Below are 57,671 nucleotides of genomic sequence, written 5' to 3' on the forward strand. Positions count from 1 at the left end.
AACGAAACCGTCCCGTTAGCCCCCACCGGAACCGTGTTACGTGTATCCAACGCCCGGAAAGGAGCCACAGGAACAAACGCGCCCGCAGCGGTCGGCGTCGCCGAGCCGCTCACCACAGCAACTGGTGCAGGCGACGGAGAGCCAAAGGGCGACGCGTACGCCCCAGGCACCACGACCCCGGACACCGCCAGAAGGACGCCAAGAATCGTCGTCAGCAGAACGGCACGGCGCTTCCACCGTATATTCGAAGAAACCATTACATCCCCCAACAGAATGGTCCCTCAGCATAGGCAGACCCTTATTAGCTTTTCGGGAAAGTTACCATGCAGAACAACCACTTGGATAACTCACAGTGTGAGTGATATGTCAATCCGACGACAAGATCTGTCATAAGGTAGCGGCGTGCTCGAAATTCTGGCGGGAACCTTCCCACACTGGGGAAGTACCGGCGGCGTTTCCCCGGGGCCAGAATCAGAGGCGCCAGCCCGCGGATGCCCGGAAGGATGGCGACTACGACGTCCGAAAACTGAAGTCCGCGGTCACGGAGATCTTCGCGAAGAACCGGTGCCGGTACGGGCACCCGCGCATCCGTCCCGAGCTGGCCAAGCAGGGGGGACGGTCGCGAAGAAGACCGTGCTGAAGCTAATGCGTTCCCTGAAGCTGGTCTGCCAGGTGCGGCGGGAAGAAACGCAACTCCTACCGGGGCGGGCAGGGCGCCGTCGCGGAGAACCTGCTGAACCGAAATTCGACGCCGAAACACCGAACGAGAAGTGGGTGACGGATGTGACAGAGTTCAGCATCGGACACCGGAAGCTCAATCTTTCACCGGACACGGACCTCTTCGACCACCTCACAACACATCACCCCGTAAGGCGCCAGCAACGCTCAAGCGCGAAACAAGAACCAAGTCGATGTCACGCAAAGGCAGCAACTGCTACGACAACGCCGTAATGGAGAACTTCTTCGGCCACCGCAAGGATGGGCTTTTCCACCGCGTTCGGTTCATCAATACCGACGCATTGGAAACAGCGCTGCACGGGTACATCCACTGGTAAAAACTGTACGAATCCCCACGAAACTCGAGGCCCTGAGCTTGGCCCAATACCGTGCCCAGGCCCTCGCAGCCTAAGATCCTACGTAGCCAGTCCAACTTCCGGGGACCAGTTCAAGAGCGTCTCACTCGTTGGTCTGCAACGCGCTGCTTAGACTTGACTGCGGAGCTGAGCTACCGCGTCATCGATGGCTCCATCAAACACGACGTTCCCGTGCTTGAGAACGACGCCTCGGTCGCAAATACGGGAAACGAGTTCAAGGTCGTGGCTGACCACAACGAGGGTCTTCCCCGCCGCGGAGAGCTCCTTGATCCTGGCGAGGCACTTGCGCTGGAACGGCTCGTCTCCAACGGCCAGGATCTCGTCCACGAGGAATACCTCCGGATCCGTGTGAACGGCGACTGAGAATGCCAGACGAAGGTACATGCCAGATGAATAGAATCTGACCTCCGTATCGATGAACTCGCCGATCTCGGAAAATTCCACGATGGAGTCGAATTGTTCGTCGATCTGGGCTTCCGTCATCCCCAGGATCGCGCCGTTCAGGTAGACGTTTTCCCTGCCCGACAAGTCATGATGGAACCCCGCCCCTACCTCAATAAGGCCTGCGACTCTGCCACGCGTCCGCACTGAACCACTATCAGGCAACATGACGCCTGAAATGTGCTTGAGCAGCGTGGACTTGCCGGATCCATTCAAACCCAACAACGCGACAGTCTCACCTTGCTTGATTTCAAGGTCTACATTGTGAAGAGCATGGAACTTCTTCGAGATGTCGCCCTTGCGGCCGGTGACAAGCCAGACAATTGCCTCCTTGAGAGAGCGCGTATGCCTCAGTACGAACTGCTTATTTAGCTTCTGAACTTCGATCGCAACAGACATCGTCACAACTCCTGCGCAAATCGGCCCTCAAGCCGGCGGAATACCCACTGGCCGAAAACGAGAACTGCAAGGGAAACCACGATTCCCACGGGAACCCAAAGGGGTAAAAGATTCGGCGGCATGGGGGCGGTTTCATCGGTGGTTGGAAGCCAGAAGGCGTAATGAAACGCTTCGACGCCGATGGTAATGGGATTGACCTGGTAGACGGCGTACCAGCTAGCGCCGAGTTTGCTCTGCACCATGGTCCACGAGTACATGATGGGGGAAGTCCAGGTCGCAACCATCAACAGCATGTCGACAATGTTCTCGGAGTCCCTGAAATAGACATTCGCAGAGCCAAAGAGTAGTCCTAACCCGGTAGCCAACATGGCTACGATCACGAAACCCGCGATAGCCGCGACAAGCTGCAGCAGGCTCGGGTGCCACCCGGCGAAGACGCAGGCGACGACCAGGACAATCAACTGCGGAACGAAATGTACGGCGGAAACCCAGACCGAGGCGACGGGGAAAAGCTCACGCGGCAGGTAGATCTTCTTGATGAGACCTCCGTTGCCGACAATGGAACGGGCCGCGTTACTGAGCGCCTCGGTGAAAAAGTTGATCAGAACGATTCCGGAGAACAAGTACACAGCGTAGTTGGCCAGTCCATCCGGATTTCGAGCGCTCTTCTCAAGTCCCAGGAAGACGCCCAGGGCAATGTAGAAGACCAGGAATTGAACGCCGGGCTTTACGTAGGACCAAAGCAGCCCAAGAACCGACCCCTTGTAGCGGATCTGCAATTCCTTCCGAACAAGGAGTTTGAGCAGGAATCGCTGTCTGAACACGTCGGCGAGTCCGCCCCCCACGCCCGGACGGACGAGCGGGGCGGTCTCGCTGAAGTCACTCGCAGTTGTCACCCTTTGGCCTTTTCCTGCGGAGTCGTTGTGGTCACCGCGTCGAAAGTCTCGCGCCACGCCTGCTGGGACGTGAACTCGGGCAGGCTCCGGGAATACTCCTCGGAAAGCTTTTCCCAGTCTTGGAGAAGTTGCTTGTGGAGCTTGATGCTGCGGGCCATCATATTGCGGAAATGCTCAGGATGGCGCTTGTACCAGGATGCGCCGGTTCCGTCAGCGGACGAGACGATCGCCGAGTCCAGCTGCGACAGTCGCCACCAACGGGCATCCATTGCCGGGACGAGGGCTTCGGGGTGCTCCAGGGCTCCCGGCCTCACGCTCTGTACCTGACGAACCCCTGCCGAGGCAGCAGTCGCGAGGGCAGCGAAGATGGACTTCGGCGAAGAAGGCTTCTTTCCGCGCTTTGGCGGCTTCACGCGCTTCACTTGCGGGAAGGCTGCTACTTCCTTGGTGATGCGGGCGTCATCGAAGTCTGCACGTCGCGCACGAATTTCGGGGAGCTTGGTCCGAATTGTCTGGTGCAAGTGAGAAGGTCCCTTGAGCAGGTCCTCGAGAGCATCCAAGCGAAGCTCGACTGCAGAGTACTGCATCGACAACAGGTGCTTGACATCAACCATGAAGCTCTGGCGCGGCAGGAATCCGCCCTTTTTGTAGGGCGAGTAGACCAAGGCTGCAAGCCAGCGGTTTCGCTGGTGGAAGTAGGCCTGCCAGTCGATGGTGTCATCCTTTTCGGTCCACGGCATGTGCCAGACAGCGGCGCCCGGGAGGGTGACTGTCGGGTAGCCGTGGCGGCGGGCCCGAATGCCGTATTCGGCGTCGTCCCACTTGATGAATACGGGAAGAGAGAGTCCGATGTCGCGCAGAACACTGGTCGGAATCAAGCACATCCACCAGCCGTTGAAGTCCACATCAATCCGGCGATGCATCCACGGCGTCGTGCGAAGGTTGCTCGCCGAAAAATCGTGGGCTTCTTTGGTGCTTTCGACCGCGCCCCATTGGAACTTGTACTCGTTGACTTCTTCGCCGAAGCTGTGCATCACCGAGCGTTCATACAGGTTGAACATGTGACCGCCGACGATCGACGGCTTCCGCGTGAAGTCGGCGAAGTTGATGGCCCGCAACACGCCCTCTGTTTCGATGATCACGTCATCGTCCAACAGCAGCACGTATTTGCTCCGGCCATCTTCAACTGTCTCGTGCATGCCACGAGCAAAACCACCCGAACCACCGAGGTTGCCCTGCTCAATCAGTGCGAACTTATCTCCGAGTCGCGCGGCAGCCTCGTCAAAACCGTCCTGGTCGCGTACCTTCTGGGTACCCTGATCGGTAATCAGGAGCCGGTCCATGACATTCAGGAGTTCAGGAGAATCGGCAAATGTCGAGAGGTGCTTAACGCAGAAATCCGGGCGGTTAAAGGTAGTTACCGCGACCGTGGCGGTGCCCGCCTCGAATCCTTCAGGCTTCCGTACGGACCATTCGGCGCCGAGCAGTTTGACCTGTTCAGAGGAAGCCACCAGGTCAAACCAGTACCAGCCGCCATCGCCGAAGTTGGCCAGCGGCAGAACAACATCTACCGGCCGTCCAGCGTCGACGCTGATGCTTTCGACCCTGTTCGAGGTACCGCGCGCGGTGGACCGGAGAATCACGACGGTTGCCGGGGCATCGACGGCAACCGTAAGCCGCACACTCGTGACATCGGTGTGAGCTCGCCAGTAGCTCGCAGGGAAGGCGTTGAAGTACGTGCCAAAGGAAATGCGTCGGTACGCCGGCAGGTGCAGCTGGCGACGGTTCTCAATGAAGTCCGAACGAATCTTAGCGCCAGTGGAAGTGACAGCCGTGACGCCCGCCCCCGACTTGGAAGTCTGCGATTCCTCCGACACGACCCGCTGAGCCGCGTTGAAGTCCAAATACAAGGGAAGTGTGTCAGAATCGCCATCCGTCGGGAAGACAACGCGGTGGACGGTTTGCCATTCTTCGCCCAGTCCGGGCACAGCGCCGTGGTTCATGGGTTCCGTTGAAACGCTCATGCGTCCACTCCTCCACTTTCGATTTCTGCGCCGCTTTCGAAGTGCGGACGGATCTTGTTGTCAAACATGGACAGGGCAGAACCGATGGCCATGTGCATATCGAGGTACTTGTAGGTGCCGAGGCGCCCGCCGAACAGCACGTCCTTTTCTGCGGCCGCGAGATCACGGTACTTCAGCAGCTTTTCGCGGTCATCCGGAGTGTTGATCGGGTAGTACGGCTCATCGCCGCTTTCAGCGAACCGGGAATATTCGCGCATGATGACGGTTTTCTCCGTCTGATAGTCACGCTCCGGGTGGAAATGGCGCGGTTCGATAATCCTGGTGAACGGGACGTCGTCGTCGTTGTAGTTGACAACGGAGGTTCCCTGGAAGTCGCCCATGTCCAGGACTTCTTCTTCGAAATCGATGGTGCGCCAGGATAGATCTCCGGCGACGAAGTCGAAGTAGCGGTCCACGGGTCCCGTGTACACGACGGGTATCTTGCCGACAACCTTGTTTTTTGAGTACTCATGCGACTCATCAAAGAAGTCCGTGTTCAGCCGTACCTCGATGTTCGGATGCTCGGCCATCTTCTCGATCCATGCCGTGTACCCGTTGGTCGGCAGGCCTTCGTACTTGTCATTGAAGTAACGGTTGTCGTAGTTGTACCTGACAGGAAGGCGCGAAATGATGCCCGCAGGGAGGTCCTTGGGGTCGGTCTGCCACTGCTTGCCCGTGTAGTGCTTGATGAATGCTTCGTACAGGGGGCGGCCGATCAGCTGGATGCCCTTGTCATTGAGATTCTGCGGATCGGTTCCCGCGAGCTCACCGGCTTGCTCTTTGATCAGGTCTCGTGCCTGGCTGGGAGTCAGGTTGGCGCGGAAGAACTGGTTGATTGTTGCCAGGTTGATGGGGAGGGAGTAGACCTCTCCTTTGTGCACGCCGTACACCTTGTGCACGTAGTTGGTGAAGGTCGTAAACCGATTGACATACTCCCACACTCGCTCGTTCGAGGTGTGGAAGAGGTGTGCACCATAGCGATGCACCTCGATTCCAGTCTGCTCCTCCGTTTCGCTGTAGGCGTTGCCACCGATGTGGTGCCGGCGGTCGATGACAACAACCTTCAAGCCCAGCTCAGTGGCGGCCTGTTCTGCGATTGTCAGGCCAAAAAAGCCCGACCCGACGATGACGAGGTCAGCGGTCACAAATACTCCTGGTTCGAATGCGGGCAGCCTAATGATGTGCATTGGCTGCAGGTCAAGCCTACCTGAGATGGTGCGCCCGGTTTTCAGTCCGGTCCCTTCCCACGCGAATCAGGACAACGTTTTCCACATAGGCCAACTGCCCCGGAACACCCCGTCCTCCTCACAAATATCGTGGAAGAACAGCAGGCGCGCGAACCGAAGGAACGGTTACAGTGACATTCCATTGCACCCTCGTCCGGGCCCCACGGGCGTTACAGCAAGGTGAACCGATCGAACTGACCATGGCCGCGGACAACGGCACACCGGGCGCCGTCGTCGAGGCTGCAGTCGCCGCCGAGTTCGGAACTGGAAAGCTTGCGGTCGATGGACTGCCACTCAGCGGACTCACGGTTGGCTCGGCGCCGCTCATGTCGGGAGCCGTGTTGGTGGACGGGCACGATTCGGAGCCGCACCACACCCGTGGTGGCGAGCGCAATCCCGCAGCGTTGTCCTTGCTGGTTCACGCCGGGCCAGCCGCCGGACTGGTCATACCGCTGGAACGGGGCAATTACAGGATCGGCCGCAGCAACGCCGATATCTGCCTCCCGGATCCTGATGTCTCCCGGGATCACGCAGTCCTGACGATCTCCGAGACAGCGGTCACCATCAGCGACAACGGGAGCGCGAACGGAACGGTGGTGGATGGACGAAAAGTCCGCTCCGCCCCTCTCTCAACCGCCTCCAGGATCCGATGTGGCAGCTCTGTCATGTCAGTGGTTTTCGGCGACGAGGAATACGGATCCGAGTCGCTGGGGGCAGCGGGCCTGGGCGTCGCCGAGCCGATCCTGGTTCCCCGGCGCCACGATCCGGGCGGGCGCACGCAACTTTTCCTCACGGCCGGGCTCCCGTTCCTGATGGGAGTTGGAATGACTCTGGCCACTGGCACATGGATGTTCCTCGGATTCACCGCAATTTCGGCCATCGCGGTCCTTGCCCCGGCAATTTCGGGAAGACGTGGGCGCCGCCTCCTGGCTGCCGCGATTGCGGCGGCCGTCGAACAAGACCGGGACCGACGACGGCGATGTTCACCGTCCGCTGCTGAGCTCGCCTACGCCGTCGACTCAGTAGCTTTCCCTTCAAGGGACGGGGGAATGCAGTTGAGGCTGCCAGGAGCCAGCACAATGCAAGGAACCGGCACAACGCAAAGAACCGGCACCGAGCAAGGCGCAGGCACAACGCCCGGCACGGCCACAACTCAAGGTGCGGCGGGTTGCGGCGATGTCTGGCTCCGGCTCGGGACCAGTCCCCAGAATGCCCGGGTTGCACTCGATCCAGCGGACCCGGGCTTCCAGCCACCGCGGTTGGGCCCGGTTCCGGTGGTTCTGGATCCCTCGATCCAAGCTGTTTCCCTCACGGGACCCGAAGCCAGGGTGCAGGGAATATTCAGATTCCTGCTCATGCAGTTGGCGGCCTTTCCCGGCGCACGCAACGTCGCTGTCCTTATACACGGACCGATGGCCCTCTTGCCGTCAAGCGCCCGGTTCCTCCCCCGCGTCACCTTGACCACGGACGCCTCTTCAGCCACGGCGGTTCTTTCCGGGCTCGGGGATAGACCGGGCGCACTGTTTCTGGTGGGGCCCGACCACGGTCCGGCCGTTGACTCACTCCGGCTGGCGGCGATCGAGTCTGGCTGGAGAATATTCCAATGCACCGCGGGAGGAGATGAAAGCGGTTCCACAGTCGAGCTCTGGAACAAACGCGCAGTCCTCCGCTCGTCTATTTCGGAAACGGAGTTTGACCCTGACCTGGTGCCGCACCCGGTCTTCGACCGCTACTGCCGCTCCCTGGCAAGAGTGCCCGGCCTGTCGATGGAAAGGGCGCCGCTTGTCCCCTCTACCTGCCAGCTTGGCGAACTGCTTCCCCCTGACCTCTCAAGCATCGCTGCCCGCTGGAGCGCTTCTTCAGTGCGCGAAGGGCTATCCGCGGTCATCGGGCAAGGCGCCGGCGGTCCCCGGACCTTGGACCTGGTTTCGGACGGCCCGCATCTCCTGGTTGCCGGAACGACGGGATCGGGAAAGTCGGAGCTTCTGCGCACGATAGTCTCCGCGATCTCGCTGACCCACGGCCCGCACAGGGTCAACTTCCTGTTTGTTGATTTCAAGGGAGGTTCGGGCCTCGGGCCATTGCTCGGCCTCCCGCAATGCGTCGGAATGCTTACGGACCTCAGTGAACACGAGCTCGAACGTACCCTCTTGTCCCTCCGTGCCGAGGTCCGGAGGCGGGAAGCGATCCTTGCGAAGGCCGGCATCCCTGATTTGCCCGCATATTGGGCCACAGCCCGGGGAAGCGGGGGCGGGACCGCGCCGGGACGAAGAAGCCGATTTCCAGTGGTGCCCCGTCTGGTACTTGTGATCGACGAATTCAGGATGCTGATTGAAGACGCCCCGGATGCCTTGGCCGAATTGATGCGGATCGCCACCCTGGGCCGGTCTCTGGGCATTCACCTGATCATGGCAACACAACGCCCGCAAGGTGCCTTGAGTGCGGACATCCGCGCCAACGTCACCACCAGCATTGCTCTGCGCGTCCAATCGGAGGTGGAATCCCTGGACGTCATCAACTCGCCGGCGGCGGCATCGATTCCGGTGTCCCTGCCCGGCCGCGCCTATATGGCCCGCGGAGTGGAAGACCCCGAGCCCTTTCAGTCAGCGACCCTCTCAGGCGGCAGGAAAACGCCGGCGTCACGCACAGAGGCCATTGCCCGGACGGCGGCGGAGTCACTCCGCTTCAGCGGTTGGTCGGCAACCGCAGACGCAGGGACTCCGGGTGCGGTTGCGACGCCAGCCGAGGCCGCCCGCCCCATGATCAAAGCGATCACCCGGGTTTGGGCCATCCACGGGGGTACACCGCCGCGGAGGCCAGTTGCTCATCCGCTTCCCGAGTCCATCTCGTTTCACGAATCCCTCGGCACGGCAGCGATCGCGGGCAAGCACGCGGCAAGCGGATCGCCGGCTGGCCCGAAAGCCTGCCTTGGCTTGGCGGATTTGCCCGCACAACAACGGGTTGCCGGTATGTGCTGGGCTCCGCTCGTCCATGGGAATCTTGGACTCGTTGGCCCTCCTGGAAGCGGAGTTGACGATACCTGTCGGGCAGCAGCGGCGCAGCTTGTTGGAAATGCCCTTGAAGTCCACCTCTATGTCCTTGACGGTGACGGTTCGTTCACCGACGTGGCAGCCGAGGGACGCGTCGGGGCCGTTGCCTCCCTCAACGACATCAGAAGGGGAGTCCGCATCCTGGAGAGGCTCGCCGCTGAGATGTCGGCGCGGCAATCCCCAGGACCCGTCGCCGGCCACGTCCCTCTTCTGCTGGTCATTTCAAGCTGGGGTTCGTGGGTCTCCGAGTTGCGCTCCGGGCCGCTGGCCTGGGCCGAAGACGTTGTCCACGCGATCGTCCGCGATGGGCCGAAGGCAGGACTGGCAGTTCTTGTCACCGGTGACCGCGAACTGACCGCCTCGCGCATGTTTGCTTCGATCCCCAACCGCGCGTACTTTCCCACCGGCACCACAGAAGAAGGGCGGTTGGCGTGGCCCCGGTTCCCGGCAATGAAGCCCCTGAAGGGGCGGGCAGTGGTGAGCGGGAACCTGCTTGATGCCGACACAGCAGTCGCGCAGCTCGTGGGAACCCCGATAAACGAGCCCTGGCCGTACTGCGTGCCCCCGGAGCCTGCACGGCGCCCGTTCCGGGTGGATCCCTTGCCGCAAATCATCCGGGCTTCGGACCTCGCAGCGCACGGCCGAACCGGAACAGCTGCCGTTTCCCGCGCTCGTGTGCAGGGGGCGGTGCTCCTGGGGGTTGGAGGGGACGAACAAGAACCTGTTTGGATCACGCTGCCGCGCTCAGCCGTCCTCCTCGCGCTCGGCACCCCCGGTTCCGGCAAATCGTCGTTGCTCTCCGCATTGTCCATCCTCAATCCAGGCCATCATTGGTGGACGCTGCCGGAAGGGGCCGATCCTGATGCCTTTTGGGCCGAATTCCACCGGGACGCAAGCCGCAGGATCGTGGGAGCAGAAGTCATCGCCCTCGTGGACGACGCCGAACGCCTCAGCAGCGAAACCGCCCTCCTGCTGGCCGAACTTCCCGGTATGGGTTTCTCGGTGGTGGCAACTGCGGGGAGCTCCGCCCTTCTCCAGCGGACGCCCCTTGCTTCCCTGGCCCGAAACCACGGAAGCGGGATTCTCCTCGGGAACGGGCCGCCTGCGGCCGGAGAATTCTTCGGGGTGCGCGTAGGCGCCCAACCGGCGCCACCGCCGGGTCGTGCCGTCCTCATCGAGAATGGGCGAACACGCTCCGTCCAGATCGCCGCTCCGGAGTAGCAAGCCCTGTCCAAGTAAAAAGGTCAGAGGGCGGCGCGGGATCCGCCGGCTCGGGAGGCAAACGCAATGACCCGTTTGTCGAACAAAAAGACAATCCCGGCCAAGGCCGGCACCACCATGGCAAGACCGGCAAGAACCAGCCCTCCGGTCATGGTGGGAAACCCGATCGTCAGGGCGAACAGCTGGGCAACCAACGCAGGTGCCCGGGTCCAACGGTAGCCACGGAACAGGAAGTGCCCCACGGCGAACAACAAGGCAGAAAAGGCCAGTAGAAGGCCCAGCGTAAATACGGCTCCCCAGAACGAGGCAACCGGAGCCCCGGTCACGAGTTCGTATATATACAGGACCCCGGCGGCCAATAGTGCGAGGGCTTCGAGCACAACCACAATCGAAATAACAACGATTCCTGCAGGACGCGGTCCTCCACCGGGGGCCCGGCCTAAGTCGTCGCTGCCGGTCCCCTGGCCGTCGTCGCCGGGCGCTGCTAGGTCATGGTTAGGGTTCAGAGGGGGTCTTGACACACTGGCACACTACCCGACATAGTCGAATACCTGTGAGTAGACCGGTAGCCGGTGTGATGCATCGCTCACGGTTTCAAACGCTTGAACCCCTTGTTTACATGGCGTTAACATGACACGCTTGACTCAGACGACCAAGGGGGCCCAATGGGTCCCCTTTCCTATGAAGCCTCTCGTGAATATTTTCACAAAAGGCTTAACTAGTACTCACGAATGGAGTGACTGATCAGCATGGATTGGCGTAACCGCGCAGCCTGCCTTGACAAGGACCCGGAGCTTTTCTTCCCAGTAGGCAATACGGGCCCTGCGCTTCTCCAGATCGAGGAAGCGAAGAGTGTCTGCCGTCGCTGTCCCGTCGTGGACACGTGCCTTCAGTGGGCCCTTGAATCGGGTCAGGACGCTGGCGTCTGGGGCGGCATGAGCGAAGACGAGCGACGCGCCCTCAAGCGCCGTGCCGCCCGCGCCCGCCGCGCTTCCTAAGCGTCCGGGGGCACAAAAGCACGGCGCCTGAAGCAAAGAGAGCATACGAAGATGGCCCGGACCGAAAGGTCCGGGCCATCTTCGTATGTCCGAGCGGTTACCCTCGGGGCGCGCCGTCGGCGGCAGCCGTCAGTTTCGCACCAGGTTCAGGACGATCTCGACGGCGGTCCCACCGCCGTCGCGCGGCCTCCACTGGATGCTGCCACCCAATTCGCTCGTGACAAGTGTCCGCACAATCTGAAGGCCCAGGCCCTCCGTGTACGAGCCCTCGGGCAGCCCGACGCCATCATCGGCGATGGTCACGGTCAGGATTTCATCGCCGCGCTCCCCCGTGGAACGATCGGCCATCAGCCATACCGTTCCGGCCCGCCCTTCAAGGCCGTGTTCCACGGCATTTGTCACGAGCTCATTGATGACCAGCGCAAGGGGCGTGGCGAAGTCGCTCGGCAATTCGCCGAACAGGCCGGCGCGCTCCGTCCGGACGTGCTGCGAAGGGGATGCTACCTCTGCCGAGAGCCGGAACTGACGTCCGATGAGTTCATCGAAATCAACGCTCTGCGTGAGCCCCTGCGAAAGGGTCTCGTGAACCAACGCAATGGTCGCCACCCGCCGCATTGCCTGTTCCAGGCCCTGCTTCGCCTCATCGCTGACCATCCGTCGCGACTGCATGCGAAGCAAGGCCGCCACCGTCTGCAGGTTGTTTTTGACGCGGTGGTGGATCTCGCGAATCGTCGCGTCCTTGGTCACCAGTTCGAGTTCGCGGCGTCGCAGTTCGGACACGTCGCGGCACAGCACCAAGGCACCGAAGCGGTGCTTTTCGTCCCGCAACGGAATCGCGCGCAACGACAAACTGACACCGCGGGATTCGATTTCGCTCCGCCACGGCATCCGACCGGTAACGACCAGCGGCAACGTCTCGTCCACCATCCGCCGGTCCTTGAGGAGTCCTGCGGTTACTTCCGCGAGGGACCGTCCTTCCAAGGTTTCCACCTCGCCAAGACGGCGGAATGCGGAGACGCCGTTCGGACTCGCGTACTGGACAATGCCGTCGGCGTCGAGCCTGATGAGGCCGTCACCCACGCGGGGAGCGCCACGGCGGGAACCGGTCGGTGACGCGAAGTCCGGCCAGAGGCCCAGCGTTCCCATCCGGAGCAGATCGTAGGCGCATTGCCTGTACGTGAGCTCCAGGCGTGAAGGCATCCGGGAACTCGAAAGGTCCATATGGGACGTGACGACAGCAAGGGTCCGTCCGTTCCTGACCATCGGCACTGCCTCAACCCGCAGGGCCATCTCGCTGCTCCAGCTCGTTTCACTGGAGCGTTCGATGGAACGGCTGGACCACGCCTTGTCGACTATCGGTCGCAGATCCGAGCGGATGCCTTCTCCGACGAAGTCCGCATGGAACACCGTGTGGCTCGTCGACGGCCGGACGTGTGCAAGCGCGATGTAACCGAATTCAGGGTGCGGAAACCACAGGGCCAAGTCCGCGAACGCCAGGTCGGCGACCATCTGCCAGTCGCCGACCAGGAGGTGCAGCCATTCGGCATCTCCAGGCCCGAAATCAGCGTGCTCCCTGATGGGGTCTGTAAAGATTGCCACTGCACCTCCATATAACGCCGGGGCTTGTCCCTAGCGTCGAACGATTGACCTCAAGAGCCTCAATGCTACCGACAGAGAAGCCATGTCGTCGGCCTCCAGCGCGTTGACCTCGTCAAACATGCTCTTCGCTCGCCCCAACTGCTCAGCGTTGAGGTCCTCCCAAACCCGCAAACGAGCCTCGGCGTCGAGGCCGGCGTCGCTCGATTCGAGCACCGATGTCGTCATGTCCGCGACGGTCGAGTAGAGGTCGTCGCGCAGGGCTGCGCGGGCAAGCGCCTGCCAGCGGTCATCGCGCGGGAGTGCCGTAATGCGCTCCAGCAATGAATCGACGTGGAAGCGGTCGAACACCGTGTAATAGACATGGCTGACCTCTTCCACGCGGGCCCCGCGGCTTTTCGTGATCTTGGCGATGTCCAGGAGAACGAAACTCTCGAACAGCTCGGCCCAGCGATGGGCGAGAGTGTCGGGAAGGCCCCAGGAGCGCGCCTTTTCGAGCCAACCGGTGACCCGCTCTTTGTCGCTGCCGCGCAAGTAGTCGAGCACCCTGGCCCGCATCGGATCCATCATCGGCTTGAATTCCGCGACGATCTCCGAAATCGGCTTCGAGGCGTTACCCTGGCTGAGCAACCAGCGGACAGCCCGGTCCAGAAGCCTCCGGATGTCGAGGTGGACCGTGCTCCAGTGTTCCGTGGGGAACGAAGCCGGCAGGGCATTGAGCTCCCGCACCATCGAGTCGAGTTCGTAGATCTCGCGGAGGGCTACGAACGCCTTCGCGACGGCGACCTCGGTAGCCGAGGTCTCCTCCATCGTGCGGAAGGCGAAGGTGATGCCACCCAGGTTGATCATGTCGTTGGCCACCACGGTTGCGATGATCTCGCGGCGCAAGGGATGGGTGTCCAGTTCGGCGTCGAACCGTTCGCGGAGCTGCTTCGGGAAGTAGGAGCGAATCGTCTTGCGGAACCAGGGATCATCCGCCAGATCACTGTCCCGCAGGGCCGAGCTCAATTCGATCTTGGCGTAGGCGGAGAGGACGGACAGCTCCGGGGACGTCAGGCCCTGGCCTTGTTCCAGCCGCTCGCGAAGGGCATCGGTGGTCGGCAGCGCTTCGAGGTCCCGGTTGAGGTCGGCAGACTTCTCGAGCCAGTCCATCAGGCGCTCGTAGCTCGGGCTCCATTCGGCGACGCGTGTGCGGTCGTTGAGCAACAGGATGTTCTGATCGATGTTGTCTTCGAGCACAAGGCGCCCGACCTCGTCGGTCATGTCGGCGAGGAAGGCTGTGCGTTCGGAAGCATCCAGTTTCCCAGCGGCAACCATCCGGTCCACGAAGATCTTGATGTTGACCTCATGGTCGGAACAATCCACGCCGGCGGAGTTGTCAATCGCATCGGTGTTGAGAATGACACCTTGCAGTGCAGCCTCGATGCGTCCGCGCTGCGTCATTCCGAGGTTGCCGCCTTCGCCGACAACCTTGACGCGGAGCTCGCGCCCGTTCACGCGGATGACGTCGTTTGCCTTGTCCCCCACCTCGGCGTTGGACTCGGTGCTGGCCTTGACGTACGTTCCGATCCCGCCGTTGTAGAGGAGATCGGCCGGGGCCAGGAGTATTGCACGCAGAAGTTCCGGAGGACTCAGCTGAACCGTTCCGTCAGGCAGCCCGAGGGCCCTGCGGACCTCAGGCGAGATCGGAATGACCTTGGCCTGGCGCGGGAAGACGCCGCCGCCTGCGCTGATGAGCGAGCGGTCGTAGTCATCCCAGGAGGAGCGGGGAAGGTCGAAGAGACGCTTCCGCTCGTCGAAGGACGAAGCCGCATCCGGCGTCGGGTCCAGGAAGATGTGGCGGTGGTCGAAGGCGGCAAGCAGGCGGATGTGCCTGGAGAGGAGCATTCCGTTGCCGAACACGTCGCCGGACATGTCGCCGACGCCGACCACCGTGAATTCCTCGGTCTGGGTGTCAAGGTCCAGCTCGCTGAAGTGGCGCTTGACCGACTCCCATGCGCCGCGGGCCGTAATGGCCATGGCCTTGTGGTCGTATCCAACGGAGCCGCCCGAAGCGAAAGCGTCACCCAGCCAGAATCCATACTCGGCGGCCAGGCCGTTCGCAGTGTCCGAGAAGGTTGCCGTGCCCTTGTCCGCAGCCACTACCAGGTAGGAATCGTCGTCGTCCTGACGGACAACGTCCGACGGCGGCACAATCTTCTCGCCGTCGGCTGTGGTCACGAGGTTGTCGGTGAGATCGAGCAGGCCGCGGATGAAGGTCTTGTAGCTTTCGATGCCTTCCGCCATCCAGGCAGCACGGTCGACAGCCGGATCCGGAAGTTGCTTCGCGAAGAATCCGCCCTTGGCACCGGTCGGCACAATCACAGCGTTCTTCACCGTCTGCGCCTTGACCAGCCCGAGGATCTCGGTCCGGAAGTCTTCACGGCGGTCCGACCACCGCAAGCCGCCCCGGGCCACTTTGCCGAAGCGCAAGTGGACGCCTTCAACGCGTGGCGAGTACACCCAGATCTCGTACTTCGGCCGCGGGAACGGCAGACCGTCGATCGTGGTCGGATCGAGCTTGAAACTGACGTACGGCTTGCCTTGGAAGTAGTTCGTGCGCAGCGTCGATTCAATGAGGTTGACGAAAGTCCGAAGGACGCGGTCGGCGTCGAGCGTGGCCACCTGGTCAATCGCTTCGGCCAGTGTGGCGCGGGCGCCCTCCTGGCGGCCCGGACGCACGGCGTCAGGTGAAGCAGGATCGAAGCGGGCCCCGAAGAGGTCAATCAGGCCGCGTGCCACCTCCGGGTTGGCGAGAAGGGTGTCCGCGATGAACTCGAAGGAGTTGGTGTTTCCCATTTGGCGCATGTACTTCGCATAGGCGCGGAGCATGACAACCTGCCGCCAGTGGATGCCTTCCCGGAGCACGAGCCGGTCGAAACTGTCGGATTCCACAGCACCGGTCACGGCGGCGCTGAAGGAGTCCGCCAGCAGCTGGCCGGTAGCCACGGGATCGACGCCGGAAGGGTATTTCAGGCCAAGATCGTAAAGGAAGAAGTCCCGGTGGTCGGCCGTCTCGATTTCGAAAGGCCGCTCATCGAGAACTTCGAGGCCGAGATTGTGGAAGTAGGGCAGGATCTGGCTCAGGCTCTTGGGTTCCAAGAGGTAGAGCTTGACGCGGGCATCCTCTTCGAGGAGTTCGCCGGCGCCGTTGGGCAAGTAGACGTGCACTCCGGGGGCCGCCTGGACAGCACCGCCGTCGCGATCGGTTGTGGCGGCGTACTTCTCGAAACGCTCAATGTCCTCGAGGGCGTCCTCGACTTCGTAGTCGACACGGTAGCCGGCAGGGAACGCATCCGCCCATAGCGCGGACAGCCGTTCGGCGTCCAAGCCGCTGGTGTTCTCACGGAGCACCTCCGCAATTCCTTCGGCCCATGACCTCGAAGCCCGGACAAGCCGCTTTTCGAGTTCACCGGCGTCGACGTCGCGAAGCTCAGCATCCCGTGGCAGGCGGATACGGAAGAACACCCTTGAGAGTGCGGACTCCGTGATCCGGGCCTCGTAGTCAATGCTTTCGGCTTCGAAAGTTTCGCGGAGTTCCTGCTCGATTCGTTGCCGGACATTGGTGGTGTAGCGGTCACGGGGCAGGTAGACCAGTGCCGACATGAACCGTCCGTAAATATCCGGGCGCAGGAAAAGCTTCGTGCGGCGCCGTTCCTGCAGACGCTGGATACCCAAAGCCGTTGCTGCCAGGTCCTCGGTCTCGATCTGGAAGAGTTCATCACGAGGGTAGGTCTCGAGAATACCGACGAGGTCCTTGCCGGAGTGGGAGTCCGGCGGGAAACCGGCCGAGCGGAGCACGGCGTCGACCTTTTCCCGAACGATGGGGATGTTCCTTACGGAACCGGTATACGCGCTCGTGGCGAAGAGGCCGATGAAGCGGCGCTCACCGTTGACGTTGCCCGCGACATCGAAGCTCTTGACACCGATGTAGTCCAGGTACGCGGGGCGGTGCACAGTGGACCGCGAGTTGGCTTTGGTGATGACCAAGGCCCGCTTCTCGCGCGCCTTCCGGCGTCCGGCGTCGGTAAGGTGCTGGATTTGGTGCGGGTGGTCCCCGGCCCTCAAGAGTCCCAAGCCGCTTCCTTCGCGCAACTCAAGGACGTCTTCACCGTTCTCGGTGATGAGGTCGTATTCCCTGTAACCCAGGAACGTGAAGTTGCCGTTGTCCAACCAACGCAGGAGGTCCTGAGCTTGCCTGAGCTCCGCGATGTCTTCCGGGTGCGCCACCTTGTCCAGGGACGATGCGAGCTCAAGCGCCTTGGTGCGCATTTTGGGCCAGTCTTCGACGGCGGCGCGTACATCGTTCAGGACGCGATGGATTCCGTCGACGAGTTCCTTCTGGAAGTCGTCGGCCACTCTGTCGACCTCGACGGCGATCCACGACTCCATATGGGAGACGTTGTCACCGTGCGAGATCAGATGGGCGATGTTCGGCATCGCCGCGGTGTCACCGCTTGAGATGCCGATGTTCGACGGCACCCGGGCGATGTCGGACAGATCGCCAGTGAGGTGATCACGCGAGACCACGAAGAGCGGGTGCATGACAAGACGGATAGCGCAGTTCTGGCGAACGAGTTCGGCGTTCACCGAGTCCACCAGGAACGGCATGTCGTCCGTGACGATGTACAGAATGCTGCGATCACCCTCGTTGGCAATCCTGACGTTGGCAGTGCCCGGCTTGCGGGTCTGCCCGGTTTCCCGGTGTGCAGCTGCCCTGGAGGTCAATTGCTCGACAGCGTATCCGCGGGCGTCCTCCTCTGCGAGATGCTCGTAGTAGTCCCCGAAGAACCCTTCCCGGATTACTGCAGGTTTCGAACGATCCTCCACGCTGGATCCTGACGACATCGACAAACGCCTCCATCACATCTCAATTGCTGCGTCCTTGCAGCCCACATGGCGAGCCTAACGCTTTACACGACGCCTTGCTCTGGAATAAATGACAGAGGATTTTCCATTCTGCTGGACAGGTGCACAGACCATTTTGGCGATCGCGAGCCGCAAAGGAGATTCGGGCGCAGCTTCGAAGAGCACGGCACCGGACAACAAGGCTGCGTCGCAAGCGTCAGGATCGGACGGAAGGAATACCTCGATGCCATGACCGGGGCCGTACCGCTCCCATGCTTCGCGGAGTTCACGTTCGGGTGAGCGGCCGGCTGATGCTGCCCGGACCTTGTTCAAGACCACCCGGGGAGCTGCATGCGGGACTGCCCGTTCAAGTTCCGCGAGGCCACGCACGAGCCGCGGAACCCCGACGGCATCGGCCGCGCCGACGGCGTAAACGGTGTCCGCCAGTTCGATACTTCGCAGCGTTGCTGCATTGCGACGAGGGGCCATGGTGTCGAAGCTGAGTTCCTCGTCCGCTTCGAGGCAAAATCCTGCATCGACCACGACGACGTCCGCGATCTCCTTGGAGAGTTCAAGTACTGAGGAGAGCGCGGCGGCCCGGAGCTCCGTCCACCGGTCCGCGCGGGTAATGCCGGTAAGTACCCGGAAACTGGAGGCTTTGGCGAAGACCGGGGCGGCAATCCGCCTGAGGGATTCGGCATCCAACAGCCCTTGATCCGCCAGTCGACAAGACTGCGCCAGGCCGGCGGACTCGTCCAGCAAGCCCAGCGACGCCGCGACACTGGCCCCGTAGCTGTCTGCATCAAGAAGGATCACTGAATTGCCTTCAGCCGCCAGCTCTGCGGCAATGTTGACAGCCACAAGAGTCCTGCCGGGCGCCCCGGCGGGCCCCCAGACGGCGATGATCCGGCCGGCTCCTGCCGGCACGCGCTCCGGTTCGTCCTGCGCATCGGCGGGCCGGAGTTCTGCGGCGGTGTCCGCGAGCCCGGAAACCGGCGGCTCCGCGCGTCGCTTACCTGGTCCGGGCAGCTGGCCCACGGCATCGGAGATCCTGGAAGCCAGCGTTGCCGAATCTACGTCCAGGGGCGCTGTCACGACGCCGATGGTGCGCAGGCGGGCCTCCTCCTCCGAGTCATCGCTCAGGGCAATGATGGAGACGCCGACAGCCGCCAGCCGGTCGACCAGCGAGGCGGTCAATTCCTCGGCCCCCTCGGCGATGACCGCTGCGCGCGCGAGACCGCTTTGGCAAGCGGCCAGAAGTTCCGCGAGTTCGCCGCACCGACGCACCACCGTCACCGGCCCGTGGAGCCGCTCGAGTCCCCCGACCAGATCTTCCCGGGACTGCCCGACTGTGACGACGGGGATACTCACTTCCCGGCACCGCCCGGATTCCAAACCACGGCAATCTTTGCTTTGTTCGCCTGCGCTCCAAGAAGTTTAGGCATCTGCTCATCGGTCACAAGGACGAGAACCACTTTCTCCCTGGAGGTTCCGAGGGTGGAGGCCCCCTCCGTGACCTGGGCGATCTCCGCACCAGGCAATAGCAGCTGCGGCGTGCCGAAGCCGTTTCGCGCGTCGGGGAGGGCTACCCAGACGTCAACGCGGGATCCCGCCACAGCCTGGGAAGGCAGTGATTCCTGGATCGTGATGGCCACCGGCTTGCGGTCCAGGGTGTCTGCGGCCCCGAGGCTCTCCTGCGGGACGAGCTGGTTCTTGGCAATTCTCTGAACGGCAACTCTGCCTTCGGGCAGACCGTCAGCCAGAGTCACATAACTGGACTCAACGTCGTCGAGCCTGACTTTGACGATCGCAAGATCGTCCTTGCTGATTTTCTGGCCCACGGCAATCGACTCGCGCGCGGCATACACCTGAATGGTGCGGTCCGCGGTGCCGACGATGGCGATGACTCCGGCCAGCGATGCCAGGACCAGAAGAATCCCCACCAAAAGTCGCGGATCCCTCCATGAGGGTTTCCTGAGCCGCGCCGCAGCGGCCGCGGTAGTTACGCCCATCATGCTCCCCCGTTTGCATTGGTTGTCGGCGTCGACCTTCAGTGGCCTTTATTCTGACCGCAAGTGGGTCCCTTCCGGAAGCCAAATGCCTCAAATTACGTCAACCTGTGGATAACTCCGGCACCGGGGTCGAACAGTGGCAAAATGGATGCATGCCCCGATTCCTCACCCTCGCCGATGTCGCCGAACAGCTTCAGATCAATTCGCCGCAGGCATACGCCTTGGTGCGAAGCGGAGAGCTCAAGGCCATCCAAGTCGGTGGCAGGGGTCAGTGGCGCGTCGAAGAGAAGATGCTGGAGCAGTACATCGAGGAACGCTATGCCGAGGCGAGCAGGATAATCCAAGAGGCCAAATCCAAGTCCTCCTGATGTCCCTCCAGCCCCAACCCGGGCGGGGACGCCGGCCCGGGCTACAAGTCTTCGCCGCGCAATGAACGCAACGCGGCCAGCGCCCGGAACGGAATAGTCGCGACAGACACGATGTTTCCGGACCGGCGGACTTCACCTGGCAACATGACAGCGAGATCAAAGTGGTCCTTGCCCACGCGATCAATGACGCCCCGCATCATCCGCTCCTCCCGCGCCGATTCAAGCAGGTGAACAACCAGTTCCGCCCGGTCGCGGGCGAGCATTCGGAGTGCGCTGGCCAGGCCCAGCCGCTGTGAGGCAGTCGATTGGCCTGCCTGCGCCTGCCGGCCAAGACCTTGATAGCTCAATGCCGACGTGACGGGCACCAGCCATTGGTGGCGACCTTCGTCCAGGACCAACGATTCGCTTCCGACATGACTAAGCGTCCCGGACAACTGCGTCCCTGACCGCAGCGTCACGTCGATCTTCCGGCCGATTGCTCCACGCAGCCTGTCGGAGACGTCGATTCCGGCCATCTCCACGCGGGCCCGCTCTGAAATTTCGGACTCAAGTCCCAGCAATCGTTCGGAGGCCAGTTGTGCCTCCATGTCACCAAACAGGGCATCCCAACGCATTGCGTCAGCGTAAACGGGCACTCCTCGATGGTCAATCTTTCTGCATCGGCAACCAACTCCTAGACAAATGGCCTTTGTTGTGACCAAAATTAGTCAATCGTCATCAAACAACATCAAAAGTCATCAAATAGAATTAAATACCATTAACTGGGTAGGGGGACCCGTGGAACAGACGAACAGGCTCATTCGAAACGATGTTGCGATGGCGGCGACCATTCTGGTGCTCGCTCTTTTGCTCGCCGTCACCGGACTGATCCTCGTTGACCGATGGCACTCCGCAGCAGGACGACTCCAGGCACCCACGTTTGAAGACCTCCTGGGATTTGTCGCAACAGCCGCCGGTTTGGGGATCGGGGTCTGGTGGATCGCCACGTTCCTTCTGGCAATCGCCGCCGCGCTCCTCGAGCTATCGGGAAAGGAGCGCTGCGCGAGCGCCACCGGCAAGCTCAGCCCTGCCTTCATGCGCAGACTGGCGGTTGTAATTCTGGGCCTGAATCTGGCGGGAATTCCCCTGGCGAATGCGTCTCAGACACAGCTTGAACCAGCGTGGAGCCCGGCAAACGGCTCAGCACCGTCCAGCGGCATCTCCGCCCAATGGACACCCGCCTCGGGTCCTTCTCCCCATCTCCCCGTTGTGCCCTCGCTTGAGTCCGGCCCATCAGAGATCGACCCCCGGTGGCAACCCCGCGCACCTGTCGCCGAGCCGGGACTTCTGGGAGCCCGGCCACAGCGGGCCGCGGAACAGTCTGCCTCGCCGAATCAGGGCGAAGTGGTGGTGAGGGAAGGCGATTCACTGTGGTCGATTGCCGCCCGGCAGCTCGGCCCCATGGCCAGCGACGTCGACGTTGCCCTTCACTGGCCAAAGTGGTACGCCACAAACCGTCATGTCATCGGAGACGACCCGGGTTTCCTTGTCCCGGGTCAGATCCTGCAGCCACCGCCTAGGTAGCTCCTCCCAGCCGGACCGCCACCAACCGCCACCAACCGCAGATCCGTAACCGAGGAAGTCCATGAGCGCATCACCAGCCGGCCACAGCTTGCCCAATGCAGTCCTCCAGGCGACTTCGCCACCTATTGCCTCCCGGTCAATCGCGGCTGTGCCTCGCGCTAAAGCGGGAATGGACGGCCCGTCAGGCACGGGGCCGTCTCCTCCCCGCAAAGCGGCCCAAATCCTCAGCCTCGACGGGGAAATCCGCGCACTGGCCCGCAGCATCGCCCAAGCCGCGATCGAAGTCCTTGCCGGGACCCGGCCCGCCCAACAGCTCTCACGGACACTGGACCCCGGATGCCTCAACGCGCTGCAACACCGGGCCGCACTGACGCGGGCCCATGCTGCCAATGGCCAGGGCGGGCAGGCCCGCCTTCACCGAAGTCCGATGGTCCGCTCCGTGCGTGTCTGCGCGGTGAACGACGGAGTGTACGAGGCAAGCTTGGTCGTCTCGGAAGAACTGCGCTCCCGCGCGGTAGCCATGAGGCTTGAATGGAGCAACGGTGCGTGGAAGGTCACCGTCCTCGAAATCGGCTGACGGCGGATTTCACCAATCGCAGTGTCAGCGCCGCTTCTTCTTGTTGGATCCGCGCTGCCTGTTGTCGGCGGCAGCCTTGGCGGGGTTGCCTGAGCGTCCCGAGGCCCGCCCTTCCACGCGGGTCTGGCTCGCGCCGTCTTCACCAGGTGCCGTGTACTGCAGCTGAACAGGCTTTTCCGGGGCTTCGAGCCCGGCCGCGCGGATCTGTGGATCGTGATGTTCCACGTGACCGCCTTCAGGGCTGCCATCCACCACCACCACGTCTTCAGCGGGCGTTACTTCCACTTCCAGGTTGTAGAGGAAGCCAACGCTCTCCTCGCGGATGGCCTCCATCATGCTCTGGAACATCGTGAATCCTTCACGCTGGTACTCGACCAGGGGATCCCTTTGGGCCATGGCACGCAGGCCGATGCCCTCCTTGAGGTAGTCCATCTCATAGAGGTGTTCCTGCCACTTGCGCCCAAGAACCGAGAGCACAACCCGGCGCTCAAGCTCGCGCATGTTCTCGGCGCCAATGGCTTCTTCCCGCTCCTTGTAAACGAGCTGCGCGTCCGAAAGGATCTCGCGTTTGAGGAATTCAACGGACACGCGGGCCTTGCCGCCGGCTTCGTCAATGATGTCCTGGGCCGTAACAGTTACCGGGTACAGCGTCTTGAGGTTGGTCCACAGCTGGTGGAAGTCCCAATCATCGCCGGTTCCGTCCGCTGTCGCGGCATCGATCAGGGCGTTGATGGTGTCTTCGAGGAAGAACTGGACCTTTTCGTGCAGATCGTCGCCTTCCAGGATCCTGCGACGGTCACCGTAGATGGCTTCACGTTGGCGGTTCAGGACGTCGTCGTACTTGAGGACGTTCTTGCGCTGCTCAGCGTTCCGCCCTTCAACCTGGCCTTGGGCCGAAGCGATTGCGCGGGACACGAGCTTGGACTCGAGGGCGACGTCATCCGGCACCGAGCTGTTCATAAGGCGCTCGGCGGCGCCGGAGTTGAAGAGCCTCATGAGGTCATCGGTCAGGGAGAGGTAGAAGCGGGACTCCCCCGGGTCACCCTGGCGGCCCGAGCGGCCACGGAGCTGGTTGTCGATGCGACGGGATTCGTGGCGTTCGGTGCCGAGGACATACAGCCCGCCAAGTTCGAGCACTTCCTCATGCTCGTCCTTGACCGCCTGCTTGGCTGCTTCGAGTGCTTCCGGCCACGCGGCCTCGTACTCCTCGGAGTTTTCTTCAGGGTCCAGGCCCCGCTTTGCCAATTCGGCGATGGCCGTGAATTCGGCGTTGCCGCCCAGCATGATGTCAGTTCCACGGCCGGCCATGTTGGTTGCGACCGTGACGGCGCCCTTGCGTCCCGCCTGCGCGACAATGGCTGCTTCGCGCGCGTGGTTCTTCGCGTTCAGGACCTCGTGCCGGATGCCTTCCTTGGCCAGCAGCTTGGCGAGATATTCGCTCTTCTCCACGCTGGTGGTGCCCACGAGCACGGGCTGGCCCTTTTCGTGCCGTTCAGCGATGTCCTTCACGACGGCTTCGAACTTTACGATTTCGTTCTTATACACGAGGTCCGGCTGGTCGATGCGCTGCATGTCCCGGTTGGTGGGAATGGGCACCACGCCAAGCTTGTACGTGCTCATGAACTCTGCGGCTTCCGTTTCAGCGGTACCTGTCATGCCCGAGAGCTTGGAGTACATGCGGAAGTAGTTCTGCAAGGTCACGGTGGCGAGGGTCTGGTTCTCAGCCTTGATCTCGACGTTTTCCTTGGCCTCGATCGCTTGGTGCATTCCTTCGTTGTAACGCCGTCCGGCCAGGATACGGCCGGTGTGTTCGTCAACAATGAGGACTTCGCCGTCCAGGATGACGTAATCCTTGTCCCGCTTGAAGAGCTCTTTGGCCTTGATGGCGTTGTTCAGGAAGCCGATGAGCGGGGTGTTGGCGGATTCGTAGAGGTTCTGGATGCCGAGGTAGTCCTCGACCTTCTCGATGCCGGCTTCGAGAACACCGACAGTGCGCTTCTTTTCGTCGACCTCGTAGTCGATTTCAGGCTGGAGACGCTGCACCACCTTGGCGAATTCGCTGTACCAGCGGTTGGTGTCACCCTGGGCCGGACCGGAAATAATGAGCGGGGTCCGGGCCTCGTCGATGAGGATGGAGTCCACTTCGTCGACGATGGCGTAATTGTGGCCGCGCTGCACAAGCTCGGATTTGTCCCACGCCATGTTGTCGCGCAAGTAGTCGAAGCCGAATTCGTTGTTGGTGCCATAGGTGATGTCTGCCGCGTACATCTGGCGGCGCACTTCGGGATCCTGGTTGGACAGGATGCAACCGCTGCTGAGGCCAAGGAAGCGGTAGACACGGCCCATCAGTTCGGACTGGTATTCGGCGAGGTAGTCGTTGACTGTAACGACGTGCACGCCCTTGCCGGTCAGGGCATTGAGGAAGGCCGGAGCGGTGGCCACCAGGGTCTTTCCTTCACCGGTCTTCATTTCGGCGATATTGCCGAGGTGCAGAGCGGCCCCGCCCATGAGCTGGACATCGAAGTGGCGCATCCCCAGAGTGCGGGATGAGGCTTCACGCACGGCTGCGAAAGCCTCGGGCAAGAGATCGTCCAGCTTCTCGCCGCCCTCGTGACGGGCGCGCAGCCTGTCCGTCTCCTCGCGCAACTCGGCGTCGGAGAAGGTCTTGAAGGAGTCTTCGAGGGCGTTGATGGAATCGGCATAGGTCCGCAGTTGCCTCAGGGTTTTTTTGTCACCCGTGCGGAGAAGTTTTTCGATAAGTGATGCCACGTAAAGTTGCTCCCAGTCTCAAGCTGCCGAATTCTGGCGGTTTCAGTCTACGGGAGAGACCAACGCTGCGCGGCCTCGTTTCCCTGAGAGCGGAGCGCGAGGGCCGCAGGCCACCACAGGAGACTTCCGGATCTCAGCCGCGGGCCACTGCCGAGGCAAGCGCCGGCGAGAGATCGCCCATCGGTGACACGACGACGTCGTCGAGCCCCAGCCACTCGGCCATCAGCCGCAGCTCTGCGGAAAGCTCGACGGCGGTGTCCGCAGGGGCGTCCGGCTCGGCATGGGCGGCGCGCACCAGAAGCTGCTTGGCCGAACGGTCGGCCTTAAGGTCCACGCGCGCGACCACGGCGTCCCGGAGGAGGAACGGCAGCACGTAATAGCCGAACTTTCGCTTCTGCGCTGGTGTGTAGATTTCGATCCGGTAGTGGAAGCCGAACAACTCCTCAAGCCTTCTACGCTCAAAGATCAGTGAGTCAAAGGGGCTGAGCAGCGCGCGGCCCACGGCGGTCCGGGGAAGCCGGGCGTCCACATGCCGGTATACAGCCCGGTCCCAGCCACGCACCGTGACCGGCTCCAGGCGCCCGGCGGCAACGAGCCTGTCGACCGAAGCTGTAGCGGCCTTCGCGGGGGTCCGGAAGTAATCGGCGAAGCAGCGGATTGTTCCGATCCCATGGGCCTGGGCTGCGGCGTCGATCAGCCGGTCCATGGCCGCGGTCGCCATGTCGGAGCCACCGTCCGGGAGCGCTCCCGAGCGAGCGATGACGGCAGCCGATCCGGGCGGAAGAACCCGCGATGTCAGCGTGTACCGGCGCTCGAACTGCTCTGTCCTTGAGGCCGCCGTCACGAGCCCTTCTTCAAACAAGTGCTCCAAAACCCTTTTGACCAGGTTCCAGTTCCAGCCCCAGTTATCGTGCTGACGGTCTTCCTGGTGCCCTAGGTGCGCGGTCAGCTGAGCGGCAGTCATGGGGCGCCCGGTTGCGAGCGAGTCAAGGATCCGCTTGGCCATGTCCTCCCGGATTCCGCGTTCCAAGTGGGCCGCGCCTACCCACGCACGGTTCTGCCAAAGCAACAGATCCTGGAAGTGTTCCGGGCGGATGAAGCTCGCCTCGTGCGCCCAATATTCCATCATGCGCCGCGGACTTCGCCCGGCCATCGCATGGAGGATGCTTCGGTCGTAGTTGCCAAGCCGTGAGAAGAAAGGAAGGTAGTGGCTGCGTGTGAGGACGTTGACGGAGTCGATCTGCACCACCTGGAGGCGGGCAAAGGTGCGGCCCACCGTCCGTGAAGTCACGGGGCCGGTGGGCCGTTCCTTGTCCAGTCCTTGGGCTGCCAATGCAATCCGCCGTGCCTGCAACAGGCTCAGCGAAGCGGCCATGCCAGTCCTTTCATGGGAAATACGAATGCGGCCTAGGCTGTCGCGGCCTGGTCCTTCGAACGGTAAGCGTGGATCTTTTCCTCCACGGGTTCATCTCCTGGTTCGCATGTGGAGTCCAGAGTGATTACTCCATATGTCCAGCCACGGCGGCGGTAGACGACCGACGGCGTGTTGGTTTCCTTGTCAACGAACAGGTAGAAATTGTGGCCCACCAATTCCATGTTGTCCACCGCGTCATCAAGGGTGAGCGAAGCGGCGGGGAAAACCTTGCGACGAATCAGAACCGGGGAATCACCGGCCGGAATGTCGTTGTCAACATCGTAGGGCGAGGTCTCCGCCGGTGGCGTCGTTGGCTCCTGGTGGTTGCTGGCCTCTACGTAAATGGGTTCGCTCGCGCTGGCCGGCTCAAGCGTCGCAGTAGCCTCACGAACGGCTTTGGGGGTGTGGCGGCCGTGGTGGACCTTCTTGCGGTCCTTGGCCCTGCGGAGTCTTTCCAGCAGCTTGCTATAGGCGAGATCAAAGGCGGCAAATTTGTCAGCGGCGCTTGCTTCGGCCCGGATCACAGGGCCTCGGCCCAGGACTGTCACTTCCACCGTGAGCTGGCCCGGTGTCTGGCGCGGGTTGGTTTCCTTTGAAACCTTCGCGTCCACCCTCTGGACCTTGTCCCCAAGCGATTCAATCTTTGAAATCTTCTCGCCGGCATACTCGCGGAAGCGATCTGAAACGGTCAGATTACGGCCGCTGATCATGAACTCCATGGTGCCCTCCAAACAACTCAGGTGACACGATAAGGGCGCTTCTCGGGGCTGATCTGACGGACAGTCGAGCCCCTTTCCGAGCCGCTATCGACAGGTACATCTGTTCTTGGTACCCATAACCGACGTTAGTTCATCGCCACTGGTAATTCATCCTTTCGTAACTTATTTTTTGTTTGAGTCGGTGTGGGCTGCGTGTCCGGACCGTCCGCGGGCGACTCGCTACCGGCCGGCGGCCGGGTGGCTGCGAGGACCACGGCGCCACACACCAGCCCTCCCGCCGCCGAGACTGCCCGGGCGGCTTCGGCGAGGGTGGCACCCGTGGTGAGGACGTCGTCGACGATGACGCACGCCCTGCCCTCCAAGGAACCTTTGCGGAACAGGCGAACGGTCATGGAGCCGCGGACACGGCGTGCGCGCTCTCCGCGGCCCAGGCCCTTTTGCCCGTTTCCCCGTCCGGGCGCTTTCTTCAACGCATCCCTCATGTGCAGACCCGGTAGAGCGTCCATGCGCTGCAGGCGGCCGAGCAGGAGATGGACCGGACTGAATCCGCGGCGCCGGTAGGCCGCGTTGCTGCTGGGAACCGGGACAAGGCAGATGCCTACCCCATCTCCGACGGCGGCCCGGATGGCCTTGCCCAGTGCAGGTGCGAGCACCGAGGCCAGCCGTCCCTGGCCTAGGTGCTTGAAAGAAAGGAGGGCCTGGGCCAGTTCGTCCCGGTAGTGTCCGCCCGCGACAACGGGCAGGATCACGGTCCCGTCCACCGTGATCAAGGCCGGCGCCTGTCCTTCAGCACGGAATGGATGGGCGCACAGACGGCGCAACTGCCGTGCACAGGCGCCGCAGAGCGCCGCGTCCTCGGAACCACAACACACACATTCCACCGGGGCCAGAACGGCCAGCAACTCGACGAAGGCCTCGCCAACGCCCTGCGCCAGCCTCGCCAACCGGGCAGGATGGACTCCCCGATGGCGCGCGCCGTCATCCCTGGCGACGGTGAGGTCAGGGTCACGCACCCGGCAACGGCTGTCAGTACGCATGTCCCAAGCATCCGGCTCCCCGCCTACGGCCGACACTCCGGAAACGCCCTATGTGGAAAACCGCGCTTCACGGAAAAGCCTAGCCCGGGAAGGAGGGGTCAACCGGGCCCTTGAGTTGCAGTTCCCAGCCGTTGCCCACTCGTTGGAACACGCCGGCGGCCGACTGCCCGAAAATCTGCTCGGGTCCGTTGCCGGCGCTGATAGTCGTCAGGTTCGGCCATGCCGGCAACAGCTGCGGCTGGCTCGATGTCAGGGACAACAGTTCGGGAACCACGTTCTCGGTTGACGAGGCTTTCATCACCGCGACTGTCGTGGAATTAACCCAAACCCCTTGATCAACCGGAGCGGAAGCGAACAAGGTTATGGGTGCGGTCAGATCCTTGGGGGTGCCGTCGGAATTGCGGACAATACCGGTCACCTGCACCGATGACTTGCCGTTCGCTTCCGAGATGACCAGTGCGCGCGTCCCTTCACGGGATATCCGCAAGTCCCTCACCACGCGCCCTGCCAGCCATGCCGGCGTAATCGTCACCGTGGGGACGGGCTGGCCTGAAGGAACGTTGGACGGTTTGAACGCCACGACCTCGGCGGCACCGTTGGCTCCCGGACCTGCCGTCCAGACCCAGTCCTGCGGGCTGAAGGAGGGATGGCTCAGGGTGCTCCTGGTTGTCAGTTGGCGGGCTGGTTGGCCGGGAATCATCGAATACAGGGTGGTTCCGGCACCGTTGAGGAAAGCCACGGCCTGGGACGTCGGCGACTCGGCGGGAGCGCTCGGGTTCAGTGCGGCCACCGACTGCATGTCCGGAAGGGCCGAGACCCTGTTGTTTTCGTAGCGCACGAGTTCGCCGTTGTTGACGGCGATTTGGCGCGCAGGAGCATTCTTCTCAAGCACCGGCGGCAGGACCGAGCCGTTGTCCTCCACCCGGACAAGATCCTGGTCAGCCCGCAACTGAACGTTCACCACATCCGGCTGGCTACGGAAGGTCAGGGTCAGTTGGTTTTGCATTCTCTGCCGGTCCTCTGCCGAAGCACCCACGAGTTCCTTCGCCGAAAGGTCCACTTGGGCTGCTCCCGACACTACCGGCACCGACTCCCGGGCCAGCTTCATGCCCGAAGGAAAAGCACTGACGACCGCACCTTGGAGGTAGGGCGCAGGACCGTCGAGCAGGGCGCTGGTCATCGCCTTGACAGTGTTCTTCTTGATGAACCACCGGACGTCCGGAACCGCATACGTGAACGTCGGGTCGTAGAAATAGATCGGCTGGGCCGCGTAGATGACCTTGAACGTCTCTTCCGGGATCGCGGTGCCGTCCGGGACCGCCGAGATCCGCCATTCGCCGTCGACCTGTTCCAGGGTCACTGGAATTGTCTCGGTGGTTCCTTCCGGGAACTGCGTGGCAACGCCGTCGGCGTCGACCGCGTAGGCAAGGTCCAACTGGTACTTGAACTCGTTTTCCACACCGGTCTTCACGACGGTCGCCTTCCTGAAAACGAGCGTGCGTTTGTCGGACTTCCAGCTGACCGACAGCGCTTGCGTGAGGTACTGCCGGGCTACGGCGTAGTCCCCTTCATAACCGCTGCCTGCACCGTAGAAGTCTTCGATGATGGACTCGGGGGTGGCGCCGGCGTGTGGCGGCGGGGGGAAGAAGACCGGGGCGTTCGGGTTGCCCGCGCTTTGGTCCTTGCTCTTTCCCACCGGACCGGACCGCGGGATCTGCGCGCAGGAACTCAGGACCACCATGAGGACAGCAAGAACGGCGATCACGGCCCGTAAGAGGTACGGGCGCCGGGACAGGTACGGGCGTCGGGAACTCAAGGTGCGGTCCCCCCTTGGGCTGTGTCGGCGTCGTCGTTTCCCGCCGAAGGCAGTACAGAAGGCAGTGCCGGACCGTTCTCCGGCCCCGGGTCCACAGCGGAATCCTGCTCGAGGGGCGGGTCGCCCGCATCCAAAACAAGCATCTGGCGCTCAGGAGCGGCTCCCGGCAAATGGATATCTGCAGGTTCCAGCTGCAACGGTGATTTCACGATGGTGCCTCCCTTCTTGAGAGGCAGCGTCAACCGGAAGTTGGAACCGGATCCCTTGCGCCCCCATGCCTGCAACCAACCGTTGTGGAGCTTGGTGTCCTCCGCGGCGATGGAGAGTCCCAGTCCGCTGCCGCCCGTGGTCCGCGCGCGTGCGGGATCTGCGCGCCAGAAACGATCAAACACCCGCGCTGTTTCCGCCGCGGTCATCCCGATGCCGAAGTCACGCACAGAGATCGCGACTGCCTCCTGGTTGGCCGCAACGGAGACGTGGACAGGCTTCCCCTCGCCGTGTTCGACGGCGTTGAGCAGCAGGTTCCGCAGGATGCGGTCGATCCTGCGGGCATCCATCTCCACGATGATGCGCTTGTGGCGCGAGGTGAGGCGCACCTCGGAGCCGTACTCCGCGGCAACGGGCGACGCGCCGTCGATCACATGCGCAACGACCTGGAAGATGTCCGTCGGCTCGGAGTCCAATACCGCGGCCCCGGCGTCGAAGCGTGAAATCTCCAGCAGGTCCGAGAGCAACGACTGGAAACGCTCCACCTGGTTGTAAAGCAGCTCCGCGGAGCGCTTGTTGATGGGGTCGAAGTCATCGCGGGCATCGAACAACACTTCCGCTGCCATTCGAACGGTCGTGAGCGGTGTCCGCAGTTCATGGGACACGTCGGAGACGAACCGCTGCTGCATCTGGGACAACGTGGCCAGCTGCGTAATCTGTTCCTGCAGGCTCGCGGCCATGTGGTTGAAGGAGGCGCCCAGCCTGGCCACCTCGTCCTCGCCCTTGACCACCATCCGCTCCTGCAACTGGCCGGCGGCCAGCTTCTCGGAGACGACGGCGGCGTGGCTCACCGGACTCACGACGTTCCTGGTCACGTACCAGGCGATACCGCCGATCATCAGGATGAGCGCGGCGCCGCCCGCCCACAGCACATTCTGGATTTCGTCCAAGGTTTGTTGGGCGGTATCCAGGTCATAGAGCAGGTAGAGCTCGTAGACCGTGCCGTTGAAGGTGACCTTGTTGCCGACGGCGATGCCGGGGTGGTCCTGGTTGCCGACGGGGAACTCAGTGGAAGCCCAGTACTGGTCCTTGCCCGATTCCTGCACCGCCTTGCGAAGTGCCGGAGGAATGACCCGGACCGTCAACTGATCCGAAGCGCGCGATTCCACCCAGCGGTTGCGCGGCTTGGTTTGTTCGGGCATCGCTTCGAAGACGTATCGCCGCTGGATGACCGAGCCGTTGCCCTCCACCGCTTTGAGCGTGTCGTAGACGAGGGTGATGACGCTTGATTGGTCGTTGGCCTGGGAACCGTCGAAAGTGTCCTGGACTTGCTTGACGTAGTAGCGGCTCTCGGACTCGGCTTGCTTCAAGCGTTCCTGGAACAGGTTGTTCGCTATTTGGTTTGAGAGGTACGCGCCGACCACAGCAAATGACACCATCGACAACACGATCGTCACCGCGACGGTCCTGAATTCGAGGGAGCGGCGCCACCGTCGCAGCAGCGCTCGCCACAAATAGCGGATTCCTGGCCGGATATGGCGAAGTCCGGTCATCACAAGGCGGGAGACACGCAGTGCCAGGATCAGGGCGCGGCGCGTCCATATGCGGGTGCGCTCCAGGATCCACGGGAGATTCAGTGCCCGGGCGTCCGTGTGTTCCGGGACAGGATGTCCTGAAACGGGATGTTTGACCTTGGCCGCGGCCTCTTGGTCCGTGCCGGGTTCGCCGGTGGAAGACTCAGGCGCCTGCTTTATATCCGACACCACGAACCGTCAATACAACTTCGGGAGCTTCCGGGTCACGCTCGATCTTGGACCGCAGTCGCTGGACATGGACATTGACCAGCCGGGTGTCGGCAGCGTGGCGGTAGCCCCAGACCTGCTCAAGGAGCAGTTCACGGGTAAAGACCTGCCAGGGCTTGCGTGCCAGCGCGACCAAGAGGTCGAATTCCAGGGGCGTCAGCGAAATCCGCTCTCCGCCGCGGGTCACCAAGTGGCCTGCCACGTCGATGGTGACGTCGGCGATCCGCAGGGTCTCGGGCGCCTTCTGGTCTCCCGGGCGCAGCCGGGCGCGGACCCGGGCCACGAGTTCGGCCGGCTTGAAAGGCTTGGGCACGTAGTCGTCAGCACCGGATTCAAGGCCGCGAACGACGTCGGACGTATCTGATTTGGCGGTCAGCATGACGATGGGGACGTCCGACTCCCCGCGGATCTGGCGGCACACTTCGATGCCATCCGATCCGGGCAGCATCAGGTCAAGCAGTACCAGATCTGGTTTGGAGGAACGGAAGACCTCCAGCGCTTGCCCGCCGTCCGCACAAAAAACCGGGTCGAAGCCGTCGTTCCGCAGCACGATGCCGATCATTTCGGCCAGCGCTTCGTCGTCGTCTACTACCAGGATGCGTGCCTTCATAGTTACATATTCCCTTATCACCTAGCCTTTGTCCCGTTGAGCCCGATCACGGCATGGCGCGCTGCAGCCCGCAAGCAAATGGGCTATGAGGCGCGACGGCGGAACTATAGGCTGGTGCGCACGGCCCCTTTCGGGGTCCGTGCATTGCTGCGGACGCATCTTTTGGGGAGGAAAACGTGTCACAGCCCGATTCAGGGAGCCAGGCTGAAGGGGGACCGCGGCCGCCGCGGGGCGCCCAGCAACCAGGCGCCCAGCAACCAGGCGCCCAGCCGCCGTGGGGCGCACCGCAACCAGGCGCGCAGCCGCAGTGGGGCGCGCAGCCACAGTGGGGCGCGCCACAGTATCCGGGGCAATCGTGGGGCGCGCCGATCGATCCGCGCTGGCCGGCGGGGGGTCCGCCGCCCTATGGCCAACCCCGCTATGTGGCGCCCCCGAAACCCGGAATCGTGCCCCTCCGGCCGCTCTTCTTCGGTGAGATCATGGACGGCGCCTTCCAGACCATCCGCCGGAACGCCAAAACCATGTTCGGTTCCGCCCTTATTGTCCAGGCAATCTCCGGCGCATTGAGCGAAGTGGCCGCGCTGGGCATGCTCGGGATGGTCCAACCTCCCGTAGGAGGATTCACTAGCCAAGACGAGGCGATGCGGTATCTTGGTCCGGTCTTTGGCGCCACTGTCGGGATTATGGGAGTCTCCTTGCTCACCATGGTGCTCGCAGCCATCCTTCAGGGCGTCATGGCCATCCCCGTCGCCAGGTCCGCATTGAACCGGCCCACGGGGTTCAAGCAAATGTGGTCCCTGGCCCGCTCGCGTCTCTGGCCCTTGGTAGGCTTTGCCTCCCTCCTCCTTGCTGGATCATTGCTTTTCTTCCTGGTCCTGTTCTTGCTGGCCGTCCTTATCGTGACCGGGTTGGGACCGCTCGGCGTGCTAGTGCTTCTCCCGTTGGGATTCGGCGCCGCCGTCGTATATGCCTGGATCTACACGAAGCTGTTGGTGGCCCCGGCCGCCATCACGATAGAAGAGCTCGGCGTCTTTGCCGGGCTCCGGCGCTCGTGGACGCTGACGAGCCGGAATTGGTGGCGGATCTTCGGAATCACGCTGCTTGTGGCCTTCATGGTGGGGATCATCGGTTCGGTCATCCAGATTCCCCTGGGCTTGGCTTCCGGTGGAATTAACTCCGTGTTCGCACCCCATGCCGGCGCCTCGCAAGTGACGACGACGGCGATTGTCCTGGCGGTGGTTTCGCTGGTCGTGGGGATTCTCGTCAGTGCGGTCGGCTTCGCCTTCCAAACCTCCGTGGCAGCCCTGATCTACATGGACCTGAGGATGCGGCGTGACGGACTGGACGTGGAGCTCCTGCGGCTTCTGGAGACCGGAGAAGATCCCGACGGCGTTCCGGGGCGGCGCGGGGCACGGCAAGCCGGCGCGCAACCATGGCCGCCGAACACCGCTCAAGGTTCTCCCAGAGGATGATCCCGGCATTGGCGCCCTTCGCCTTTCTTTTCGCCGCCTCCGAGCCTCCCGTCGATCCCGACCGCGGCGAGGCCCAGCGGTGGGCGGCCGAGGAACTGTCCAAGCCGCAATACGCATCGGCCAAACCCAGTTGGCTGGCTGAGATTTGGAATCAGTTCGTCGACTGGCTCCGCTCCTTGAACGGCGATTCCATCGGCGGAGCAAATATCGGCGTGCCGCTGATCGGTGCCCTGGCCGTCGTTCTCATTGTGGTTGCCGTGATAGTTGTCAGGCCGAGGCTCAACGCCCGGAAGAAGACGTCTGCGGAGGTTTTCGACGGTGAGCCGGCAATTGATGCCGACGCGTTCCGCGCCCGGGCATCTGCGGCGGCAAGCCGTGAGGACTGGGAAACGGCCGTCGTCGAACAGTTCCGCGCTGTGGTTCGCTCTGCGGAGGACCGGGCAGTTATTGATGTCCAGGCTGGCCGGACCGCGGACGAGGCGGCCGCTCAATTGGGGCGCGCGTTCGGCGCGGCCGGTTCGCGGCTTGAAGAAGCGGCCAGGATTTTCGATGGCGTGAAATACGGGAAGGCAACCGCTACCGCTTCCGACCATGCTGCCGTGCTGGCATTGGACACCCGGCTATCGGCCATGAAACCTGATTTCGCCGGGCAGTCCGCCAACGGTTTCGCGGTGCCGCGATGACAGCCGGCCCGAAGACAACCGGCCCCGGCAAAGCCACGCTCCGGGGGTCGGCGCAGTTGCGGGCTTGGTTGCGCCGCCATATGGCCTGGATCATCATCGGGGCCATTGTCGCGGTCCTGGGCTCTGCCACCGTGGCCCAATCGCCCGCGAACACGGAGACGGTACCCCTCTCTGCCCGCAATCCCGCCCCGGATGGTGCCATGGCCGCGGCCGAAATCCTTCGGCGGCACGGAGTCACGGTCACGGAATCCGATTCGCTCGCGACGACAACCTCGCTGCTGGCCGGGAAACCGCGCGCCACCGTCTTGTTGTATGACCGCAATGGCTATCTCGATTCCGCCCAATTGCACAGTTTGCTGCAATCAGCCGCCCGCGTGGTGGTCGTGGCGCCCGGCTTCCGAACCCTGACCGGGCTGAGCCGCGAGATCCATAACGCAGGGGTGGTTCCCAACGGGACGTCAACGTTGGAAGCGGGGTGCGGGCAGGCGGATCCACTTGCTGCGGGGCGTGTCTCAGGAAAGGGCGCATTGCTTTACACAGGAGCGGCCGTGACCTGCTACCGGCCTGGCAGCAACGACGGCGGAATGTACGCGGCCAGCGCGGACGGCCGGCTGGTGGTTCTCGGCAGCACAGCCCTGATCAGCAACGATCTCCTGCAAGTGGAGGGCAACGCCGCATTGACCCTCCGGACCCTAGGGCCAACACCGGATCTCGTCTGGTACATCCCGGGCCTCGGGGACGTCCCGAAAGACGACGGACCGCCCACGCTGAACGAATTGGCGCCACCGTGGGTTGGCTTCCTGGGATTGTGGTCGGCGGTGCTCGCGTTGCTCGCTGTGCTGTGGCGGGGCAGGCGGCTTGGTCCGCTCGTGTTCGAGCCGCTGCCAGTGGTGGTCAAAGCTGTAGAGACCGCCGAAGGCCGAGCCCGTCTCTACCAGGATTCCCGCGCTGTCAGCCAGGCAGCCGATAACCTCCGGGCCGGGACGTTGACCAGGCTTGCCAAGCACTTCCGGCTCGGCCCCGAGTCCGGCGCAAATGCCGTTCTCGATGCCGTGTCCCGAAAGATCAACCGGCCGGCACAGGAGCTGCGGATGCTGCTGCTGGACCACCGGCCGCGCACCGAATCAGAACTGGTCCAATGGGCACAAAGCATCGAAAAACTCGAGCAGGAGGCAACAGCCCCATGAACAATCCGCCACTGAGCAATCAAGCAACGAACAATCCGCCACTGAGCAATCAAGCAATGAACAATCAAGCAGTGGGCAATCAAGCTGACAGCTTCAGCGACGGCAACGATGACTACCCGGGAGGACCGGCGTCGCAGGGGCAGCCAGTGCAGGCACCTGCCCGGTCCGACCCTGCCCGCAAAGCCTTGCTGGACGTCCGTCACGAAGTAGGCAAGGCCGTCGTCGGACAGGATGCAACGGTGACGGGCATGCTTATCGCGCTGCTCTGCGGGGGCCACGTACTGCTTGAGGGGGTTCCGGGCGTTGCCAAAACCCTGCTTGTACGCGCCTTGTCCACGGCGCTGAGCCTGGATACGAAGCGCGTCCAATTCACTCCGGACCTTATGCCGGGTGACGTCACTGGCTCGCTCGTCTACGACACGCACTCCTCGGAATTCACCTTCCGTGAAGGACCGGTGTTCACCAACATCATGCTGGCGGACGAAATCAACCGGACGCCGCCCAAGACCCAGGCTTCGCTGCTGGAAGCCATGGAGGAGCGCCAGGTATCCGTGGACGGACTCTCCCGGCCCCTGCCGTCGCCGTTCATTGTTGCCGCCACCCAGAACCCCGTCGAGTACGAGGGCACCTATCCCCTGCCCGAGGCGCAACTGGACCGCTTCCTCCTCAAGCTCTCCATGCCGCTGCCCGGACGTGCCGAAGAGATCGAAGTGATCCGCAGGCACTCGGAGGGTTTTGATCCGCGCAATTTGCTGGCTGCGGGAGTCAGGCCGGTGGCAGGCACCGCCGAACTAAAGAATGCCCGCGACGCGGTGGCCGAAGTGACAGTGGCCCCCGAAATCCTCGGCTACATTGTGGACGTCGTGCGGGCGACGCGGGCGGCACCGTCGTTCCAGCTGGGAGTCTCCCCGCGTGGCGCCACAGCTCTGCTGAACACCTCGCGTGCCTGGGCATGGTTGTCCGGACGCAACTTCGTCACCCCGGACGACGTCAAAGCACTCTCCCTGCCGTGTTTGAGGCACCGTGTGGCGCTTCGACCCGAAGCTCAGATGGACGGTGTGCACGTGGATGATGTCCTCGGCAGCATCCTGGCTTCTGTTCCCGTGCCGCGCTGATTGGCCGCGCCTCATGACTCTCTACTTCGGGCGGCCCTGAATGGCGATCACAGGCCGCTTTGTGCTTCTGGTCTTCGCCGCATTGGCCCCGCTGCTGCTGTTTCCCGCCTGGAGTACGGTCCTCTTCGCCTCCGCCGTGCTGCTGGCCCTGGTGGTGTCCGACCTCCTGCTGGCCGCGTCGCCGGCCAAGATCGCCCTGGAGCGGAAAGAGCCCGGGATTGTCACCCTGCACGCCGAAACGGAATCCGTTCTGACGCTGGAAAACGGCAACCGGCGGACCTTCCGCGGAATGGTGCGTGATGCCTGGCAGCCCTCCGCGGGGACGGTCGCCCCGGTCCAGCGCGTCGAAATCCCGGCTGGTGAGCGGCGGCGAATGTCGGTAGCGCTGAGGCCGACACGGCGCGGCGACCTGACGGCACCGCATGTCACTCTGCGTTCCTTCGGCCCGCTTGGCCTGGCTGCCAGGCAACGTACCGTGGCCCTTCCCGGCCGCCTTCGCGTCCTGCCGCCGTTCCATTCCAAACGGCATTTGCCGTCCAAGCTGCGGAAACTCCGGGAGCTCGACGGCAAGGCGGCTGTGCAGATCCGCGGGGCCGGCACGGAATTCGATTCCCTCCGCGACTACGTCAGGGGCGACGACGCGCGTTCCATCGACTGGCGGGCAACCGCCCGGCGCACCGCCGTCGTCGTCCGGACCTGGCGACCCGAACGGGACCGCCGCGTCGTGATCATGCTCGACACCTCGCGCACGGCGGCAGCCCGAATCGACGACGAGCCCCGCCTGGACACCGGGATGGAGGCCGCCCTCCTGCTGGCTGTGCTGGCTGAGCGAGGCGGAGACCGCGTGGACTTCTTCGCCTTCGACAGGCGCGTCCGCGGGCGCGTCGATTCAGCGGCAAAAGGCAATCTCCTCGGCTCCTTGGTCCAGGCCATGGCTCCGCTTGAGGCGGAACTCATCGAGATGGACTGGGCCCAGGTCCCGGCCCAGGTACGGGCCGTTTCCGCGCACCGTTCCCTCGTGGTCCTGTTGACCTCCCTCGACAGCGGCGCCCCCGAAGAAGGACTCATTCCCTTGGTGGCGCAACTCGTGCGGCAGCACGTCGTGCTGATTGGATCGGTCCGGGACCCCTTGCTGGGGCGAATGAAGGAAGAACGCACGACGGCGAGCCAGGTCTTCCGTGCCTCGGCCGCCGAACGTGCCCTGCTGGACCGTGAGGCCGTCAGCGCCCAGTTGCGCCAGCTTGGCGCGGAGGTCGTCGACGCCGAGCCGTTGGAACTGCCGCCGCTCTTGGCGGACGCCTACATTCGGCTGAAGGCTGCCGGCCGCTTGTAGCCTTGCAACGCGCCGAGTCCAGATATCAACTACCGGGAATCCGAGGAAAGCACATGAGCACACCCATCTACGAGTTGGCGCTGGGCAGCAAGTTCCGCCAGTTGCAGCCTGAGCTCCAGGACTATTTTTCCCTTGCCCCGGGCTCGGGATCCTACGGAATCGGCGAGGGCGTCTTCGACGTGGTTGGTTGCCGGCAGAAGTGGCTCCGCCCCCTCCTTGCCGCGGTTGCAGGGGAACAGGCCTTCTTCCCCGAGTACGGCGAACAGGTCCCGTTCCGCATCGAAAACCACGCGCACCTCGATCCGTTCGGACGGTCCAGCCTCACGGCCCGGCGTGAAATTTTCTTTCCCGGGCACACCCGGTTGTTCCACGACACCACTGTCGCCGAGACTACCAGCGACGGCGGCACCCGCTTGATGGACTATGTGGGCCGGTACCGCAGGCTTGCCACGGCATTGGACCTGGATGTGACGCCGGAGGGGCGGCTTCGCGGCGTCTCGCGTGCCTCGCGTTTGTTCCTGGGTCCGCTGAGGCTCGCTTTGCCGGCTTCCCTTGACGCGAAAGCCTACGCGGAGCAGTGGTGGGATGAGGAAGCCGGCAAGCATCGGATCCAGGTGAAGGTGCTTCAGCCGCACATTGGACTGGTCCTGGTCTACGCCGGCTCCTTCGACTACCGTTTGGCGCCGTCCCTGCCCGCGACCGATGGTGCCGCGCCTGCGCGGACCGCCACTTCCGCCGTCGGGCTCCCCCGTTATGCCGAGCCGGACCGCTGGGAACGCCGCGTCTAGAAGGGGCCGGACGGCAGGTTAGCCGAGCGCGAGCTGGTTCAGGCCGTCCGCAATCTGGGTCAAGCGGTTCAGAACCTCTTTAGCCCCCGACGGCGAGAATCCGGCCAGCCCGTCCGACGGCGTGACACGCACAGCCCCGAGGCTCGACGCCGGCAGGCCGAGTTGGCGCCACGGCCGCCAGACGGTGTCCACAAGCTCGGCGGTACGTGGCAGGGTTGCCTGTGGATTCTCTACGTGCAGGGCGCCGGCCCACAAGCGTTTGCCCGCTTCCACCGCAGTGGCAATCTGTTCCCATTGGCGTGTGGTGAGCGCTTTGAGCGGAAGGGCGATGCCATCGGCTCCCGAGGAGAGGATCTGCTGGATCGGGGCTTCGATTTCCGGGACGGACACCACGGTTTCCGCCACTCCTGCGGCCCGCAGCGCGTCGATCACCAACCGCCACGCGGCCGTGACCTCCTCGCCCGGGATGGAGCGCAGGGTGCGGTAGCCGCTCGCCGTGGGAATGGTGCCGGCCAACACGGAAGAAATGTCCGGTTCGTCGAGCTGGACCACTATCGCGGCGCCCGGCACGGCGGCCCGGACCTGGGATACGTGCTCGGCGACGCCGGCGGCCAAGGACTCCGCAATGTCCCTGCGGGCGCCGTAGTCAAGGAGGGCGCGCTCCCCGTTATGCAAGTAAAGTCCCGCCGCGAGGCTCAGCGGGCCGCGCAACTGGATCTTCAGCGCCCCGGCGGAGGATTCTTCCAAACCCGCAACGTCGGCCAGGACGTTGATGTCCGTAGCGAGGGCGGATTTCGCACGCCGCAGGTCTTTCCCCGGACGGTCGACCAGGCGCCAACCGTGCGGCTGCACATCGATGGCCAACTCGACCAAGAGGGTTGCCGTCCTGCCGAGGGCGTCTGAGCCGACGCCGCGGTCCGGAAGTTCGGCCAGGAACGGCAAGTGCGGGCTGCCCAGCTCGCCGCGGATGATCCGGGCTGCCTCAGCAGGATCCGTTCCCGGCCACGGACCCAACGCCGTGGCGGTGACCTGGTTCTGCGCCGTTTCGACAGCCACGTGCTCAGGCCTGCGCGATGGAAGCCTGGTGGCCTTCGGCGATTGCCTCGTGGTGCCGGATGACCTCACTGATGATGAAATTCAGGAACTTCTCGGCGAAGGCAGGATCGAGGTTGGCCTCTTCGGCGAGCCGGCGGAGCCGCGCAATCTGGGCGGACTCGCGTCCCGGGTCACCGGCAGGAAGTTTGTGAGTCGCCTTCAGGACGCCCACTTTCTGGGTGGCCTTGAAGCGTTCCGCGAGGAGGAAGACCAGGGTGGCGTCGATGTTGTCGATGCTGGAGCGGATGGAGAGCAACTCGTCCATGACGGCCGGGTCCACGCGGCCGGCGAGGGAGCTGGCGGAAGGATCGAAGGAGTCGGCGTCGGGGAGGGCGTGGTTCTGCTCGGTCATTCCTCCAGTCTAGGGTGTGCCGGCCGGGCCTTGAGGGGCAGAATGGGCATGTCCGCGCCGATGATAAGGAGAGCACGCATGAAAATCGCAGTTCTTGGCACCGGAATGGTGGGGCATACTCTGGCCGGCAAGTTGGTGGCGGTCGGCCACGAGGTCATGATGGGTTCCCGGGAGGCAGGCAATCCCAAGGGGACTGAATGGGCGGCGCAGGCAGGTCCGGGAGCAAGCTCCGGTTCCTTCGCGCAGGCGGCAGCAATGGCCGAGATCGTGGTCAACGCGACCCCCGGCATGGTCTCGCTCGCTGCGTTGAGTGAAGCCGGGGCAGCGAACCTCGCGGGCAAGGTCCTGGTAGACGTGTCCAACCCGCTGGACTTTTCTGCCGGTTTCCCGCCCTCGCTCTCCGTCTGCAATACCGACAGCATTGCCGAAACCATCCAGCGTTCCTTCCCCGAGGCCCGTGTGGTCAAGGCCCTGAACACCTTGGAGGCGCCGCTGATGGTTGACCCGCTCAGGCTTGCCAACGGTGCCCATGACGTCTTCGTGGCGGGGAACGACGACGAGGCGAAGGCCACCGTCGTCGCGCTCCTGCGGGAGTTCGGCTGGCTCCCGGACCACGTCCACGACCTGGGCGGGCTCGACGTCGCCCGCGGCCTTGAAATGTGGATGCCGCTGTGGCTCCGGATCTTCATGCGCCAGCCGAAGGACAAGCTCTTCAACATCAGCATCGTGTCCGAATAGCCGCGCCGATCCACAGTGGCGCATGCCCGCCCTTCGCGGAGAAGGGCGGGCATGTCCGTTCTTGCAGATCGCGGCTTGGCTGGCGGGCTAGATGCCCAGCAGCGCGCGGTTCTCTTCCCGGCGTCGGGCCTGTTCTTCAGGGTCCGGCACCGGCAGCGAGGCGATGAGCTTGCGTGTGTAGTCGTGCTGGGGGTTGCCCATGATCTGGCTGCCGATCCCCTGCTCCACGAGCTGGCCTTTGTACAACACGCCCACCCAATGGGAGAGGATGTCCACGACGGCGAGGTCGTGGCTGATGAACAGCGCGGCAAAACCGAACTCTTCCTGGATGTCCTTGAACAGTTCCAACACCTTTGCCTGGACGGAAACGTCGAGGGCCGAGGTCGGCTCGTCGGCGATCAGGAGGCGCGGGTTGAGCGCGAGCGAACGCGCCAGCGAGGCGCGTTGGCGCTGCCCGCCGGAGAGCTCGTGCGGGAAGCGTTCAGCGTACGACGCCGGCAGCTGCACCGATTCGAGCAACTGCGCCACGCGCAGGCGTGCTTGAGCCGGGCTGGGGTGGGTATGGATCAGCAGCGGTTCCGCTACGCACTCACCGATGGTCAGGTGGGGGTTGAACGAGGCGGCCGGGTCCTGGAAGACAAAGCCGATGTCCTTGCGCAGCGGCTTGAACGTGTGTTCCTTGAAGCCGAGCATTTCGTAGCCGAGGACCTTGAGGCTGCCGCCGGTTGCCCTGTTGAGGCCTGCGATGGCCCGGCCGATGGTGGACTTGCCGGAACCTGACTCGCCAACCAGGCCAAACACCTCGTTTTCAGAGACCGTGAAGCTGACATTGTCCACGGCCTTGAACCCCGGCTTGCCGAGGCGGCCCGGATACTCGATGGTGAGGTTTTTTGCCTCAACCAGGATCTTCCCACTTTGGTGCAACCGTTCGGTGGCCCCCTCGGACGCTGAGTTGCGGCCGAGGTGCGGCACGGCGGCCAGCAGCTTCTTGGTGTAATCCTGCTTGGGCTCGGCGAAAAGGACCCTGGCGGTTGCCTCTTCGACGACGTCGCCTTGGTACATGACAACGACGCGGTCGGCCAGGTCGGCCACGACACCCATGTTGTGCGTGATGAGCACAATCGAGGTGCCGTACTTGTCCCGCAAGTCCCGGAGCAACTGAAGGATCTCGGCCTGGACAGTGACGTCCAGGGCCGTCGTCGGTTCGTCCGCCACGATCAACCCCGGGTTCAAGGCGAGCGCAGCCGCGATGACGACACGCTGCTTCTGGCCACCGGAGAGCTGGTGGGGATAGTAGTTGACGCGGGTTTCGGGATCGGGGATGCCCACCTTGCGCAGGGCTTCGGTAGCCCGCTTCTTGGCTTCCTTGGCCGAGATGCGGTGGCCGTCCGAGGCATGGGCCCTGATGCCTTCGGCGATCTGCCAGCCGACCGTGAACACCGGGTTCAGGGCCGTTGACGGTTCCTGGAAGACCATTGCCACGTCGCGGCCGCGGATTTTGCGCAGTTTGGACGCACTGACGCTGATGACGTTGTTGCCGTTGATCAGAACGGCTCCCGAGCTGATGGCCGTTTCAGGGAGCAGGCCGAGGATGGTCTTGGCCGTGACGGTCTTGCCGGATCCCGACTCCCCTACGATCGCCAGCACTTCGCCGGCTTTGACCTCGAGGCTGACGTCCTTGACCGCGTACACGTCGCCGCTGTCGGTGGCAAAGGTGACTTTGAGCCGTTCGATGTCCAGGACGGGCTGCCCGGATGGCAGCGGCTGGTCCGAAATGTTGCCGATGTTGGTGGTCATGCCATACCTGCTTCTGGGCTGCCTGATTCCGGTTTGGGAGCGGTGGTGGCCCTTGTGTTCGTGCCGTCGGTTCCTGCCGCGGCCTTGGAGCGGGAGGCCTTGCCTCCGGCACGCTTGCGGCCGCGTAGGCGGGGATCGTTGAGGTCGTTGATGCTTTCGCCGACCAAGGTCAGCCCCAGCACTGTGAGGACGATTGCGATACCGGGGAAGACTCCTGTCCACCAAATGCCGGAGGACGCGTCCGCCATGGCCTTGTTGAGGTCGAAGCCCCACTCTGCGGCCGAGGACGGTTCAATGCCGAAGCCCAGGAAGCCAAGGCCGGCGAGGGTCAGGATCGCCTCGGAGGCGTTCAGGGTGAACATCAGCGGAAGCGTCCTCGTGGCGTTCTTGAAGATATGCCGGGTGATGATCCGGACGCTGGACGCGCCCAGGACCATGGCCGACTCCACGAACGGCTCTGCCTTGAGCCTGATGGTTTCGGCCCGGATCACGCGGAAATACTGTGGAACGAACACGACGGTGATCGAGAAGGCGCAGGCGAAGATACCGCCCCAGAAGCTCGACTGGCCGCGGCTGATGACGATCGACATGACGATCGCCAGGAGCAGGGAAGGAAAGGCATAAATGGCATCGGCGATGACTACGAGCACCCGGTCCAGCCACCCGCCGAAGTAACCACTGAGCAGGCCCAGCGCCACGCCGAGGAAGATGGACATCACCACGGCGACGACAATCACGGTCACGGCGGTCTGTGAACCCCACAGGACGCGGGAGAGAACGTCATAGCCGCCGACTGTGGTGCCGAGCAGGTGCTTGCTGCTGGGGGCATCCTGGGTCGGGAACGATCCGGAAGCGTCACTCAGTTGGGAATAGCCGTACGGTGCGATGAGCGGCGCGAGCACCGTCGAGAGAAGGAAGATCCCGGTCAGCACAAGCCCGGTGATGAGCATTCCCCGCTGGAGGCCAACGCTCTTCTTGACGTGGGAAATGACAGGAAGTCCGGACAGGAAGGATTTCTTCCGTCCTGAAATTGTTGCAGTGCTCATGTCAGTACCTCACTCGCGGGTCGATCAGCGCGGCGACGACGTCCACGACGAAGTTGGTAAATGCGACGATGACGGCCAGCAGCACCACGATGCCCTGGACCGCCACGAAGTCCCTCGCGTTCAGGTATTGGACCAGCTGGTAGCCAAGTCCCTTCCATTCGAAGGTGGTCTCGGTGAGCACGGCTCCGCCGAGCATCAGGGCGATTTGCAAGCCCATGACGGTGATGATGGGGATGAGCGCCGGCTTGTAGGCGTGCTTCGTCACGAGCCGGAACTCGCTGACGCCGCGGGAACGGCCGGCCTCGACGTAATCCTTGCCCAGCGTTCCGATGACGTTGGTCCGCACGAGGCGCAGGAAGACACCGGCGGTCAGGAGACCCAGGGCAATAGCGGGAAGCACCGCGTGCGACACGACGTCGCCGAGAGCGGTGAAATTGCCGCTGCGCAGCGCGTCGAGCCAATAAATGCCGGTGGGAGCAGCCAGTTGGCCCATGGTCAGCTCAGTGCGGGTGGACACCCGCCCGGCCACCGGGAGCCATCCTAGCCACACCGAGAACGTCAGCTTGAGCAGGAGTCCGGAGAAGAAGACCGGAGTGGCGTAGCAGAGGATGGCAAAGCAGCGCAGGAAGGCGTCTGTCGCCTTGTCGCGCCGTTGCGCGGCGATCATGCCCAGCGGGATTCCGACCGCGAGAGCCACGATCAGTGCGTTGATGGACAGCTCGAGGGTGGCTGCGCCGAAGGTCGACAGCATTTCGACGACGGGGCGCCGGTCCGTGATCGTGGTGCCGAAGTTACCGGTGACCAACTGGCCCAGGTATTCGAAGTACTGGATGATGATCGGCCGGTCGTAACCGGCGTCGTGGATTCGCTGCGCCAGGACATCCGGGGGAAGCCGGCCGCCCTGCGCTGCGGTGATGGGGTCTCCGATGACCCGCATGAGGAAGAAAACCAGAGTCACGAGGATGAAGATCGTGGGAATGATCAGGAAGAACCTGACCACGATGTACCTGCCGAGACCCCCGCCCGCTGATTTACTCTTGGGAGCGACCGCGTCCGGTTCGACGTCGGGCACCTCTATAAGTGTTGTCATTGCTACCTAAAGTCCATTGCCCGCGGATCGCGCGGGGTTTTGCTCAAATGAGGGGCAATCAGCAATAAGGGGAGGCAAAGCACCTGTTGGCACCCGCCTCCCCCTACCGGCTGCTTACTTTGAAATAGTTCCCAATCGGAACTTGAAGGAAGCGTCAAGCGTCTTGTCGACGCCGTTCACGCCCTTCGCCGAGATGGCAACCTGGGCACCCTGGAGCAGCGGCAAAGTGGAAATGTCCTTTGCCAGAGCGTTCTGGGCGTCCTTGATCGTGGATTCGCGAGCCGACTTGTCCGTGGTGGTCAGCTGCTTGTTGATCAGGTCGGTCACGGCCTGGTCGTTGAAGTGGTTCTTCAAGAAGCCGCCGTTCGGGAAGAACGGGGTCAGGTAGTTGTCGGGGTCGCTGAAGTCAGGGAACCAACCGAACTGGAACAGCGGGTACTCGTCCGCACGGCTGGCCTTGCTGTAGGTTACCCATTCGGTGGACTGCAGGTTCACCTTGAAGAGGCCCGACTTCTCAAGCTGGTCCTTGATCATGGCGTACTCGTCGCCCGAGGACTTGCCGTAGTGGTCCGGGTTGTACTGGAGGTTCAACGTCACGACGTCCTTGACACCGGCATCGGACAGAACCTTCTTGGCTTTGTCCAGGCTCGGCTTTCCGTTGTCGCCGTAGGCATCCTTGAACGACTCGTTGGCGCCCAGGAAGCCGCTGGGGACGTTGGAGTACAACGGCAGGTATGTGCCCTTGTAGACCTGGTCCGCGATTGCCTGGCGGTCAACGAGGTTGGCGATCGCCTGGCGCACGGCAAGTGCCTTGGCCGGGTCGGCACCGGCTGCCTTGGCGCCGAACGGCATGGTGTTGAAGTTGAACGTGATGTAGCGGATCTCGCCGCCGGGACCAACGTTGACCTTGACCTTCGAGTCCTTCTTGAGGTCGTCGACGTCGGTGGCGCTGAGGCTTCGGTTCGCAACGTCGATGTTGCCCTGCTGGATGTCCAGCTTCATGTTGGTCGGCTCAGCGTAGTACTTGATCGTGGCGGCGTCGTTGGCCGGCTTGCCCAGGACACCCTGGTAGTCAGGGTAGGCCTTGAGGCTGATGAGCTCGTTCTTCTTGTAGCTGTCGATCGTGTACTGGCCATAGAACGCCTTGGCCTTGATGATGTCGTCATCCGAAAGCAGTTTGTCGGCTGGGAAGACCTGGTGGTCCACGATCGGCGCAGCCGGGCTGCTGAGGATCTGCGGGAACGTCTGGTCGTTGGCGAGCTTCAGCTTGAAAACGGCCGTGTTGGCGTCCGGAGTGGTGACGCTGTCCAGGTTTTCGAGCAGGCTTGCAGGACCAGCGGGGTCGTTGATCTTGAGCTGCCGGTCGAACGAAAACTTGACGTCGGTGGAGTCCAGCGTGTGGCCATTGGCCCACTTGAGTCCGGGCTTCAGCTTGACGGTGTACTCGGTGGGCGACGTGAACGACGCCGACGCTGCCAGGTCCGGAACGGGGTCGGCGCTTCCCGGCTTCGAGTTGAGGAGGAAGGAATAGACCTGGTTCATCACCATGAAGGAACCGTTGTCGTACGAACCGGCGGGATCGAGCGCAGTCACCTTATCGGTGGTGCCGTAAGCGATCGGACCGCTGGCAGCTGAGGAAGCTGAACCGCCGCCGCCCGCCGGGCCCGTGCAGGCCGTCAAAGCGAATACGGAGATGCCCGCGAACGCGATAGCGCTTCGCAAGGCGTTTTTGTTCAATGCCATCAGTGAACTTTCTGTTCGATGGATACGGCGAACCGCCGTGGGTAATTTGATCGGAGCACATACTCCTGACTCCACGATTCAACCAGAAGCTTTTTTGGTGAAACGTTTGATTTTGTGAGTTGAGACACAAAATTTACTTTTCTTTTGACGCGAAGTCGGCTAGGAGGTCCGCCGCAGGCTGCTCGGAACGTTACTGGGAGGAGGCTGTTAGCGCTAACAGTATTTAGCGCTAACAGTTCACGGGCGGCCTTCGCCGCTGCGGCGTTGGCCGGGTCTAGAGTTCTGCGCGCTGGCGGGACCGGGCGGCGTCGATGGTTGCCTGGCCCAGGACGCGGGTGCCTTGGTACAGCACGATGGTCTGCCCGGGGGCCACGCCGCGGAGCGGATCGACAAGGGTCACCACGAGGCCTTCGCGCGCGATGCCGGCGTCATCGACGTACCGCTCGACAAATGCCTTGGCAGGAACGGGATCGCCATGGGCGCGGACCTGGGCATAGCAGTCGAATTCGGCGCCGGTAGCCACCTCGGCGATAGGCAGGCCGGCCCAGGACACCTTGATTCCGCGGATCTCGTCGATGGCCAGCAGTGCTTCGGGGCCGACGACCACCTTGTTTTCCTTGGGCCGGATCTCCAGCACGAAGCGCGGCTTGCCGTCCGCAGCAGGGGTGCCCAGCTTGAGGCCGCGGCGCTGGCCGACCGTGAAGGCGTTGGCTCCCGGGTGCTCCCCTACCTTGGTTCCGGCCTCGTCCACGATGTCGCCGGTGGTCATGTCGATCTTCTCGGCGAGCCAGCCGGCGGTATCGCCGTCCGGGATGAAGCAGATGTCGTGGCTGTCCGGCTTGTTCGCGACGGACAGGCCGCGGCGCTCCGCCTCTGCGCGCACCTCGGCCTTGGAGGGAGTCTCTGCCAGCGGGAACATGGAGTGCTTGAGCTGTTCGTGGGTCAGCACACCGAGCACGTAGCTTTGGTCCTTGGCCCAATCGGCCGCGCGGTGGAGTTCAGGATTGCCGTCGGCGTCCTGGATGACCTTGGCGTAGTGGCCGGTGCAGACCGCGTCGAACCCCAGGGCGATGGCCTTCTCCAACAAAGCGGCGAACTTGATCCGCTCGTTGCAGCGCATGCACGGATTGGGAGTGCGGCCCGCGGCATACTCGTCGATGAAGTCCTGGACAACGTCTTCCTTGAAGCGCTCCGAGAAGTCCCAGACATAGTAGGGAATCCCCAGCACGTCGCAGGCGCGCCAGGCATCGCGGGAATCCTCGATGGTGCAGCAGCCGCGGCTCCCCGTGCGCAGCGTTCCGGGCATGCGGGACAGCGCCAAGTGGACGCCAACGACGTCGTGCCCTGCCTCGACGGCGCGGGCGGCGGCAACGGCGGAGTCGACTCCGCCGCTCATGGCTGCAAGAACTCGCATGCTGGCTTTCTGTTGGTGTTGGGGAGAAGAATTGCGGCTGAAGAGACTAAGCGCGCCCAACTATTCTAGCGCCCGCGGGAATCCGCCCCAAAAATGCCTTGACCACCGTCCCGGACGATTCTAAAGTCAAAACAAACAGTTTTAGATTGCGGCTGCGCTTACGCACACGCAGGCTGCCCACGCGAACCGCCCACGCCCCGCGAATCGAGTCACCATGGACACCGAACACATCCTTATCGCAGGCGGCGGGCTGGCCGGCGCCACGGCAGCCAAGACCCTGCGCTCCGAAGGCTTCCAGGGCCGCATCACCGTGGCCTGCGCGGAGAATGAACAGCCCTACTTGCGCCCTCCGCTCTCCAAGGAGTTCCTCCTGGGCAAAGCCGGCGAGGATGCCGTCCCGGTGCTGGCGGCCGGCTGGTACCCGGAGAACGACGTCGAACTCCTCCTTGGCGACGCGGTCGCAACCGCCGATCCTGCCGCCCACACGGCACAACTGGGATCAGGAGCCGAGCTGCAGTTCACCAAGCTCCTGATCGCCACGGGGGCGCAGCCGCGCCGGATTCCGCTCCCCGGTTCCGATCTTGCCGGTGTCACGACGTTCCGGACATTCGATGATTCGCGCAGGCTCAAGGAAGAGCTGTCCGGCGGAGGCCGGAATGTGGTGATGATCGGCTCGGGTTGGATCGGCATGGAGCTTGCCGCGGCCGCGAGCAGCTACGGCAACAACGTGACCTTGCTGGGACTGGAAGACGTGCCGCTGAGCATGGCCATCGGCCCCGAACTGGGCGGCTTCTTCCGCAAGCTGCACGAAAAGCACGGCGTGAAGTTCAGGCTCCCGGCGAGCGCCGCGGAAATCAGCGGCACTGGCGGAAAAGCGGGCGCTGTTGTCACCGATTCCGCCGAGGTCCTTCCTGCCGACCTTGTAGTGGTGGCCGTCGGAGTCGTTCCGGACACGGCCCTGGCCGAAGCCGCCGGACTGGATATCCGCAACGGAATCGTGGTGGACTCTTCGCTCCGGACCAGCAGTCCGGACGTGTTCGCGGCCGGCGATGTCGCCAACGCCCTGCACCCCTTCACCGGCGATCACCACCGCAGCGAACACTGGTCCAACGCCCTCAACGGCGGGAAAGTCGCGGCCAAGGCGATGTTGGGACAGGACGCGATGCTGGACGTGGTCCCCTATTTCTATACGGACCAGTTCGACGTCTCGATGGAGTACTGGGGATACCCCACGCTCGCGGCGGTTTCCGCACCCGTGATCCGTGGCACGTTGGAGGACAACAGCTTCCTGGCTTTCTGGTTACGGGACGGCGCCGTCGTCGCGGGCATGAGCGTCAACCAGCAACGGGTCCAGAAGCCGGTCAAGGCACTCATTTCGGGGCGCATCCAAGTAGACCTGGACCGCCTGGCTGATCCTGCCGTTCCACTGGATCAGTTGTTGCCCGGGACCTGATCGCCTGCCGGGCCGCCGGCAGAGCCGCCGTGGCTCCGGGCCACTGTGGCGGCGGTCTGGATGCTGGACTCGTGACCGGCCATGCCGGCAAGCTTCGCCCGGGCATACGCGTCCGGGAGAGCCTTGAGCAGGGCGTCGACGTCGGCGTCGTTTGAGGAGTGCCCTAGGCTGAACCGCTGTGCCCCGCGGGCGGTGGCCTCATCCAGCCCCATGGCAAGCAAGACGTGCGAGGGCCTGGGGACTCCCGCTGTGCAGGCGGATCCGGTGGATGATTCGATGCCCGCGAGATCCAGGAGGAAGAGCAAGGAATCGCCTTCACAGCCGGGGAAGGTGAAATGCGCGTTGCCGGGGAGCCGGGCGTCGCCGGTTGCTCCGCGCAGTACTGCCTCCGGAATGGCAGCCTTGACGCCGTCGATGATCCGGTCCCGTAAGGCGCTGATCCGCTCGCGCTCTGCCGGCAGGTTTTGAGCAACTGACTCCGCTGCGGCAGCGAATGCCGCGATCGACGCCGCGTCCAGGGTTCCCGAGCGCACATCACGCTCCTGCCCTCCCCCGTGCTGGACCGGAGTGACCTTGGTGGAGCGCCCGAGGAAGAGCGCGCCCACGCCCACTGGTCCGCCGAGTTTGTGGCCCGAGACCGACATCGCGGCGAGTCCTGAGTCGCGGAAGCTCAGGGGAACCGAGCCGAACGCCTGGACTGCGTCCGAGTGCACGGGGATGCCGTGGGCAGCGGCGATTTCCACGATCTCCTTGACGGGCTGGATACTGCCGACCTCGTTGTTCGCCCACATGACGGTGACCAGGGCCACCGATCCCGGATCACGCTCGATCTCCGCCCGCACGGCGTCCAGCAGCACAATGCCCCGGGAATCGACGGGGAGCCACACCGCTTCGGCCCCTTCGTGCCGTTCCAGCCATTCGACGGTGTCCTGCACAGCATGGTGTTCGACGGCGGAGCAAAGGATCCGCTTGCGCCTGCCGTCTTCGTCGTGGCGGGCCCAGTACATACCCTTGACGGCAAGATTGTCCGCTTCGGTGCCTCCGGACGTGAAGATGAGCTCGGAAGGATGCGCCCCGGCTGCTGCCGCAATCGCCTCCCGCGCCTCTTCCACGGATCGCCGGGCACGCCGTCCGGAAGCATGCAACGATGACGGATTGCCGGTCCGTCCCAGCTCGCGGGTCATGGCGGCGAGGGCGACGGCGGCAAGGGGCGTGGTGGCGGCATGGTCCAGGTAAACAGGCACTACCCAAGTCTATCGAGGCAGGCGGATCACGATGTAGGACGGATCTTGGCGCAGCAATGGCCTTCGCGGTTGTCCTCGGCGATCCGGTCCCCGGCAATTCCGCACGCGGCCGCCGCCCCGCTCAGGAACGCGCCGTTCATGGCGCAGACGACGTCCGTGTGGCTTTCGGCCAGCCGGTGGAAGGGGCAATTGACCAGGGAGTACCCGCCGTCGTCGTCGACTTCGGGCCTGTAACCATAGCTCGCGAGGACATCCTCGAAATGCTGCTCCGTACTGCCGGCCTCGCGGCCCCGGGCATAGGCGGTATCGAGGAGCGTTTCGCGGGCGGAACCACCCTTCGCCATCAGGTCATGGATGGCAGTGGCCATCACTTCCCCGGCGAGGTCGTAGTGGCGCTCCGGAACCGAGGCGCCGATCTCTTCAATGACAGGCGCATACAGCTTCGCAGGACGCCCGGACCCCGGACCGACCTTGCCGCCGAGCTTGCGGAACTCAACGCTCAGGAGTCCGTCACGGACCAACCGGTCCAGGTGGAAGGAAGCCGTGCTGCGGGGAAGCCCGAGGGCCACCGCGGCGTCGTCGCGGCTGACCGCACCGCTTGCGCTGCAGACGTGCTCGTAGAGGCGGCGGCGGTTGCCGTCGTCGAGGGATGCCAAGGCGGAGAGCCGACGCAGCCAGGGAAGTCCGGTCATGGATCCAGCCTAACTCTAAAATCAACACTCATTGCTTAATCCTGCCGCGCTTTCCAAGATCACCGTGGCTCAACTTCCCGGGGGAACTAAAGCCCGGGCCGCCGTCGTTCTCATGGTGGGCTGGCTAGACTTGCCAGGATGGCCGCTCCGCACGGGACGGCGGGAATCTTCAGAATCCAGAGAAAGGCCCGTGGTTGGCTCAGGGCAGCAGTTCCCACTACCAGATCCTCCGGGTCTCCGTCACTGCGACGGACAAGGAGATCAAAGTGGCCTACCGGAAGGCCGCGAGGAACGCCCACCCGGACCACGGCGGAGATCCTGAGGTCTTTCGACAGGTCACGCTCGCGTACGAGACCCTGATTGATCCCAAGCGACGCGCGGAGTACGACCGCCGCTATGCGAGCGGCGCCCCGGGCGGTGCGAACCCCTTCGCAACGCAAAGACCGGACTACGGCCGGTCCGGCACTCCCGGAGCGGAAACCCGCACCACCGCCGGGGTCCATCGGCCGAATGCCCCGCGCAACACCGCCGGCGACGCTCCCGTCTATGTGCCGCCCTTCGATGATCCGCACGAGGTCCCCCTGCTCTCCAAAGGCGAAGCCGCGCTGCAGATCCACGGGATTCCCCGGAAGCGTGGAATCTTCGGCGCCGAAGCCCGCATTCAGCGCGAAATGCGGACAGTCCAGCTCATCAGCCGCCAGATCCTGCCTGCCATCCCCTCGGCGCGGCTCGTCAACGGGCTCCGCTCCCCTTCGGACGATAGCCACATCGATCACGCCCTGCTTGCCGGCTACCGCCTGGCGCTCATCGGTTCCATGCTGCTGCCCAAGGGCGCCTACGCCTGGAACGGGGTGGCGCTCAAGCACGGCGGACGTTCGGTGCCGCCGCCGCAGCTCGAGCTGATCGTTCGCCACATGCAGGAGATCTTTCCGGAGCTGAATGTGACAGGTTGGGTGGTTGTCCACAGCCCGGACGGCAACCCGCACGAGCCGGTCATCGACCACTACCGGCGCACTGACGGAGACTTCGGTTCGGTGCAAATCGTCAACGCCTCCGGGCTGGCCCGCGGCCTCAAGCAGTTCCTGAGTTCGGGGCCCGTGCCCAACACCGTGGTTGTCCCGGTCCTGGCCCGGCTGCTTCGGGGCATGCACTGAGCCTGCAGGAACAACCCGGTATTTTCGCTGGCTAGGATTGATACGTGTTCCGCATCCTCTTCCACACCCCTGAAATCCCGGGCAACACGGGTAACGCCATCCGGCTCGCCGCCATCACCGGCGCTGAGCTCCACCTCGTGGAGCCGTTGGGCTTCGACTTCTCCGACGCGAAGCTGCGCCGCGCGGGACTCGACTACCACGACCTCGCGGTGGTCACGGTGCACCAGGACATCGAGGCCGCGTGGGCGGCCTTGCAGCCCGAGCGTGTCTTCGCCTTCACGTCCGACGGCGAAACCTCCTACACGGACATTGCCTACGAAGAGGGCGATGTCTTGCTGTTCGGTCCCGAGTCCGTCGGGCTTCCGGACTGGCTGAAACAGGACCCTCACGTCACGGCGCGCGTCCGGCTCCCCATGCTGCCCTCGCTCCGCTCGCTGAACCTTGCCAATGCCGCCTCCATTGCGGTGTACGAGGCCTGGCGCCAACACGGTTTTGCCGGGGCGAAACTCTAGCGGGCCCGGGCCGCCGGATCTCCGCAAGGTCACCTCTTCGGATCACCCATCCAAAATGCCCCCTGCGCCGAATACCCTTTGTAGGCACCAACAGCATGGGCGGGCGGTTGGCCTGCGAAGCAAGGGGCCGGTGAAGCGACGGGCCTGTGGAGCGACGGCCGCGGAAGGGGCGCAGGTGACTACTCTCAAGACCCGCAATACTTCCGGTACTGCCGGGGTCGCCGACAACCTATGCTGGACGGTGATGGATACACCGAATGTGCGAGGCCCCGAGGCCCCAGGCCTGATAGCCGGCTCGGATGCGCAGCTTGCGGAATTGCTGGGATTGATGGCCGACGGCGACCGGGCCGCCTTCAGCGAGTTCTACCGGCTCACCGCCCGCCGGGTCTACGGCATGGCCAAGCGCGTCTTGGTGGATGCGGGCCTGAGCGAAGATACAACCCAGGAAGTCTTCATCCAGGTCTGGCAGAACGCCGCAAAATTCAATCCCGAGGCAGGCAGCCCGCTCGCGTGGCTCATGACCATCACCCACCGGCGCGCGATCGACCGTGTCCGCTCGGCCCAGTCCGCGACGGACCGCGAAGCGAAGTATGGCGCGGCGAGCCAACTCCTTGACCACGATTCAGTGGAAGAAGAAGCCAACAGCCGGCTTGAGGCCGAGGCCGTCACCCGTTGCCTCGGCACCCTGACGGAAACGCAATTGGAGTCAGTGCGCCTCGCCTACTATGGCGGGCTCACCTACCGGGAGGTCGCCGAACAACTCGGTGCAGCGATTCCGACCATCAAGTCCCGCATCCGCGATGGACTTCTCCGACTCAAGACTTGCCTGGGGGTGAGCTGACATGACCGAACACGATGACAACAAGCAGAATGCCGGGCAGGAAGGCCTCCGCAGGATGTTCGCCGGCGATATAGCCACTGACCTTGCTGAAGGCCGTGTCCTGGAGCTTGCCGAGATCTATGCCCTCGACGCGTTGAGCGACGCCGAGCGGGCGGAAATCGACCACTACATTGCCGCCGCGCCCGAACGCTCGGCGTTCCTTGAGCGGGTCAGGCAGTCACGCGAAACTCTCGCCGCCTCTTTCGCCGACGAGGCCGAACCGCGGCCCGGACTGTTGGAGGACATTCTGCGGCAGCTCCCGCAACAACCACGCATCGCACAAACCGGCACAGCGTCCGCACCTTCTTCCGTTCCCGAAGTGCCGGCCGGTTCCGCAACGCACGCAACCGCCGACCTCGTTGACCTCGCCGCGGCCCGGAACCGGCGGGATCGCCGACGCTTCGGCGGCGTCCGTGGGTGGGTGGCAGCCGTTGCGGCGGCAGCGGTAATAGCGCTTGGCGGTGTCGGCGTGGGCGCCTACGTGGCCGGCCAGAACGATCCCGTGAACCAGGTACTGCAGGCCGGCGATGTCCGGCAAGCCACCGTCAACGTCAACGGCGGCGGCACTGCCACCGTGTCGGTCTCCAGCTCGAAGAACGCCGTGGTGGTCCGTATGAACGGAGTTCCCGCTCCCCCGGCCGGCAAGGTCTATCAGATGTGGCTCATTCCCAAGGACGGCTCCGACCCTGTTTCCCAGGGACTCATGGACGCCCAGGCCTTGAGCCACCCGGCGGTGGTCTCCGGCATTTCCAGCGCGGCGGCGATCGGGATCACGGTTGAACCCGTGGGCGGCTCCAAGAAGCCGACACTCCCGACGGTCGCTGCGGCGCCCCTCACGTAGAACGATGGGCGCTGCCCGGACATAGGCTCTTGGCGGCGACGCTTGACCTTGACGTAACGTCAACTTCTACGCTGGATGCATGAAGCAGGACAAAGCGGATAGCTGGACCATTTCCGAACTGGCCAAGGCCAGCAAGGTTTCCTCGCGAACCTTGCGCCACTATGACCAGCTCGGACTATTGGAACCAGCCCGCACCGGACACAACGGCTACCGGTACTACGGCCAGCCTGAGCTGCTGCGCCTGCAGCGGATCCTTCTGCTTCGTGAACTTGGCCTTGGGCTCGAGACCATCGGCGAAGTTCTGGATGGCCAGGCCGATCCTGTGGAGGCACTTGCCGTGCACAGGGACTGGCTGCTGGCCGAGCGCGACCGGCTGGACCGGATGTCCCGGACGGTCGACGCCACGATCGCAGCACTACGTCAAGGAGAAACCATGACCGCGGAGAACATCTTCAGGGATTTCGACAACAACCCGTACGAGGCCGAGGCGCGCGAGCGCTGGGGCGATCGGGCCGTCGACGAGAGCAAAGCACGGCACTCGGCGATGACAACGGCCCAGAAACAGGCCTTCATGGAGGAGTACGCGGCGCTGAACGAGGACCTCGCCCGTTGCTTCGACGCCGCCCTTCCGGCAGACCACCCGGACGTCCAGGCAGCCGTCGGCCGGCACTACCAGTGGATCTGCGCCAGTTGGACGCCCAACGCCGAATCCTATGTAGGCCTGGGCCAGATGTATGTGGACGACCCCCGGTTCACGGCCAATTACGACAAGGTCCGGGTCGGCCTGGCGTCCTACCTGCTCGAAGGCATCAAGGTCTACGCGGCACAAGAGCTCCGTTAGGGCCTACCTCAACAAAAGCACGACGGCGGCCCGGCCCCTTGGGAAACAAAGGGGACGGGCCGCCGTCGTACTGACTGCCAAGCAGCTCCGCTAGATGATCAGCGAGAGCACCATGATGAAGCCGAAGCCGACCACCGAGATGAGCGTCTCCATCACCGACCACGTCTTGAACGTCTGCCCCACTGTGAGGCCGAAGAGTTCCTTCACGAGCCAGAATCCGGCGTCGTTGACGTGGGACAGGAAGAGCGAGCCGGCACCGATGGCCAAGGCAAGGAGTGCGGCGTGTGTCGGGCTGAGGCTGCTCGCCAACGGAGCCACAATGCCCGCAGCCGTCACGGTGGCAACTGTCGCCGAGCCCGTGGCCAGGCGAAGTGCCACAGCCACGATGAAGCCCAGGACCAGCACGGACATATTGGCGCCTTCGGCCCATTTCTTGACCGCGTCACCGACGCCGGCGCCAATAAGGGTCTGCTTGAAGCCGCCGCCTGCGCCCACGATCAGCAGGATCGCGGCGATCGGTCCGAGGCTGTCGCCGAGCTTGGCCGTGATCTTGCTGCCCGTGAAGCCGACGGCGTAGCCGAAGGTCACCATGGCGGCGAGCACGGCCAAGGTCATTGCCACGAGGGGCTGGCCCACGAAGTCCAGGACCGTGCGGATCATGGGGGCATGGGCCGCGTCGGGCCAGACAATGTCCGCCACGGCCTTCAGGAGCATGAGCACCACCGGGAAAATGATGGTCAACAACGTGACGAGGAAGCTGGGCTGACGCTTTACTTCGCTGAGGTCGACGGCGTGCTTGGTGTCGACGCCACCGGCCACCGCAGGAGCGTCAACTGGAACCCAGCGCGCGGCCAAACGGGAAAACAGCGGCCCGCAAATGATGACCGTGGGGACGGCTACCAGGAGCCCCAATGCCAGGGTGGTGCCCAGTTCGGCCTTCACCGCGCTGATGGCGATGAGTGGCCCGGGGTGCGGCGGGACCAGGCCGTGCAGCACGGACAAACCCGCGAGCGCAGGAATGGCAATGCGCATGAGCTTCATCTGCGAGCGCTGGGTGACCAGGACGATCACCGGAAGCAGCAGGACGAGGCCGATCTCAAAGAACATCGGGAGGCCGATGATGACCGCAACCAAGGTGATCATCCAGACCACTTTGTTGCCGCTGGCCTTCTCCAGCAAGGTGTCCACCACGCGGTTTGCGCCGCCGGAATCCGCCAGGAGCTTGCCCAGCATGGCGCCGAGCGCAATCAGGATGCCGACCTCTTTAAGGACGCCTCCCACGCCGTCCTCGAAGTTGCTGACGACCTTGGCCAGCTCCACTCCGGAGGCCAGGCCAACGAAGGCCGATCCGAGTACCAGGGAAAGGAAGGGGTGGACTTTGAATTTGGCGATCAGCAGGACGATCAGCGCAATGCCGATAGCCGCGACCACAAGGA

47 protein-coding genes (1 of these 47 running past the window's edge) are annotated in these 57,671 nt (G+C 63.5%); 20 read left to right on the forward strand and 27 right to left on the reverse strand.

Annotated features, from left to right (window positions below):
- Positions 1 to 358 precede the first annotated feature (358 nt).
- Together AB0323_RS06770 and AB0323_RS06775 are read left to right on the forward strand one after the other, a co-directional pair.
- Positions 359 to 640, forward strand: coding sequence for an IS3 family transposase (locus AB0323_RS06770; protein WP_366176636.1), 282 nt, complete (start codon positions 359 to 361; stop codon positions 638 to 640).
- 271 nt (positions 641 to 911) lie between these two features.
- Entirely contained in the window at positions 912 to 1,055 is a 144-nt protein-coding gene (locus tag AB0323_RS06775; RefSeq protein ID WP_366176637.1) for an IS3 family transposase, read from the forward strand.
- A 147-nt stretch (positions 1,056 to 1,202) separates the two neighbouring features.
- Here the strand turns inward: AB0323_RS06775 and AB0323_RS06780 are convergent, their stop codons facing one another.
- Genes AB0323_RS06780 through glf form a run of 4 tightly spaced genes read right to left on the reverse strand, consistent with a single transcriptional unit; the run spans position 1,203 to position 6,038 of the window.
- Positions 1,203 to 1,934 (reverse strand): ABC transporter ATP-binding protein, encoded by a 732-nt coding sequence (locus tag AB0323_RS06780; protein ID WP_366176638.1) that lies wholly within the window; start codon positions 1,932 to 1,934, stop codon positions 1,203 to 1,205.
- A 2-nt stretch (positions 1,935 to 1,936) separates the two neighbouring features.
- Positions 1,937 to 2,830: an ABC transporter permease gene (locus tag AB0323_RS06785; RefSeq protein WP_366176639.1), complete on the reverse strand. Its 894-nt coding sequence runs from the start codon at positions 2,828 to 2,830 to the stop codon at positions 1,937 to 1,939.
- On the reverse strand, positions 2,827 to 4,854 hold the full coding sequence (locus tag AB0323_RS06790; protein WP_366176640.1) for a glycosyltransferase: 2,028 nt from the start codon (positions 4,852 to 4,854) through the stop codon (positions 2,827 to 2,829). The genes AB0323_RS06785 and AB0323_RS06790 overlap by 4 nt, the downstream gene beginning before the upstream one ends.
- Positions 4,851 to 6,038: a UDP-galactopyranose mutase gene (gene glf, locus AB0323_RS06795; RefSeq protein ID WP_366176641.1), complete on the reverse strand. Its 1,188-nt coding sequence runs from the start codon at positions 6,036 to 6,038 to the stop codon at positions 4,851 to 4,853. The genes AB0323_RS06790 and glf overlap by 4 nt, the downstream gene beginning before the upstream one ends.
- Positions 6,039 to 6,250: 212 nt before the next feature.
- On the opposite strand from glf, the gene AB0323_RS06800 reads away from it, so the two are divergent.
- On the forward strand, positions 6,251 to 10,390 hold the full coding sequence (locus AB0323_RS06800) for an FtsK/SpoIIIE domain-containing protein (protein WP_366176642.1): 4,140 nt from the start codon (positions 6,251 to 6,253) through the stop codon (positions 10,388 to 10,390).
- Positions 10,391 to 10,413: 23 nt separating this feature from the next.
- Here AB0323_RS06800 and AB0323_RS06805 read toward each other — a convergent pair whose 3' ends face one another.
- A complete protein-coding gene (locus AB0323_RS06805) occupies positions 10,414 to 10,794 on the reverse strand; it encodes a hypothetical protein (protein WP_366176732.1) in 381 nt (126 codons plus the stop codon).
- Between the two features lie 345 nt (positions 10,795 to 11,139).
- Here AB0323_RS06805 and AB0323_RS06810 point away from each other — a divergent pair, with 345 nt between their 5' ends.
- A complete protein-coding gene (locus AB0323_RS06810; RefSeq protein ID WP_003804966.1) occupies positions 11,140 to 11,388 on the forward strand; it encodes a WhiB family transcriptional regulator in 249 nt (82 codons plus the stop codon).
- 129 nt (positions 11,389 to 11,517) lie between these two features.
- Here the strand turns inward: AB0323_RS06810 and AB0323_RS06815 are convergent, their stop codons facing one another.
- From AB0323_RS06815 to AB0323_RS06830, 4 genes are read right to left on the reverse strand one after another with little or no spacing between them, the layout of a single operon-like run.
- Complete coding sequence (locus AB0323_RS06815; RefSeq protein ID WP_366176643.1) at positions 11,518 to 12,987, reverse strand: histidine kinase N-terminal domain-containing protein; 1,470 nt, start codon at positions 12,985 to 12,987, stop codon at positions 11,518 to 11,520.
- A gap of 30 nt (positions 12,988 to 13,017) precedes the next feature.
- Positions 13,018 to 17,871 (reverse strand): NAD-glutamate dehydrogenase, encoded by a 4,854-nt coding sequence (locus AB0323_RS06820; protein WP_366176644.1) that lies wholly within the window; start codon positions 17,869 to 17,871, stop codon positions 13,018 to 13,020.
- 57 nt (positions 17,872 to 17,928) lie between these two features.
- Positions 17,929 to 19,242 (reverse strand): P-loop NTPase, encoded by a 1,314-nt coding sequence (locus tag AB0323_RS06825; protein ID WP_366176645.1) that lies wholly within the window; start codon positions 19,240 to 19,242, stop codon positions 17,929 to 17,931.
- Positions 19,239 to 19,883, reverse strand: coding sequence for an SAF domain-containing protein (locus tag AB0323_RS06830; RefSeq protein WP_366176733.1), 645 nt, complete (start codon positions 19,881 to 19,883; stop codon positions 19,239 to 19,241). The genes AB0323_RS06825 and AB0323_RS06830 overlap by 4 nt, the downstream gene beginning before the upstream one ends.
- A gap of 152 nt (positions 19,884 to 20,035) precedes the next feature.
- Here AB0323_RS06830 and AB0323_RS06835 point away from each other — a divergent pair, with 152 nt between their 5' ends.
- Positions 20,036 to 20,251: a helix-turn-helix domain-containing protein gene (locus AB0323_RS06835; protein WP_059387549.1), complete on the forward strand. Its 216-nt coding sequence runs from the start codon at positions 20,036 to 20,038 to the stop codon at positions 20,249 to 20,251.
- A gap of 41 nt (positions 20,252 to 20,292) precedes the next feature.
- Here AB0323_RS06835 and AB0323_RS06840 read toward each other — a convergent pair whose 3' ends face one another.
- Complete coding sequence (locus AB0323_RS06840) at positions 20,293 to 20,865, reverse strand: hypothetical protein (protein WP_366176646.1); 573 nt, start codon at positions 20,863 to 20,865, stop codon at positions 20,293 to 20,295.
- Between the two features lie 202 nt (positions 20,866 to 21,067).
- Here AB0323_RS06840 and AB0323_RS06845 point away from each other — a divergent pair, with 202 nt between their 5' ends.
- Both AB0323_RS06845 and AB0323_RS06850 read left to right on the forward strand, forming a co-directional pair.
- Positions 21,068 to 21,814 (forward strand): LysM peptidoglycan-binding domain-containing protein, encoded by a 747-nt coding sequence (locus AB0323_RS06845; RefSeq protein WP_366176647.1) that lies wholly within the window; start codon positions 21,068 to 21,070, stop codon positions 21,812 to 21,814.
- Between the two features lie 61 nt (positions 21,815 to 21,875).
- Positions 21,876 to 22,391 (forward strand): Rv3235 family protein, encoded by a 516-nt coding sequence (locus tag AB0323_RS06850; protein WP_366176648.1) that lies wholly within the window; start codon positions 21,876 to 21,878, stop codon positions 22,389 to 22,391.
- Between the two features lie 24 nt (positions 22,392 to 22,415).
- On the opposite strand, the gene secA is transcribed toward AB0323_RS06850, so the two are convergent.
- The 7 genes from secA to mtrA all read right to left on the reverse strand — a co-directional run bounded on the left by secA (position 22,416) and on the right by mtrA (position 32,765).
- Positions 22,416 to 25,160: a preprotein translocase subunit SecA gene (secA, locus tag AB0323_RS06855; protein ID WP_366176649.1), complete on the reverse strand. Its 2,745-nt coding sequence runs from the start codon at positions 25,158 to 25,160 to the stop codon at positions 22,416 to 22,418.
- A gap of 133 nt (positions 25,161 to 25,293) precedes the next feature.
- Entirely contained in the window at positions 25,294 to 26,535 is a 1,242-nt protein-coding gene (locus tag AB0323_RS06860) for a crosslink repair DNA glycosylase YcaQ family protein (RefSeq protein WP_366176650.1), read from the reverse strand.
- A gap of 32 nt (positions 26,536 to 26,567) precedes the next feature.
- Positions 26,568 to 27,293 carry a ribosome-associated translation inhibitor RaiA gene (gene raiA / locus AB0323_RS06865; RefSeq protein WP_366176651.1) on the reverse strand — a complete coding sequence of 242 codons (726 nt, stop codon included), beginning with the start codon at positions 27,291 to 27,293 and terminating at the stop codon, positions 26,568 to 26,570.
- 125 nt (positions 27,294 to 27,418) lie between these two features.
- On the reverse strand, positions 27,419 to 28,330 hold the full coding sequence (locus tag AB0323_RS06870) for a phosphoribosyltransferase family protein (RefSeq protein WP_366176652.1): 912 nt from the start codon (positions 28,328 to 28,330) through the stop codon (positions 27,419 to 27,421).
- Between the two features lie 79 nt (positions 28,331 to 28,409).
- Positions 28,410 to 30,146: an LpqB family beta-propeller domain-containing protein gene (locus tag AB0323_RS06875; protein ID WP_366176653.1), complete on the reverse strand. Its 1,737-nt coding sequence runs from the start codon at positions 30,144 to 30,146 to the stop codon at positions 28,410 to 28,412.
- Positions 30,143 to 31,990, reverse strand: a complete 1,848-nt coding sequence (gene mtrB, locus AB0323_RS06880) for an MtrAB system histidine kinase MtrB (protein WP_366176734.1) — start codon at positions 31,988 to 31,990, stop codon at positions 30,143 to 30,145. Before mtrB ends, AB0323_RS06875 begins: the two co-directional genes overlap by 4 nt.
- Positions 31,991 to 32,090: 100 nt before the next feature.
- Complete coding sequence (gene mtrA, locus AB0323_RS06885; RefSeq protein ID WP_059387541.1) at positions 32,091 to 32,765, reverse strand: MtrAB system response regulator MtrA; 675 nt, start codon at positions 32,763 to 32,765, stop codon at positions 32,091 to 32,093.
- A gap of 446 nt (positions 32,766 to 33,211) precedes the next feature.
- Here mtrA and AB0323_RS06890 point away from each other — a divergent pair, with 446 nt between their 5' ends.
- From AB0323_RS06890 to AB0323_RS06915, 6 genes are all read left to right on the forward strand, one after another.
- Positions 33,212 to 34,237 carry a hypothetical protein gene (locus tag AB0323_RS06890; RefSeq protein ID WP_366176654.1) on the forward strand — a complete coding sequence of 342 codons (1,026 nt, stop codon included), beginning with the start codon at positions 33,212 to 33,214 and terminating at the stop codon, positions 34,235 to 34,237.
- On the forward strand, positions 34,234 to 34,920 hold the full coding sequence (locus AB0323_RS06895) for a DUF4129 domain-containing protein (protein WP_366176655.1): 687 nt from the start codon (positions 34,234 to 34,236) through the stop codon (positions 34,918 to 34,920). Before AB0323_RS06890 ends, AB0323_RS06895 begins: the two co-directional genes overlap by 4 nt.
- Positions 34,917 to 36,107 carry a DUF4350 domain-containing protein gene (locus AB0323_RS06900; protein WP_366176656.1) on the forward strand — a complete coding sequence of 397 codons (1,191 nt, stop codon included), beginning with the start codon at positions 34,917 to 34,919 and terminating at the stop codon, positions 36,105 to 36,107. Before AB0323_RS06895 ends, AB0323_RS06900 begins: the two co-directional genes overlap by 4 nt.
- Positions 36,108 to 36,178: 71 nt before the next feature.
- The gene (locus AB0323_RS06905; RefSeq protein WP_366176657.1) at positions 36,179 to 37,222 is read left to right on the forward strand and encodes a MoxR family ATPase; all 1,044 of its coding nucleotides are present in this window, start codon (positions 36,179 to 36,181) and stop codon (positions 37,220 to 37,222) included.
- A gap of 40 nt (positions 37,223 to 37,262) precedes the next feature.
- A complete protein-coding gene (locus AB0323_RS06910; protein WP_366176658.1) occupies positions 37,263 to 38,555 on the forward strand; it encodes a DUF58 domain-containing protein in 1,293 nt (430 codons plus the stop codon).
- A 53-nt stretch (positions 38,556 to 38,608) separates the two neighbouring features.
- Entirely contained in the window at positions 38,609 to 39,343 is a 735-nt protein-coding gene (locus tag AB0323_RS06915; protein ID WP_366176659.1) for a DUF4166 domain-containing protein, read from the forward strand.
- A gap of 18 nt (positions 39,344 to 39,361) precedes the next feature.
- Here the strand turns inward: AB0323_RS06915 and AB0323_RS06920 are convergent, their stop codons facing one another.
- Positions 39,362 to 40,399 (reverse strand): hypothetical protein, encoded by a 1,038-nt coding sequence (locus AB0323_RS06920; RefSeq protein ID WP_366176660.1) that lies wholly within the window; start codon positions 40,397 to 40,399, stop codon positions 39,362 to 39,364.
- Positions 40,400 to 40,403: 4 nt separating this feature from the next.
- Positions 40,404 to 40,790, reverse strand: a complete 387-nt coding sequence (locus tag AB0323_RS06925; RefSeq protein ID WP_364533203.1) for a chorismate mutase — start codon at positions 40,788 to 40,790, stop codon at positions 40,404 to 40,406.
- A 78-nt stretch (positions 40,791 to 40,868) separates the two neighbouring features.
- Here AB0323_RS06925 and AB0323_RS06930 point away from each other — a divergent pair, with 78 nt between their 5' ends.
- Positions 40,869 to 41,528, forward strand: a complete 660-nt coding sequence (locus AB0323_RS06930; protein ID WP_366176661.1) for an NAD(P)-binding domain-containing protein — start codon at positions 40,869 to 40,871, stop codon at positions 41,526 to 41,528.
- Between the two features lie 87 nt (positions 41,529 to 41,615).
- Here AB0323_RS06930 and AB0323_RS06935 read toward each other — a convergent pair whose 3' ends face one another.
- The 5 genes from AB0323_RS06935 to mnmA all read right to left on the reverse strand — a co-directional run bounded on the left by AB0323_RS06935 (position 41,616) and on the right by mnmA (position 48,618).
- Positions 41,616 to 43,325, reverse strand: a complete 1,710-nt coding sequence (locus AB0323_RS06935) for an ABC transporter ATP-binding protein (RefSeq protein WP_284983742.1) — start codon at positions 43,323 to 43,325, stop codon at positions 41,616 to 41,618.
- Positions 43,322 to 44,371: an ABC transporter permease gene (locus AB0323_RS06940; RefSeq protein ID WP_366176662.1), complete on the reverse strand. Its 1,050-nt coding sequence runs from the start codon at positions 44,369 to 44,371 to the stop codon at positions 43,322 to 43,324. Before AB0323_RS06940 ends, AB0323_RS06935 begins: the two co-directional genes overlap by 4 nt.
- 1 nt (position 44,372) lies before the next feature.
- The gene (locus AB0323_RS06945) at positions 44,373 to 45,461 is read right to left on the reverse strand and encodes an ABC transporter permease (RefSeq protein ID WP_364533191.1); all 1,089 of its coding nucleotides are present in this window, start codon (positions 45,459 to 45,461) and stop codon (positions 44,373 to 44,375) included.
- Between the two features lie 114 nt (positions 45,462 to 45,575).
- Positions 45,576 to 47,204, reverse strand: coding sequence for an ABC transporter substrate-binding protein (locus tag AB0323_RS06950; RefSeq protein WP_366176663.1), 1,629 nt, complete (start codon positions 47,202 to 47,204; stop codon positions 45,576 to 45,578).
- A gap of 274 nt (positions 47,205 to 47,478) precedes the next feature.
- Positions 47,479 to 48,618: a tRNA 2-thiouridine(34) synthase MnmA gene (mnmA, locus tag AB0323_RS06955; RefSeq protein WP_366176664.1), complete on the reverse strand. Its 1,140-nt coding sequence runs from the start codon at positions 48,616 to 48,618 to the stop codon at positions 47,479 to 47,481.
- 214 nt (positions 48,619 to 48,832) lie between these two features.
- On the opposite strand from mnmA, the gene AB0323_RS06960 reads away from it, so the two are divergent.
- Entirely contained in the window at positions 48,833 to 50,071 is a 1,239-nt protein-coding gene (locus AB0323_RS06960) for an FAD-dependent oxidoreductase (protein ID WP_366176665.1), read from the forward strand.
- On the opposite strand, the gene AB0323_RS06965 is transcribed toward AB0323_RS06960, so the two are convergent.
- Positions 50,050 to 51,315, reverse strand: a complete 1,266-nt coding sequence (locus AB0323_RS06965; RefSeq protein WP_366176666.1) for a cysteine desulfurase family protein — start codon at positions 51,313 to 51,315, stop codon at positions 50,050 to 50,052. The two genes, AB0323_RS06960 and AB0323_RS06965, sit on opposite strands and share 22 nt — an antisense overlap.
- Before the next feature lie 26 nt (positions 51,316 to 51,341).
- Positions 51,342 to 52,007, reverse strand: coding sequence for a helix-turn-helix domain-containing protein (locus AB0323_RS06970; RefSeq protein WP_366176667.1), 666 nt, complete (start codon positions 52,005 to 52,007; stop codon positions 51,342 to 51,344).
- Positions 52,008 to 52,201: 194 nt separating this feature from the next.
- Here AB0323_RS06970 and AB0323_RS06975 point away from each other — a divergent pair, with 194 nt between their 5' ends.
- The 5 genes from AB0323_RS06975 (at position 52,202) to AB0323_RS06995 (ending at position 56,235) form a co-directional block, all read left to right on the forward strand.
- The gene (locus tag AB0323_RS06975) at positions 52,202 to 53,161 is read left to right on the forward strand and encodes a J domain-containing protein (RefSeq protein WP_366176668.1); all 960 of its coding nucleotides are present in this window, start codon (positions 52,202 to 52,204) and stop codon (positions 53,159 to 53,161) included.
- A 44-nt stretch (positions 53,162 to 53,205) separates the two neighbouring features.
- A complete protein-coding gene (locus AB0323_RS06980) occupies positions 53,206 to 53,673 on the forward strand; it encodes a tRNA (cytidine(34)-2'-O)-methyltransferase (RefSeq protein WP_366176669.1) in 468 nt (155 codons plus the stop codon).
- Between the two features lie 244 nt (positions 53,674 to 53,917).
- Positions 53,918 to 54,514: an ECF RNA polymerase sigma factor SigK gene (gene sigK, locus AB0323_RS06985; RefSeq protein WP_366176735.1), complete on the forward strand. Its 597-nt coding sequence runs from the start codon at positions 53,918 to 53,920 to the stop codon at positions 54,512 to 54,514.
- A 1-nt stretch (position 54,515) separates the two neighbouring features.
- Positions 54,516 to 55,394, forward strand: coding sequence for an anti-sigma factor (locus AB0323_RS06990; RefSeq protein ID WP_366176670.1), 879 nt, complete (start codon positions 54,516 to 54,518; stop codon positions 55,392 to 55,394).
- Positions 55,395 to 55,473: 79 nt separating this feature from the next.
- Entirely contained in the window at positions 55,474 to 56,235 is a 762-nt protein-coding gene (locus AB0323_RS06995) for a MerR family transcriptional regulator (RefSeq protein WP_366176671.1), read from the forward strand.
- Between the two features lie 90 nt (positions 56,236 to 56,325).
- Here the strand turns inward: AB0323_RS06995 and AB0323_RS07000 are convergent, their stop codons facing one another.
- Positions 56,326 to 57,671, reverse strand: partial view of a gluconate:H+ symporter gene (locus tag AB0323_RS07000; RefSeq protein ID WP_234748189.1) — the 3' portion only. 28 nt of this gene lie beyond the right edge of the window; the window shows 1,346 of its 1,374 coding nt (coding positions 29–1,374); its start codon lies beyond the right edge, outside the window; the stop codon is at positions 56,326 to 56,328.

Origin of the sequence: Arthrobacter sp. NPDC080031 (assembly GCF_040702485.1) — a bacterium.
GTDB lineage: Bacteria > Actinomycetota > Actinomycetes > Actinomycetales > Micrococcaceae > Arthrobacter.

Coding starts and splice junctions, on each gene's coding strand:
- AB0323_RS06860 (WP_366176650.1), bottom strand. CDS start 26,535: ATGGCCGCTTCGCTGAGCCTGTTGCAGGCACGGCGGATTGCATTGGCA.
- AB0323_RS06835 (WP_059387549.1), top strand. CDS start 20,036: ATGCCCCGATTCCTCACCCTCGCCGATGTCGCCGAACAGCTTCAGATC.
- mtrA (WP_059387541.1), bottom strand. CDS start 32,765: ATGAAGGCACGCATCCTGGTAGTAGACGACGACGAAGCGCTGGCCGAA.
- AB0323_RS06915 (WP_366176659.1), top strand. CDS start 38,609: ATGAGCACACCCATCTACGAGTTGGCGCTGGGCAGCAAGTTCCGCCAG.
- raiA (WP_366176651.1), bottom strand. CDS start 27,293: ATGGAGTTCATGATCAGCGGCCGTAATCTGACCGTTTCAGATCGCTTC.
- AB0323_RS06995 (WP_366176671.1), top strand. CDS start 55,474: ATGAAGCAGGACAAAGCGGATAGCTGGACCATTTCCGAACTGGCCAAG.
- AB0323_RS06940 (WP_366176662.1), bottom strand. CDS start 44,371: ATGAGCACTGCAACAATTTCAGGACGGAAGAAATCCTTCCTGTCCGGA.
- AB0323_RS06820 (WP_366176644.1), bottom strand. CDS start 17,871: ATGTCGTCAGGATCCAGCGTGGAGGATCGTTCGAAACCTGCAGTAATC.
- AB0323_RS06840 (WP_366176646.1), bottom strand. CDS start 20,865: ATGCGTTGGGATGCCCTGTTTGGTGACATGGAGGCACAACTGGCCTCC.
- AB0323_RS06845 (WP_366176647.1), top strand. CDS start 21,068: ATGGCGGCGACCATTCTGGTGCTCGCTCTTTTGCTCGCCGTCACCGGA.
- AB0323_RS06780 (WP_366176638.1), bottom strand. CDS start 1,934: ATGTCTGTTGCGATCGAAGTTCAGAAGCTAAATAAGCAGTTCGTACTG.
- AB0323_RS06830 (WP_366176733.1), bottom strand. CDS start 19,883: ATGGGCGTAACTACCGCGGCCGCTGCGGCGCGGCTCAGGAAACCCTCA.
- AB0323_RS06930 (WP_366176661.1), top strand. CDS start 40,869: ATGAAAATCGCAGTTCTTGGCACCGGAATGGTGGGGCATACTCTGGCC.
- AB0323_RS06910 (WP_366176658.1), top strand. CDS start 37,263: ATGGCGATCACAGGCCGCTTTGTGCTTCTGGTCTTCGCCGCATTGGCC.
- AB0323_RS06950 (WP_366176663.1), bottom strand. CDS start 47,204: ATGGCATTGAACAAAAACGCCTTGCGAAGCGCTATCGCGTTCGCGGGC.
- AB0323_RS06900 (WP_366176656.1), top strand. CDS start 34,917: ATGACAGCCGGCCCGAAGACAACCGGCCCCGGCAAAGCCACGCTCCGG.
- AB0323_RS06970 (WP_366176667.1), bottom strand. CDS start 52,007: ATGACCGGACTTCCCTGGCTGCGTCGGCTCTCCGCCTTGGCATCCCTC.
- AB0323_RS06775 (WP_366176637.1), top strand. CDS start 912: ATGTCACGCAAAGGCAGCAACTGCTACGACAACGCCGTAATGGAGAAC.
- AB0323_RS06895 (WP_366176655.1), top strand. CDS start 34,234: ATGATCCCGGCATTGGCGCCCTTCGCCTTTCTTTTCGCCGCCTCCGAG.
- AB0323_RS06960 (WP_366176665.1), top strand. CDS start 48,833: ATGGACACCGAACACATCCTTATCGCAGGCGGCGGGCTGGCCGGCGCC.
- AB0323_RS06925 (WP_364533203.1), bottom strand. CDS start 40,790: ATGACCGAGCAGAACCACGCCCTCCCCGACGCCGACTCCTTCGATCCT.
- AB0323_RS06810 (WP_003804966.1), top strand. CDS start 11,140: ATGGATTGGCGTAACCGCGCAGCCTGCCTTGACAAGGACCCGGAGCTT.
- AB0323_RS06935 (WP_284983742.1), bottom strand. CDS start 43,325: ATGACCACCAACATCGGCAACATTTCGGACCAGCCGCTGCCATCCGGG.
- AB0323_RS06870 (WP_366176652.1), bottom strand. CDS start 28,330: ATGCGTACTGACAGCCGTTGCCGGGTGCGTGACCCTGACCTCACCGTC.
- AB0323_RS06945 (WP_364533191.1), bottom strand. CDS start 45,461: ATGACAACACTTATAGAGGTGCCCGACGTCGAACCGGACGCGGTCGCT.
- AB0323_RS06990 (WP_366176670.1), top strand. CDS start 54,516: ATGACCGAACACGATGACAACAAGCAGAATGCCGGGCAGGAAGGCCTC.
- AB0323_RS06850 (WP_366176648.1), top strand. CDS start 21,876: ATGAGCGCATCACCAGCCGGCCACAGCTTGCCCAATGCAGTCCTCCAG.
- sigK (WP_366176735.1), top strand. CDS start 53,918: ATGGATACACCGAATGTGCGAGGCCCCGAGGCCCCAGGCCTGATAGCC.
- AB0323_RS06790 (WP_366176640.1), bottom strand. CDS start 4,854: ATGAGCGTTTCAACGGAACCCATGAACCACGGCGCTGTGCCCGGACTG.
- mnmA (WP_366176664.1), bottom strand. CDS start 48,618: ATGCGAGTTCTTGCAGCCATGAGCGGCGGAGTCGACTCCGCCGTTGCC.